General features: G+C 55.0%; 50 protein-coding genes and 1 pseudogene (2 of these 51 running past the window's edge). 29 read left to right on the top strand and 22 right to left on the bottom strand.

From position 1 onward, the window contains the following. The 9 genes from prmA to acuI form a co-directional block, all read right to left on the bottom strand. Positions 1 to 419, bottom strand: the beginning of a protein-coding gene (gene prmA, locus AC4ICF_RS20900) for a 50S ribosomal protein L11 methyltransferase (protein WP_233002698.1). It extends 463 nt beyond the left edge of the window; only the first 419 of its 882 coding nucleotides appear in the window; its start codon is at positions 417 to 419; its stop codon lies beyond the left edge, outside the window. Positions 420 to 430: 11 nt separating this feature from the next. Continuing rightward, positions 431 to 1,882 (bottom strand): sodium/pantothenate symporter, encoded by a 1,452-nt coding sequence (gene panF / locus AC4ICF_RS20895; RefSeq protein ID WP_192983905.1) that lies wholly within the window; start codon positions 1,880 to 1,882, stop codon positions 431 to 433. Further along, complete coding sequence (locus AC4ICF_RS20890; RefSeq protein ID WP_116343544.1) at positions 1,872 to 2,114, bottom strand: YhdT family protein; 243 nt, start codon at positions 2,112 to 2,114, stop codon at positions 1,872 to 1,874. Before AC4ICF_RS20890 ends, panF begins: the two co-directional genes overlap by 11 nt. A 108-nt stretch (positions 2,115 to 2,222) precedes the next feature. Further along, complete coding sequence (gene accC, locus AC4ICF_RS20885; RefSeq protein WP_003860388.1) at positions 2,223 to 3,572, bottom strand: acetyl-CoA carboxylase biotin carboxylase subunit; 1,350 nt, start codon at positions 3,570 to 3,572, stop codon at positions 2,223 to 2,225. Positions 3,573 to 3,582: 10 nt separating this feature from the next. After that, positions 3,583 to 4,047 (bottom strand): acetyl-CoA carboxylase biotin carboxyl carrier protein, encoded by a 465-nt coding sequence (accB, locus tag AC4ICF_RS20880; RefSeq protein WP_008502856.1) that lies wholly within the window; start codon positions 4,045 to 4,047, stop codon positions 3,583 to 3,585. 21 nt (positions 4,048 to 4,068) lie between these two features. Further along, the gene (gene aroQ, locus AC4ICF_RS20875; RefSeq protein ID WP_316379834.1) at positions 4,069 to 4,521 is read right to left on the bottom strand and encodes a type II 3-dehydroquinate dehydratase; all 453 of its coding nucleotides are present in this window, start codon (positions 4,519 to 4,521) and stop codon (positions 4,069 to 4,071) included. Between the two features lie 234 nt (positions 4,522 to 4,755). Next, entirely contained in the window at positions 4,756 to 5,355 is a 600-nt protein-coding gene (msrQ, locus tag AC4ICF_RS20870; protein ID WP_302221330.1) for a protein-methionine-sulfoxide reductase heme-binding subunit MsrQ, read from the bottom strand. Further along, positions 5,356 to 6,357 (bottom strand): protein-methionine-sulfoxide reductase catalytic subunit MsrP, encoded by a 1,002-nt coding sequence (gene msrP, locus AC4ICF_RS20865; RefSeq protein WP_116343541.1) that lies wholly within the window; start codon positions 6,355 to 6,357, stop codon positions 5,356 to 5,358. A gap of 77 nt (positions 6,358 to 6,434) precedes the next feature. Continuing rightward, positions 6,435 to 7,409, bottom strand: coding sequence for an acrylyl-CoA reductase (NADPH) (gene acuI, locus AC4ICF_RS20860; protein WP_316379835.1), 975 nt, complete (start codon positions 7,407 to 7,409; stop codon positions 6,435 to 6,437). A gap of 182 nt (positions 7,410 to 7,591) precedes the next feature. Here acuI and csrD point away from each other — a divergent pair, with 182 nt between their 5' ends. The 8 genes from csrD (at position 7,592) to tldD (ending at position 19,856) form a co-directional block, all read left to right on the top strand. Then, complete coding sequence (gene csrD, locus AC4ICF_RS20855) at positions 7,592 to 9,532, top strand: RNase E specificity factor CsrD (protein ID WP_116343539.1); 1,941 nt, start codon at positions 7,592 to 7,594, stop codon at positions 9,530 to 9,532. A gap of 282 nt (positions 9,533 to 9,814) precedes the next feature. Then, a complete protein-coding gene (gene mreB / locus AC4ICF_RS20850; RefSeq protein ID WP_000913396.1) occupies positions 9,815 to 10,858 on the top strand; it encodes a rod shape-determining protein MreB in 1,044 nt (347 codons plus the stop codon). Positions 10,859 to 10,919: 61 nt separating this feature from the next. Next, entirely contained in the window at positions 10,920 to 11,936 is a 1,017-nt protein-coding gene (gene mreC, locus AC4ICF_RS20845; protein ID WP_032650442.1) for a rod shape-determining protein MreC, read from the top strand. After that, positions 11,936 to 12,424, top strand: a complete 489-nt coding sequence (mreD, locus tag AC4ICF_RS20840) for a rod shape-determining protein MreD (RefSeq protein WP_008502849.1) — start codon at positions 11,936 to 11,938, stop codon at positions 12,422 to 12,424. Before mreC ends, mreD begins: the two co-directional genes overlap by 1 nt. 9 nt (positions 12,425 to 12,433) lie before the next feature. Beyond that, positions 12,434 to 13,027 (top strand): Maf family protein, encoded by a 594-nt coding sequence (locus AC4ICF_RS20835; RefSeq protein ID WP_116343538.1) that lies wholly within the window; start codon positions 12,434 to 12,436, stop codon positions 13,025 to 13,027. After that, complete coding sequence (rng, locus tag AC4ICF_RS20830) at positions 13,017 to 14,486, top strand: ribonuclease G (protein WP_008502847.1); 1,470 nt, start codon at positions 13,017 to 13,019, stop codon at positions 14,484 to 14,486. Before AC4ICF_RS20835 ends, rng begins: the two co-directional genes overlap by 11 nt. Before the next feature lie 42 nt (positions 14,487 to 14,528). After that, on the top strand, positions 14,529 to 18,326 hold the full coding sequence (yhdP, locus tag AC4ICF_RS20825; RefSeq protein WP_316379836.1) for an AsmA2 domain-containing protein YhdP: 3,798 nt from the start codon (positions 14,529 to 14,531) through the stop codon (positions 18,324 to 18,326). A gap of 84 nt (positions 18,327 to 18,410) precedes the next feature. After that, a complete protein-coding gene (gene tldD / locus AC4ICF_RS20820; RefSeq protein ID WP_316379837.1) occupies positions 18,411 to 19,856 on the top strand; it encodes a metalloprotease TldD in 1,446 nt (481 codons plus the stop codon). A gap of 101 nt (positions 19,857 to 19,957) precedes the next feature. Here the strand turns inward: tldD and aaeR are convergent, their stop codons facing one another. Beyond that, positions 19,958 to 20,884, bottom strand: a complete 927-nt coding sequence (gene aaeR, locus AC4ICF_RS20815) for an HTH-type transcriptional activator AaeR (protein ID WP_116343535.1) — start codon at positions 20,882 to 20,884, stop codon at positions 19,958 to 19,960. A 179-nt stretch (positions 20,885 to 21,063) separates the two neighbouring features. On the opposite strand from aaeR, the gene aaeX reads away from it, so the two are divergent. The 5 genes from aaeX (at position 21,064) to AC4ICF_RS20790 (ending at position 26,041) form a co-directional block, all read left to right on the top strand. Continuing rightward, positions 21,064 to 21,267: a p-hydroxybenzoic acid efflux pump operon protein AaeX gene (gene aaeX, locus AC4ICF_RS20810; RefSeq protein WP_003860416.1), complete on the top strand. Its 204-nt coding sequence runs from the start codon at positions 21,064 to 21,066 to the stop codon at positions 21,265 to 21,267. A gap of 7 nt (positions 21,268 to 21,274) precedes the next feature. Further along, the gene (aaeA, locus tag AC4ICF_RS20805; protein ID WP_028014599.1) at positions 21,275 to 22,207 is read left to right on the top strand and encodes a p-hydroxybenzoic acid efflux pump subunit AaeA; all 933 of its coding nucleotides are present in this window, start codon (positions 21,275 to 21,277) and stop codon (positions 22,205 to 22,207) included. A gap of 5 nt (positions 22,208 to 22,212) precedes the next feature. Next, entirely contained in the window at positions 22,213 to 24,180 is a 1,968-nt protein-coding gene (gene aaeB, locus AC4ICF_RS20800; RefSeq protein ID WP_116343534.1) for a p-hydroxybenzoic acid efflux pump subunit AaeB, read from the top strand. An 88-nt stretch (positions 24,181 to 24,268) separates the two neighbouring features. After that, positions 24,269 to 25,723: an NAD-dependent succinate-semialdehyde dehydrogenase gene (locus AC4ICF_RS20795; RefSeq protein ID WP_116343533.1), complete on the top strand. Its 1,455-nt coding sequence runs from the start codon at positions 24,269 to 24,271 to the stop codon at positions 25,721 to 25,723. 45 nt (positions 25,724 to 25,768) lie between these two features. Then, positions 25,769 to 26,041, top strand: coding sequence for a barstar family protein (locus AC4ICF_RS20790; protein WP_116343532.1), 273 nt, complete (start codon positions 25,769 to 25,771; stop codon positions 26,039 to 26,041). A gap of 62 nt (positions 26,042 to 26,103) precedes the next feature. On the opposite strand, the gene yhcN (AC4ICF_RS20785) is transcribed toward AC4ICF_RS20790, so the two are convergent. From yhcN (AC4ICF_RS20785) to argR, 3 genes are all read right to left on the bottom strand, one after another. Beyond that, positions 26,104 to 26,370: a peroxide/acid stress response protein YhcN gene (gene yhcN, locus AC4ICF_RS20785; protein ID WP_061096934.1), complete on the bottom strand. Its 267-nt coding sequence runs from the start codon at positions 26,368 to 26,370 to the stop codon at positions 26,104 to 26,106. Positions 26,371 to 26,480: 110 nt separating this feature from the next. After that, the gene (yhcN, locus tag AC4ICF_RS20780; protein WP_014885423.1) at positions 26,481 to 26,744 is read right to left on the bottom strand and encodes a peroxide/acid stress response protein YhcN; all 264 of its coding nucleotides are present in this window, start codon (positions 26,742 to 26,744) and stop codon (positions 26,481 to 26,483) included. A gap of 374 nt (positions 26,745 to 27,118) precedes the next feature. Beyond that, positions 27,119 to 27,589, bottom strand: coding sequence for a transcriptional regulator ArgR (gene argR, locus AC4ICF_RS20775; protein ID WP_008502836.1), 471 nt, complete (start codon positions 27,587 to 27,589; stop codon positions 27,119 to 27,121). Between the two features lie 397 nt (positions 27,590 to 27,986). Between argR and mdh the strand changes: the two genes are divergently transcribed. Then, positions 27,987 to 28,925, top strand: a complete 939-nt coding sequence (mdh, locus tag AC4ICF_RS20770; RefSeq protein ID WP_014885422.1) for a malate dehydrogenase — start codon at positions 27,987 to 27,989, stop codon at positions 28,923 to 28,925. A gap of 56 nt (positions 28,926 to 28,981) precedes the next feature. Here mdh and degS read toward each other — a convergent pair whose 3' ends face one another. The 3 genes from degS to zapG all read right to left on the bottom strand — a co-directional run bounded on the left by degS (position 28,982) and on the right by zapG (position 32,078). Beyond that, positions 28,982 to 30,049, bottom strand: coding sequence for an outer membrane-stress sensor serine endopeptidase DegS (degS, locus tag AC4ICF_RS20765; RefSeq protein ID WP_116343531.1), 1,068 nt, complete (start codon positions 30,047 to 30,049; stop codon positions 28,982 to 28,984). A gap of 92 nt (positions 30,050 to 30,141) precedes the next feature. Beyond that, on the bottom strand, positions 30,142 to 31,509 hold the full coding sequence (gene degQ / locus AC4ICF_RS20760) for a serine endoprotease DegQ (protein WP_316379838.1): 1,368 nt from the start codon (positions 31,507 to 31,509) through the stop codon (positions 30,142 to 30,144). A 170-nt stretch (positions 31,510 to 31,679) separates the two neighbouring features. Continuing rightward, positions 31,680 to 32,078: a Z-ring associated protein ZapG gene (gene zapG, locus AC4ICF_RS20755; protein ID WP_010436126.1), complete on the bottom strand. Its 399-nt coding sequence runs from the start codon at positions 32,076 to 32,078 to the stop codon at positions 31,680 to 31,682. Positions 32,079 to 32,267: 189 nt separating this feature from the next. Here zapG and zapE point away from each other — a divergent pair, with 189 nt between their 5' ends. From zapE to AC4ICF_RS20690, 13 genes and pseudogenes are all read left to right on the top strand, one after another. Then, positions 32,268 to 33,392 carry a cell division protein ZapE gene (gene zapE, locus AC4ICF_RS20750; protein WP_491466130.1) on the top strand — a complete coding sequence of 375 codons (1,125 nt, stop codon included), beginning with the start codon at positions 32,268 to 32,270 and terminating at the stop codon, positions 33,390 to 33,392. A 289-nt stretch (positions 33,393 to 33,681) separates the two neighbouring features. After that, positions 33,682 to 34,110, top strand: coding sequence for a 50S ribosomal protein L13 (rplM, locus tag AC4ICF_RS20745; protein ID WP_003860434.1), 429 nt, complete (start codon positions 33,682 to 33,684; stop codon positions 34,108 to 34,110). Positions 34,111 to 34,125: 15 nt separating this feature from the next. Further along, positions 34,126 to 34,518, top strand: a complete 393-nt coding sequence (rpsI, locus tag AC4ICF_RS20740) for a 30S ribosomal protein S9 (RefSeq protein ID WP_003860436.1) — start codon at positions 34,126 to 34,128, stop codon at positions 34,516 to 34,518. A gap of 308 nt (positions 34,519 to 34,826) precedes the next feature. Next, positions 34,827 to 35,465, top strand: a complete 639-nt coding sequence (sspA, locus tag AC4ICF_RS20735) for a stringent starvation protein SspA (RefSeq protein ID WP_014885418.1) — start codon at positions 34,827 to 34,829, stop codon at positions 35,463 to 35,465. A 5-nt stretch (positions 35,466 to 35,470) separates the two neighbouring features. Continuing rightward, on the top strand, positions 35,471 to 35,968 hold the full coding sequence (gene sspB, locus AC4ICF_RS20730; RefSeq protein ID WP_061099617.1) for a ClpXP protease specificity-enhancing factor: 498 nt from the start codon (positions 35,471 to 35,473) through the stop codon (positions 35,966 to 35,968). Positions 35,969 to 36,379: 411 nt separating this feature from the next. Continuing rightward, positions 36,380 to 36,940 carry a fimbrial protein gene (locus tag AC4ICF_RS20725; RefSeq protein WP_316379839.1) on the top strand — a complete coding sequence of 187 codons (561 nt, stop codon included), beginning with the start codon at positions 36,380 to 36,382 and terminating at the stop codon, positions 36,938 to 36,940. A gap of 80 nt (positions 36,941 to 37,020) precedes the next feature. After that, positions 37,021 to 39,660 (top strand): outer membrane usher protein, encoded by a 2,640-nt coding sequence (locus AC4ICF_RS20720; RefSeq protein WP_316379840.1) that lies wholly within the window; start codon positions 37,021 to 37,023, stop codon positions 39,658 to 39,660. A gap of 53 nt (positions 39,661 to 39,713) precedes the next feature. Further along, complete coding sequence (locus AC4ICF_RS20715; RefSeq protein ID WP_316379972.1) at positions 39,714 to 40,406, top strand: fimbria/pilus periplasmic chaperone; 693 nt, start codon at positions 39,714 to 39,716, stop codon at positions 40,404 to 40,406. 18 nt (positions 40,407 to 40,424) lie between these two features. Next, positions 40,425 to 40,922, top strand: coding sequence for a fimbrial protein (locus tag AC4ICF_RS20710; RefSeq protein WP_316379841.1), 498 nt, complete (start codon positions 40,425 to 40,427; stop codon positions 40,920 to 40,922). After that, positions 40,919 to 41,401, top strand: a complete 483-nt coding sequence (locus AC4ICF_RS20705; RefSeq protein WP_316379842.1) for a fimbrial protein — start codon at positions 40,919 to 40,921, stop codon at positions 41,399 to 41,401. Before AC4ICF_RS20710 ends, AC4ICF_RS20705 begins: the two co-directional genes overlap by 4 nt. Then, positions 41,398 to 41,934 carry a fimbrial protein gene (locus AC4ICF_RS20700; RefSeq protein WP_316379843.1) on the top strand — a complete coding sequence of 179 codons (537 nt, stop codon included), beginning with the start codon at positions 41,398 to 41,400 and terminating at the stop codon, positions 41,932 to 41,934. The genes AC4ICF_RS20705 and AC4ICF_RS20700 overlap by 4 nt, the downstream gene beginning before the upstream one ends. 1 nt (position 41,935) lies before the next feature. Beyond that, the gene (locus AC4ICF_RS20695; RefSeq protein ID WP_316379844.1) at positions 41,936 to 42,790 is read left to right on the top strand and encodes a StfH/YfcO family fimbrial adhesin; all 855 of its coding nucleotides are present in this window, start codon (positions 41,936 to 41,938) and stop codon (positions 42,788 to 42,790) included. Between the two features lie 147 nt (positions 42,791 to 42,937). After that, positions 42,938 to 43,066: pseudogene (locus AC4ICF_RS20690) on the top strand (transcriptional regulator NanR); the annotation flags it as partial. A gap of 187 nt (positions 43,067 to 43,253) precedes the next feature. Here the strand turns inward: AC4ICF_RS20690 and AC4ICF_RS20685 are convergent. Further along, complete coding sequence (locus tag AC4ICF_RS20685) at positions 43,254 to 44,672, bottom strand: glutamate synthase small subunit (protein ID WP_116343528.1); 1,419 nt, start codon at positions 44,670 to 44,672, stop codon at positions 43,254 to 43,256. A 9-nt stretch (positions 44,673 to 44,681) separates the two neighbouring features. After that, complete coding sequence (gene gltB / locus AC4ICF_RS20680) at positions 44,682 to 49,142, bottom strand: glutamate synthase large subunit (protein WP_163329761.1); 4,461 nt, start codon at positions 49,140 to 49,142, stop codon at positions 44,682 to 44,684. Positions 49,143 to 49,830: 688 nt separating this feature from the next. Between gltB and mnmL the strand changes: the two genes are divergently transcribed. Beyond that, a complete protein-coding gene (gene mnmL / locus AC4ICF_RS20675) occupies positions 49,831 to 50,772 on the top strand; it encodes a tRNA modification radical SAM protein MnmL/YtqA (protein WP_316379973.1) in 942 nt (313 codons plus the stop codon). Here the strand turns inward: mnmL and AC4ICF_RS20670 are convergent. Then, positions 50,752 to 52,254 (bottom strand): helicase HerA-like C-terminal domain-containing protein, encoded by a 1,503-nt coding sequence (locus tag AC4ICF_RS20670; protein ID WP_316379845.1) that lies wholly within the window; start codon positions 52,252 to 52,254, stop codon positions 50,752 to 50,754. The two genes, mnmL and AC4ICF_RS20670, sit on opposite strands and share 21 nt — an antisense overlap. A 137-nt stretch (positions 52,255 to 52,391) precedes the next feature. Here AC4ICF_RS20670 and AC4ICF_RS20665 point away from each other — a divergent pair, with 137 nt between their 5' ends. Beyond that, positions 52,392 to 54,038 carry a glycerone kinase gene (locus AC4ICF_RS20665; RefSeq protein WP_163329759.1) on the top strand — a complete coding sequence of 549 codons (1,647 nt, stop codon included), beginning with the start codon at positions 52,392 to 52,394 and terminating at the stop codon, positions 54,036 to 54,038. Positions 54,039 to 54,130: 92 nt separating this feature from the next. On the opposite strand, the gene ahr is transcribed toward AC4ICF_RS20665, so the two are convergent. The 3 genes from ahr to AC4ICF_RS20650 all read right to left on the bottom strand — a co-directional run. Then, complete coding sequence (ahr, locus tag AC4ICF_RS20660) at positions 54,131 to 55,150, bottom strand: NADPH-dependent aldehyde reductase Ahr (protein ID WP_116343524.1); 1,020 nt, start codon at positions 55,148 to 55,150, stop codon at positions 54,131 to 54,133. An 83-nt stretch (positions 55,151 to 55,233) separates the two neighbouring features. Next, a complete protein-coding gene (locus tag AC4ICF_RS20655; RefSeq protein ID WP_316379846.1) occupies positions 55,234 to 55,737 on the bottom strand; it encodes a GNAT family N-acetyltransferase in 504 nt (167 codons plus the stop codon). Between the two features lie 122 nt (positions 55,738 to 55,859). Next, on the bottom strand, positions 55,860 to 57,671 hold the 3' portion of the coding sequence (locus AC4ICF_RS20650) for a valine--tRNA ligase (RefSeq protein WP_316379847.1). The gene runs 1,044 nt beyond the window's last position; only the last 1,812 of its 2,856 coding nucleotides appear in the window; the start codon falls outside the window, past its right edge — the gene reads right to left on this strand; it ends in the stop codon at positions 55,860 to 55,862.

Genomic DNA, 57,671 nt, shown 5'->3' with positions numbered 1-57,671 from the left:
CCGGTGCCAAACGCCAGGCCTGGGTCAAGCATCACATTGACGGCATTTTCATCGGGAACCTCGCGCCAGCTTGGGCAGATCCACAGACGTTTGCCGAACTGCATCGGGTGGAAGTTGTCCATCCACTCCCGTTCCCAGTCTTTGTCTTCCAGCTGTTCGATTTTATGCACAAAACCCGCACCCAGAAGGGGATGGTTTTCCAGAATTGCCACCACCTCTTTCATGTCGGTTTCGGCATCGAACAGGCCAATCACGTCGGTATCGCCCCACAGGCGCGTTTCGCCTGGCAGCGGTTCAAAGACCGGCGTGTCATGCGTGTCCTGGAAGGTAATGGAGACGGAGCCTGCCTCCATCAGCGCATCGCTCAGCTCTTCGGCGTTCGCGCCGGTTGTGTTCAGTTTTAGTTGGATCCACGGCATGGCAAAACTCTTTATTTATCAGGAGAAATCATAGCGGGTTGTGGGACGGGCTGACCGAAACGGTTCCCCACCACAAACGCCAGTAAACTTAGCAGTAACGAAGGCACAATCGGATGGAAGCCCAGGTACTGAATCTTAAATGTCGCAAGGATGGCATAAAGCACACCGCCAACAATCATTGCGCTCAGCGCACCTGCAGCGTTCGCGCGTTCCCAGTAAAGACCCAATACCAGCGGCCACAGGAAAACGGCTTCCAGACCGCCAAACGCAAGCAGGTTCAGCCAGATGATCATCTCCGGCGGACGCCATGCGGCTAACATCAGCAAAGCTCCTAACACCAGCGTAATGACGGCAGACATCCGCTTCAGGCGACGTTCATTTTCAACCTGCTCAGGGCGCAGGTTCAGATAGAGATCTTTAATGATCGTAGCGGAACTTTGCAGTAACTGGGCGTTGATAGTCGACATAATGGCGGCCATCGGTGCGGCGAGGAAGATCCCGGCGGCAAACGGGGGCAGCACTTTAACCATCAGAGTCGGGATCACCAGATCCGGCACGGTAAGATCGGGGATCACCGCGCGCCCTAATGCCCCCGCCAGATGCATACCAAACATCAGGATCGCGACCACAATTGTCCCGATAATGATGCCCTTGTGAACGGCTTTACTGTCTTTATAGGAGATACAGCGCACGGCGGTATGCGGCAGACCAATCACTCCGAAGCAGACTAACACCCAGAAAGAGGTCATAAAGGTCGGAGAGAGGATATCATCTGCGCCCTGCGGCGAGACCAGTTTCGGGTCAATCGCTTCCAGGGTTTCCACCGCGTGAGTGAGTCCACCCGCGGCATGGACAATGCCCACCAGCAGAACGATCGTGCCGATGAGCATAACCATTCCCTGCAGCGTATCGTTCAGCACGCTGGCGCGGAATCCACCAAACGCAGTATACAGCGCGATGCTTACCCCGAAGATAATCAGGCCCGTCTCGTAAGGGATTCCGGCCGCCGTTTCCAGCAGACGCGCACCGCCTATAAACTGTACGGTCATCGCACCGATAAAGGCCACCAGCAGGCTCAAGCTCGCCAGCCACACCAGCAAGCGGCTCTGGTAACGGGCAAAGAGCATATCGTTGAGCGTTACGGCATTATAGCGGCGCGCCAGAATGGCAAATTTTTTGCCCAGAATACCGAGGGAGAGCCAGACGGCAGGCAACTGGATCATAGCCAGCAATACCCAGCCTAACCCGTACTTGTAGGCCGCACCGGGGCCGCCAATAAACGAGCTGGCGCTAATATAGGTCGCAGTCAGCGTCATCGCCAGTACAACGCCGCCCATCGAACGGCTGCCGAGGAAATACTCATTCAGGAAAGCGCCGGTCGCTCTTTTACGCATGGCATAAATGGATAAACCAAACACGACCAGCAGGTATGCGACAAGCGGCAGAATGACTTCAAGCTGCATCATCGTCCTCCAGCGGAATATCGCGATAGATGAATTTCACCATCGCCCAGCACAGCAGGATAAACACCAGCGGCACCAGCAGGCAGGCCATTTCAAACCAATGTGGGAGGCCGGTAATGCCGATAGCTGAATCAGGTATGTAAGCGGTTACTAACCATGCGGCAAGATAGAGAAGGGTCAGCCACAGCGCCCAGCGCGCTTCTTTATGGGCCTGAACAAAACGTTTGTCCATTTTTAGTCCCTTGTGGATGCAGAAAGCGGGGATTGTACATGATGGGGCTTTGCGATCCCCAGAAATAAAAAAGGCCGGATAATCCGGCCTTTTAGCAACACAGCTCTCTTACTTCTCGTTCAGGCCGAGTTTTTTCTCCAGGTAGTGGATGTTCGTCCCACCATTCTGGAAGTGCTCGTCGCTCATGATACGCATCTGCAGATCAACGTTGGTTTTGATACCGTCGATGATCAATTCCTGCAGGGCGTTCTTCATGCGGGCAATCGCCACGTCACGGTTTTCACCGTAGCAGATAAGCTTGCCAATCATTGAGTCATAGTACGGCGGTACGGTGTAACCGGCGTAGATATGAGATTCCCAGCGCACGCCAAAGCCACCCGGCGCGTGGAAACGCGTGATTTTACCCGGGCTTGGCAGGAAGGTGTTCGGGTCTTCGGCGTTGATACGGCACTCTACCGCATGGCCTTTGACCACAACTTCTTCCTGCTTGATGGACAGCGGCTGGCCTGCAGCGATACGCAGCTGCTCTTTGATCAGGTCAACGCCGGTGATCATTTCGGTAACCGGGTGCTCAACCTGAATACGGGTGTTCATTTCAATGAAGTAGAACTCGCCGTTTTCGAACAGGAACTCAAAGGTACCCGCCCCGCGATAGCCGATATCGACACATGCTTTGGCGCAACGCTCGCCGATGTAGCGACGCAGTTCCGGGGTAATGCCCGGCGCTGGCGCTTCTTCGACCACTTTCTGGTGACGACGCTGCATGGAGCAGTCACGTTCTGCCAGATAGATCGCGTTACCCTGACCGTCGGCCAGCACCTGAATTTCGATGTGGCGTGGGTTTTCCAGGTATTTTTCCATGTACACCATGTCATTGCTGAAAGCTGCTTTCGCTTCCGCTTTGGTCATGGAGATGGACTGCGCCAGTTCAGCATCGCTGCGCACAACGCGCATACCGCGACCGCCGCCGCCGCCGGACGCCTTGATGATAACCGGGTAGCCAATGCGTTTAGCATGAGCACGGTTAGCATCCATGTCGTCGGTCAGAGGGCCGTCAGAGCCTGGTACGGTTGGAACACCGGCTTTTTTCATCGCGGTGATTGCAGACACCTTGTCGCCCATCAGGCGGATGGTGTCGGCTTTCGGGCCAATGAAGATAAAGCCAGAGCGTTCAACCTGCTCAGCAAAGTTGGCGTTCTCAGAGAGGAAGCCGTAACCCGGATGAATTGCCACCGCGCCGGTGATTTCAGCGGCGCTGATGATAGCCGGGATGTTCAGATAGCTTTTTACGGACGGAGCCGGGCCAATACAGACCGTCTCATCCGCCAGCAATACGTGTTTTAAATCGCGATCCGCGCTTGAGTGCACAGCGACGGTCTTGATGCCCAGTTCTTTACAGGCACGAAGAATACGCAGTGCGATCTCGCCGCGGTTGGCGATAACAATTTTATCCAGCATGTACGCCTCGTTACTCGATGACGACCAGCGGCTCGTCAAATTCAACCGGCTGACCACTTTCGACCAGAATCGCTTTCACAGTACCTGATTTGTCTGCTTCGATCTGGTTCATCATTTTCATCGCTTCAACGATGCACAGGGTATCGCCTACGTTGACTTTCTGACCCACTTCGATGAACGCCTTCGCGTCCGGGCTCGGGGTGCGGTAGAAAGTACCAACCATTGGGGAACGTACGATGTGACCACTGATTTCTGCTGCAGCGGCAGGTGCGGCTTCAGCTGCTGCTGGCGCAACGGCTGCGGAAAGCGCAGGCTGCTGCACTGGCGCAGCGTAAGCTTGCTGCATTACCGGGAAGCTAGCGGCTGGGGCTGCACGGCTGATGCGTACAGACTCTTCGCCTTCAGAAATTTCCAGTTCGGAGATGCCTGATTCTTCAACCAGCTCGATCAGTTTTTTAATCTTACGAATATCCATGAGTGGGTTCCGTACTCTTGTTTAGTGTGATTGTGACAAGCGTTTTACCGCTGTCTGTAAAGCGTATGAATAGCCGTCTGCGCCCAGTCCGCAGATAACGCCAGCAGCGATATCCGACAGATACGAATGGTGGCGGAACGGCTCTCGGGCGTGCACGTTACTCAGGTGGATCTCGATAAACGGGACACTCACCGCGAGCAGTGCGTCGCGGATAGCAACACTGGTGTGCGTAAACGCGGCCGGATTGATCAGGATATAGTCCACATTGTCTTTAGCCTGATGAATACGGTCGATGATTGCGTACTCCGCGTTTGACTGAAAATGATCCAAATCCACATTCAGTGACGCTGCTTCCGTGCTCAGACGGTTAACAATTTCGCTCAATGTCAGCGTGCCGTACTTCTCTGGCTCACGGGTGCCGAGCATGTTCAGGTTCGGTCCGTTTAAAACTAAGATATGGAACTTATCAGTCATTATGCCGCTATCTCCTGCGATTCTCGGGTAAAAAACAAAATATACCGTCGAAGCGCAAATGTCACCTTTTCAGAGGCCCAAAACCGCTGTCAGGCGAACCAAGGTCGCACATTATAACGATTTCGTAGCATTTGGCAGCTAAATACTGGTCTTATCAGGGAAGATTATCAACCGCAATCCAAAAAAGATTTGCGGTTGAGAGGTAATCTGCGGGAAAACGCACAGTTTCGCGAACTATCGCAACCACTGGCGGAACTTCTTGTAACGCCATGCTAAAAGCGCTACGGCCGCCAGCGCGTAAAGGACCGGCTGCGGAGAGAGGATCTTCACCGACCACAGATAATGAATGGGGGCGAGGATCGCGACAAGATAGACGAAGTTGTGCAGCAGCTGCCAGCGACGGCCCAGCATTCGCTGCGCATATTGCGTGGAGGTCAGCGCTAACGCCAGTAAAATCACCCAGCTCACAATACCCAGCGTCAGATAAGGTCGAGTCACCAGTTCGCGGCCAAGCAGTGTCAGATTGTTAATTCCCAGTTCCAGCAGGGCATAGCTGGTGAGGTGCAGGGTCGCCCAGGCAAAACACCATAGCCCTAAAAGCCGACGGGTGCGTATCAATAGTGGCTGTTTAGCGTAGCGCGCCAGCGGCGAGACGAGCAAGGTGGCCAGCAAAAATTTCAGAGCCATCCGACCCGTAAAATGCTGGATATCTTTTGCCGGATCGGCGCTAAAGAGGCCCTGGCTGGCGGCCCAGAACAGCCATATAAAAGGAAGTAACCCGGCCAGGTGCAGAAGCACTTTCAGCCAGGCGATCTGTTTTGCCGTTAATCGCACTCAGAAGTTCTCCCGTAAATCGAGGCCACGGTACAGCGAGGCCACTTCATCCGCATAGCCGTTAAACAGCAGCGTGGGCTGGCGCTTTACGTCCAGCGCACCGCCGGAGCCGATAAAGCGTTCTGTCGCCTGCGACCAGCGGGGATGATCCACATGCGGGTTCACGTTGGCGAAGAAGCCGTATTCACCCGGTGCCGCCAGGTTCCATGTCGTTGGCGGACGTTCGCGGGTCAGCTTAATGCTGACGATCGATTTAATCCCTTTGAAACCGTATTTCCACGGCACGGTTAAACGGATGGGAGCGCCGTTTTGCGGCGGAAGCGCCTTGCCGTAAACGCCGACGGTCAGGAGGGTAAGGGGATGCATGGCTTCGTCGAGGCGTAACCCTTCTACATACGGATACTCCAGCCCGCCGCCAATGAACCGGTCTTTCTGGCCCGGCATCTCGTCCGGGGCGAAGCGCGTCTGGAAGGCGACGTATTTTGCGTTGCTGGTGGGCTCAACCATCGCCAGCAGCTTATGCAGGGGGAAGCCTACCCAGGGCACCACCATCGACCAGGCCTCTACGCAGCGCATGCGATAGATACGCTCTTCGAGAGGGAAGCGTGTGGTCAGATCGTGGTGATCCAGCGTCAGGGGTTTTGCCACTTCGCCGTCGATTTTCAGCGTCCACGGATCGGTTTTCATGCTGCCGGCATTGGCGGCAGGATCGGCTTTATCCAGACCAAATTCGTAGAAGTTGTTGTAGCCGGTGACTTTATCTTCCGGCGTAAGCGCGAGTTTGTTCTGCCATTGCTCGGGTTTGGTGAAGGTAAGCGGGGCGCCGGAAGGAGCCTTCGGGCGATCGTTGCCTTTAAACCAGTCGAGCAGGTCGGCGTGTGCCGCTGGAGAGAGCGTCAGGGCGGTGGCGCTGATGCCAAGCATTTTCAGGATCTGGCGGCGCTGTAGCATAAAGACAGACTCAGACGTTACGTCGGCTTCCGTCAGTTTTCGATTTTTCATGGCATCCTCCATCATGCGTTTTCCTAAGCATGACGGAGGAGAAGGATTCGCGCGAATATGTCACGAAAATTTGAAGATTAGGCGATTTTCACCAGCGCGCGACCATGGAACTGGTTATCCATAATCTTACTGGCACATTCAGGTGCCTGGCTGAGCGTAATTTCGGTGGCGCTCTGCGTATAGAAAGATTCCGGCAAATCGCGCACCAGACGCTCCCATGCCTCAGTACGGCGAGCCGCAGGCGTCATCACGGAATCCACGCCCTGCAGGCGGACATTACGCAGAATAAATGGCATCACGGTCGTTGGCAGGGCAAATCCGCCCGCCAGGCCGCAGGCTGCCACGCAGCCGCCGTAGTTCATCTGCGCCAGGACTTTTGCCAGCACCTTATCACCGACGGTATCGACCGCGCCTGCCCAGACCTGTTTTTCCAGCGGGCGGCTCTCGGCAAACTCATCGCGGCCAAGAATGCGGCTGGCACCGAGCTGACGCAGATAATCATGCGTGCTTTCACGGCCGGACACCGCCGCAACCTGATAACCCAGCTTGTGCAGCAGCGTGACCGCCGTGCTCCCCACGCCACCGCTGGCCCCGGTCACAACAATTTCACCTGACTCGGGGCGAACACCCGCTTCTTCCAGCGCCATCACGCACAGCATGGCGGTAAAGCCTGCGGTACCGACGATCATCGCTTTGCGGCCATCCATGCCTTTCGGCATGGGCACCAGCCAGTCACCCTTCACGCGCGCCTGCGTTGCCAGGCCGCCCCAGTGATTTTCGCCCACGCCCCAGCCGGTGAGCAGCACCTGCTGGCCCGCATGGAAACGGGGATCTTCGCTGCTATGAACCCGGCCAGCAAAATCAATACCCGGCACCATAGGGAAATTTCGGATGATTTTACCCTTACCGGTGATCGCCAGCGCATCTTTATAATTTAAACTGGACCAGTCGATGTCGACGGTAACTTCGCCTTCCGGCAGGCGAGTCTCTTCTACGGCCTGTACTGAGGCAAGCGTTTTGCCGTCCTGCTGTTCTAAGATTAAAGCCTGCATACGGGGTCCTCACGGCTCAGATGATTGGAAAATAGTTCCTGAAGACTATACTCGCTCAGGGTAAAGCAATGCCGATTTAACGCAATAAATTGCCAGATACGCCAGGTTTGGTAGTATGCCGCATTTGAAATGCAAGTTAGCGCTTACTCGCTACCCCATCAACCCACGGAGTAATCTCAAGGATGCGATTAACGACGAAGTTCTCGGCTTTTATCACCCTGCTGACGGGGCTTACCATCTTTGTCACGCTTCTTGGTTGCTCTCTGAGCTTTTATAACGCCATTCAGGACAAACTGGTCAACCGGGTGCAGTCCGTTGCGTCGGTCATTGATACGCGTCTGTTGACCACTCCACTTCCTGAGATTTCCCGGGAGCTGGATGAGTTGATGGTGCCGGTTGATATTATCCAGATCGACATTCAGCAGGGAAAGCATCCGGTTTTAAGCCATGAACGGCAGGACAGCTATCGACCTGCGGGTGTGGTGAGCCAGTATCGGGAAGTGACGGTGCACTCCCTCAAAAATCCGGGTATGACCATACGCATGGTCTACCTTGATCCGATGGCCAGCTATTTCCGTTCCATGATGACCACCGCGCCGCTCACTGTCGCCGTCGCCTTCATTATTTTGCTGATTTTCCTCGCGGTCCGCTGGCTGCGCCGCCAGCTCTCTGGTCAGGAACTGCTGGAGATCCGCTCCGTACGTATCCTGAACGGTGAACGCGGCCCGCAGGTTCGCGGCTCGGTCCATGAATGGCCGTCACGCGCCAGCAGCGCGCTGGATACGCTGCTCTCAGAAATCCAGTTTGCCAGCGACCAGCGCAGCCGTATGGATACGCTGATCCGCTCTTATGCCGCGCAGGATAATAAAACCGGACTTAACAACCGCCTTTTCTTTGACAACCAACTCGCCACGCTGCTCGACGACCCGGAGAAAGTGGGCACGCACGGGGTGGTGATGATGATTCGCCTGCCTGATTTCGATCTGCTGCGCGACACATGGGGGCAGCGGGCGGCGGAAGAAAATCTCTTTACGCTGATCAACCTGCTCTCCACCTTTATTCTGCGCTACCCGGGGGCGCTGCTGGCCCGCTACCACCGCAGCGATTTTGCCGTATTGCTGCCGCACCGCACGCTGAAGGAATCAGAAAGTATTGCCAGCCAGCTGCTGAAGGCCGTCGACGCGCTGCCGCAGAGCAAAATGCTCGACAGGGACGATATGGTCCACATGGGTATCTGCGCCTGGCGTGGCGGGCAGTCGACAGAACAGGTGATGGAGCATGCGGAAGCGGCCACCCGCAACGCCGTGCTACAGGGGGCGAACGGATGGGCTGTCTATGATGATTCGCTGCCAGAAAAAGGCCGCGGAAACGTGCGCTGGCGTACGTTGATTGAGCAAATGCTGAGTCGTGGTGGGCCACGTATATATCAAAAACCGGCGGTCATGAAAAACGGCTATGTCCATCACCGGGAATTGATGTGCCGTATTTTCGACGGGACGGAAGAGGTTATTTCTGCGGAATATCTGCCAATGGTGCTGCAATTTGGGCTCTCCGAAGAGTATGACCGCCAGCAAATTACACGCTTGATTCCGTTTTTATCATTCTGGCCGGAAGAGAATCTGGCGTTACAGGTCACCGTTGAGTCATTAATACGTCCGCGTTTTCAGCGCTGGCTGCGTGATACATTAATGCAATGCGAAAAATCGCAACGCAAACACATTATTTTTGAACTTGCTGAGGCGGATGTAGGTCAACACATCAGCCGGTTGCGTCCAGTGGTCCGTTTGATCAACGCGCTCGGTGCGCGTGTCGCGGTAACGCAGGCTGGTTTAACGCTGGTTAGTACCAACTGGATCAAGGAGCTGGATGTGGAGCTATTAAAGCTACATCCGGGGCTGGTAAGAAATATTGAAAAGCGCACGGAAAACCAGCTACTGGTTCAGAGTTTGGTTGAAGCGTGCAAGGGAACACGAACACAGGTATTTGCCGCAGGCGTGCGCTCCAGAGGCGAATGGCAGATGTTAACAGAGCGCGGGGTGACGGGCGGTCAGGGCGATTTTTTTGCCGCCTCTCAGCCGCTTGACACCAACGTGAAAAAATATTTGCAAAGATACTCTGTTTGACCTGCCGTTTACGTTGTTTTCACGTAGAATATCGCGCCTGTAGCTTTGAGTATGTCGAGCAAAAAGCCAGTGAACGACCTTTAACGGGTTACAAATGCCAGTGAGGAACACGACTGTTTACTCAGCCCTGAGGGAGTCAGGGGATGAATTTGTAACATCAGGAAACGTACTGCACAAATTTTCACCGTTGCAGATGATTTTTGCGCCTTGTCGCTGCTGCGTGTGGTTGGTAAAGTAAGCGGATTTTGTTTTCCGCCCCAGCTTTCAGGATTATCCCTTAGTATGTTGAAAAAATTTCGTGGCATGTTTTCCAATGACCTGTCCATTGACCTGGGTACCGCGAATACCCTTATTTATGTAAAAGGACAAGGCATCGTATTGAATGAGCCTTCTGTTGTGGCCATTCGTCAGGATCGTGCAGGCTCGCCGAAAAGCGTGGCCGCAGTGGGTCATGACGCGAAGCAGATGCTGGGTCGTACCCCTGGCAACATCGCCGCCATTCGCCCAATGAAAGACGGCGTTATCGCTGATTTCTTCGTGACTGAAAAAATGCTTCAGCACTTCATCAAGCAGGTTCACAGTAACAGCTTCATGCGCCCAAGCCCGCGTGTTCTGGTGTGTGTGCCGGTTGGCGCAACCCAGGTAGAACGTCGCGCAATCCGTGAATCTGCCCAGGGGGCAGGTGCACGTGAAGTGTTCCTGATTGAAGAGCCAATGGCTGCGGCCATCGGTGCTGGCCTGCCTGTTTCCGAAGCTACCGGTTCTATGGTGGTGGATATCGGTGGCGGTACCACTGAAGTGGCCGTGATCTCTCTGAACGGCGTGGTGTACTCCTCTTCCGTACGTATCGGTGGTGACCGCTTCGATGAAGCCATCATTAATTATGTGCGCCGTAACTACGGCTCTCTGATCGGTGAAGCCACCGCAGAGCGTATCAAACACGAAATCGGCTCTGCGTATCCGGGCGATGAAGTGCGTGAGATCGAAGTACGTGGTCGTAACCTGGCGGAAGGTGTTCCACGTGGTTTTACCCTGAACTCCAACGAAATTCTGGAAGCACTGCAGGAACCACTGACGGGCATCGTGAGCGCGGTAATGGTTGCGCTGGAGCAGTGTCCACCAGAACTGGCGTCCGATATCTCCGAGCGCGGTATGGTTCTGACCGGTGGTGGTGCGCTGCTGCGTAACCTCGACCGCCTGTTGATGGAAGAGACAGGTATTCCTGTCGTAGTTGCAGAAGATCCACTGACTTGCGTCGCCCGTGGTGGTGGCAAGGCGCTGGAAATGATCGACATGCACGGCGGCGACTTGTTCAGCGAAGAGTAGTCATGGTGAAAGGGTAGCGAATCGCTACCCTTTCTCTCTGACACGAGAATACGCATAGCCTATGAAGCCAATTTTTAGCCGTGGCCCATCGCTACAGTTTCGCCTCATTCTGGCGGTTCTGGTTGCGCTTGGCGTCATTATTGCCGATAGCCGCCTCGGTACGTTCAGCCAGATCCGAACGTACATGGATACCGCCGTCAGTCCTTTCTACTTTATATCAAATGGTCCCCGTGAACTGCTCGACTCCGTTTCTCAAACGTTGTCTTCACGAGACCAGCTCGAACTTGAAAACCGGGCATTACGCCAGGAACTGCTGCTGAAAAACAGCGAACTGCTGATGCTGGGGCAATACAAGCAGGAAAACGCGCGTCTGCGTGAACTGCTCGGCTCGCCGCTGCGTCAGGACGAGCAGAAGATGGTTACCCAGGTGATCTCCACCGTGAACGACCCCTACAGCGATCAGGTTGTGATCGACAAAGGGAGCGTGAACGGGGTGTATGAAGGTCAGCCCGTCATCAGTGATAAGGGCGTAGTAGGCCAGGTTGTTGCCGTCGCCAAACTGACCAGCCGCGTGCTGCTGATTTGTGACGCCACGCACGCACTGCCGATCCAGGTCCTGCGTAACGATATCCGCGTGATTGCGGCCGGTAACGGCTGCACGGACGATCTGCAGCTGGAACACCTGCCGGCTAACACGGACATCCGTGTCGGCGACGTGCTGGTGACGTCCGGTCTGGGTGGACGCTTCCCTGAGGGCTACCCGGTTGCGGTGGTCTCTTCGGTTAAGCTGGATACTCAGCGTGCGTACACCGTGATTCAGGCCCGTCCAACCGCCGGTTTACAGCGTCTGCGCTACCTGCTGCTGCTCTGGGGCGCCGATCGTAACGGTGCTAATCCGATGACGCCTGAAGAGGTGCATCGCGTGGCGAACGAGCGCCTGATGCAGATGATGCCGCAAGTTCTCCCGCCAGCGGACTCTATGGGGCCGCCTGCGCCAGTGCCCGCGCCGGCAACCGGTTTAACGCAGCCGCTGCCAGACGCGCCGCCACCGCCTAAACTCTCTTCGGGAGGGCAGTAGTGGCAAGTTATCGTAGCCAGGGACGCTGGGTCATCTGGCTCTCGTTCCTCATCGCACTGTTGCTGCAGATTATGCCCTGGCCGGATAACATTCTCGTTTTCCGGCCAAACTGGGTCTTGCTCATTTTGCTTTACTGGATCCTTGCCCTGCCGCACCGCGTAAATGTCGGCACGGGTTTTGTGATGGGTGCCATACTGGATCTCATTAGTGGCTCTACGCTGGGCGTGCGCGCCCTGTCCATGAGCATTATTGCGTACCTCGTCGCACTGAAATTCCAGCTCTTTCGTAACCTCGCGCTCTGGCAACAGGCCCTGGTCGTGATGCTGTTGTCGCTTGCTGCGGATATCGTTGTTTTCTGGGCAGAGTTTTTAGTGATCAACGTCTCTTTCCGACCGGAAGTGTTCTGGAGTAGTGTAGTAAACGGTGTGCTCTGGCCGTGGCTATTCCTGCTGATGCGTAAGGTTCGCCAGCAGTTTGCTGTGCAATAAAAGGTTTCTATGACGTCTCTGTATCTTGCTTCCGGCTCCCCGCGCCGTCAGGAACTCCTGACGCAGTTAGGGGTCTCTTTTGAACGCATCGTGACCGGCATTGAAGAAAAACGTGCTGAGGGCGAAAGTGCTCAGCAGTACGTGTCTCGCCTGGCACGCGAGAAAGCGCAGGCGGGAGTGGCCTGCGTGCCGCGCGATCTGCCCGTGCTGGGAGCAGATACCATCGTTATCCTTAACGGTGAAGTCCTTGAGAAACCGCATGATGCAGCCGATGCGGCGCGCATGCTGCGCAAAATGTCCGGACAAACGCATCAGGTGATGACAGCCGTCGCGCTGGCGGACAGCCAGCACGTGCTGGATTGCCTGGTGGTTACGGATGTCACGTTCAGAGTGCTAACCGACGACGAGATCGCCGCTTATATCGCCAGCGGTGAACCGATGGATAAAGCAGGTGCATACGGTATTCAGGGGCTGGGTGGCTGTTTTGTCAGGAAGATTAATGGCAGCTATCACGCCGTAGTCGGCTTACCGCTGGTGGAAACGTATGAGTTGCTGAGTAATTTTAACTCACTGCGTGAGGGAAGGGATAATTATGACGGCTGAATTGTTGGTAAACGTAACGCCATCGGAAACCCGTGTGGCCTATATTGACGGTGGCATTCTTCAGGAAATTCATATTGAGCGTGAAGCGCGGCGCGGAATAGTAGGCAATATCTACAAAGGTCGTGTCAGTCGTGTACTGCCGGGTATGCAGGCGGCTTTTGTAGATATTGGACTGGATAAGGCGGCATTTTTACATGCCTCCGACATCATGCCGCACACCGAGTGCGTCGCGGGCGAAGAGCAAAAGCAGTTTGCCGTGCGCGATATTTCTGAACTGGTGCGTCAGGGACAGGATCTGATGGTGCAGGTGGTGAAAGATCCCCTCGGTACCAAAGGTGCCCGTCTGACCACTGACATCACTTTACCTTCCCGCTATCTGGTCTTTATGCCTGGCGCGTCGCACGTGGGCGTTTCGCAGCGTATTGAGAGCGAAAGTGAGCGCGAGCGTCTTAAGAAAGTGGTCAGCGCCTACTGCGATGAACAGGGCGGGTTTATTATCCGCACTGCCGCAGAAGGGATCAGCGAAGAAGACCTGGCGTCGGATGCGGCTTACCTGAAGCGCGTCTGGACCAAAGTGATGGAGCGTAAAAAACGCAACCAGACCCGCTACCAGCTCTATGGTGAACTGGCGCTTGCGCAACGCGTGCTGCGTGACTTTGCCGATGCGCAGCTCGACCGCATCCGCGTGGACTCTCGCCTGACGTATGAAGCGCTGCTGGAGTTTACCGCTGAATACATCCCGGAGATGCCGGGCCTGCTGGAGCATTACACCGGGCGTCAGCCGATCTTCGATCTCTATGACGTCGAGAACGAGATCCAGCGCGCCCTGGAGCGAAAGGTCGAACTGAAGTCCGGCGGGTACCTGATCATCGATCAGACCGAAGCGATGACCACCGTTGATATCAACACCGGCGCGTTTGTCGGCCATCGCAATCTGGATGACACCATCTTCAACACCAACATCGAAGCCACGCAGGCAATTGCGCGCCAGCTTCGTCTGCGCAACCTCGGCGGCATTATCATCATCGACTTTATCGATATGAGTAATGAAGACCATCGCCGTCGCGTGCTGCACTCGCTGGAGCAGGCGCTGAGTAAAGATCGCGTTAAGACCAGCATCAACGGTTTCTCACAGCTGGGGCTGGTAGAAATGACGCGCAAGCGTACCCGTGAAAGCGTTGAGCATGTGCTGTGTAATGAATGCCCAACCTGCCATGGACGCGGAACGGTAAAGACGGTTGAGACCGTCTGCTACGAAATTATGCGTGAAATCGTCCGTGTGCATCATGCCTACGACTCCGATCGTTTTCTGGTCTATGCTTCCCCTGCGGTGGCTGAAGCGCTTAAAGGCGAAGAGTCGCACGCGCTGGCGGAAGTGGAAATCTTTGTCGGCAAACAGGTAAAAGTACAAATTGAACCGCTCTATAACCAGGAGCAGTTTGACGTCGTAATGATGTAAAACGCAGTTCGCTGCGTGACGAAAGCTGACAAGGAGAGATGCGTGAGGCGATTGCCGGGGATTTTATTGCTTACAGGGGCAACGCTGGTCGTGATTGTCGCGTTGCTCGTGAGCGGGCTACGCCTCGTTTTACCGCATCTGGACAGCTGGCGTCCGCAGTTGCTGGCGAAAATCGAATCCACCACCGGCGTGCCGGTGGACGTAAGCCAGGTCAGCGCCAGCTGGCAGAATTTTGGCCCGACGCTCGATGTCCGGGATATCAACGCAAGCCTGAAAGACGGCGGTTATCTGAAAATCAAACGCGTAACCCTGGCGCTGGACGTCTGGCAAAGCCTGCTGCATCTGCGCTGGCAGTTTCGCGATCTCACCTTTTATCAACTCCAGTTTCTGACCAATACGCCGCTGACGGGCGGTGATAACAATCAGGGCCTCGAAGCCAACCGCTTCAGCGATCTCTTTCTCCGCCAGTTCGATCATTTCGATCTCCGTGACAGCGAAGTGAGCTTTATTACACTTTCCGGCCAGCGCGCCGAGCTGGCGATCCCGCAGCTAACCTGGCTCAACGGTAAGGATCGGCACCGCGCCGAGGGGCAGGTTAATCTTTCCAGCCTGAACGGCCAGCACGGCGTCATGCAGGTGCGTATGGACCTGCGGGACGATGACGGTCTGCTAAACAACGGTAAAGTCTGGCTGCAGGCCGACGATGTGGACGTGAAGCCCTGGCTCGGCGACTGGTTACAGCAAAATATGCAGCTGGAAACCGCCCGTTTCAGCCTTGAGGGCTGGATGACCCTGACGAAAGGGAAATTTGCCAGTGGCGATATCTGGCTGAAGCAGGGGGGAGCGAGCTGGAAGGGCGAAAAACAGCAGCATCAGCTTTCCGTCGATAACCTCACCGCGCACGTGACGCAGGAGAAAGAGGGCTGGCAGTTTGCCATCCCCGATACGCGCATCACGATGGACGGCAAGCCGTGGCCGCGCGGTGCGCTGACGCTGGCCTGGATGCCAGAGCAGGACGTGGGCGGCGCGGCCAGCAAACGCAGCGATGAGCTGCGCATCCGCGCCAGTAACCTGGATCTGGCGGCCATTGAAGGCCTGCGCTCGATGGCCGCAAAACTCTCTCCGGACCTGGGCGAGATCTGGCTGGCGACGCAGCCGAGCGGAAATATTGATTCTCTGGCGCTGGATATCCCGCTCCAGGCGACGGAAAAAACCCGTTTCCAGGCATCCTGGAAAGACCTTGCCTGGAAGCAGTGGAAGATGCTGCCGGGTGCTGAGCATTTCAGCGGCAAGCTGGAAGGCAGCGTGGATAACGGCAGGCTGACGGCCAATATGCACAACGCCAAAATGCCTTACGAGACGGTCTTCCGCGCGCCGCTGGAAATTGAACAGGGCAGCGCTGTGCTTAACTGGCTACGTAACGACAAAGGTTTCCAGCTTGATGGCCGCCATATCGATGTGAAAGCCAAAGCGGTTCACGCGCGCGGCGATTTCCGCTATCTGCAGCCTGCAGGTGATGAGCCGTGGCTGGGCATTCTGGCCGGGATCAGTACTGATGACGGTTCTCAGGCCTGGCGATACTTCCCGGAAAACCTGATGGGTAAGGCGCTGGTCGACTATCTGAGCGGCGCAATTCAGGGCGGTCAGGCGGACAATGCCACGCTGGTCTACGGCGGTAACCCGCATCTTTTCCCGTACAAACATAATGAAGGCCAGTTTCAGGTGCTGGTGCCGCTGCATAACGCCACCTTCGCGTTCCAGCCGGGCTGGCCCGCGCTGAAAAACCTGGATATCGAGCTTAACTTCCTCAACGACGGACTATGGATGAAGTCCGACAGCGTGGCGCTGGGCGGCGTGACGGCCAGCAACCTGACGGCCAACATCCCGGACTACTCAAAAGAGAAGCTGCTGATTGATGCCGACATCAACGGCCCGGGGAAAGCGGTGGGACCGTACTTTGAAGAGACGCCGCTGAAAGAGTCGCTGGCGGCGACCCTTCAGCAGCTCCAGCTCGATGGCGATGTGAATGCTCGCTTACATCTTGATATCCCGCTGGACGGTGAGATGACCACCGCCAAAGGTGACGTCCGGCTGAAGAACAACAGCCTGTACATTAAACCGCTTGATAGCACTCTCAAAAACCTCAGCGGACAGTTCAGCTTTGTGAACGGTAATTTGAAAAGCGAGCCGCTTACCGCCAGCTGGTTTAATCAGCCCGTGAATATCGACTTCTCGACAGCCGAGGGGCAAAAGGCTTATCAGGTGGCCGTCAATCTGGACGGCAACTGGCAGCCGTCGCGTATGGAGGTCCTGCCGAAGCCGATTGAGGCGTCAGTGGCGGGTGCGGTCGCCTGGCAGGGCAAAGTGGCCATCGACCTGCCTTATCATGCGGGGGCACAGTATAAGGTCGACATTACGGGTGACCTGAAGAATATTCGAAGCCAGCTGCCTGCGCCGCTGGATAAACAGGCCGGACAGTCGCTGCCGGTGAAGCTTAACGTGGATGGCAATCTGGACAGCTTCGCGCTGACCGGAAGCGCGGGCGGAACAAACCACTTCAACAGCCGCTGGCTGCTTAACCGCAAGCTCACCCTCGACAAAGCCATCTGGACGACGGACAGCAAAACCACGCCGCCGTTGCCTGAGCATGCGGGCGTTGAGCTTAACCTCCCGCCGATGGACGGCGCGGAGTGGCTGGCGCTGTTCCAGAAAGGCGTTGGGCAAAACGTTGATGAGGCCGCCCAGTTCCCGCAGACCATTACCGTACGCACGCCGTCGCTGATGCTGGGCGGACAGCAGTGGAACAACCTGAGCATTGTCTCTCAGCCAACCGCTAACGGCTCAAAAGTGGAGGCTCAGGGCCGGGAGATCAACGGCACGCTGACCATGCGCAACAACGCGCCGTGGCAGGCAGCGATTCGCTATCTCTATTACAACCCGGCCGCCGCGGGTAAAGATAAACCGGCGAATGCCTCGCCGCTGAGTAATACTTCCCGCGTCGATTTTAGCGGCTGGCCCGATGTGCAGCTGCGCTGCGCGGAGTGCTGGCTGTGGGGGCAAAAGTACGGCCGTATCGACGGTGATTTTGCCATCCAGGGGAATACGCTCAAGCTCTCCGGTGGATTGATCGACACCGGCTTTGGCCGCATGACGGCGGGCGGGGAATGGGTGAATAACCCGGGCGAGCAGCGAACGTCCCTGAAGGGTGACATTAAAGGCAACAAGCTGGATGCGGCAGCCAACTTCTTTGGCATCAGCACGCCGCTGCGCGGTTCGTCATTTAACATCAATTACGATCTTCACTGGCGTGATGCCCCCTGGAAGCCGGACGAAGCGTCACTGAACGGCATTCTGAAAACACACTTTGGCAAAGGCGAAATCGCCGACGTGAGCACGGGGCGCGCCGGACAGATCCTGCGCCTGCTGAGTTTTGATGCGCTGCTGCGCAAGCTGCGCTTTGATTTTAGCGACACCTTCAGCGAAGGCTTCTACTACGATTCCATCAGAAGTACGGCGTGGATCAAGGACGGCGTTTTGCACACGGACGACACGCTGGTGGATGGCCTTGAAGCGGATATCGCCATGAAGGGCTCGGTCAACCTCGTGCGTCGCGAGCTGGATATGGAAGCCGTGGTGGCGCCGGAAATTTCCGCGAGCGTTGGCGTGGCGGCGGCCTTTGTGGTGAACCCGATTGTCGGTGCGGCGGTGTTTGCCGCCAGTAAAGTGCTGGGGCCGCTGTGGAGCAAGGTCTCCATTTTGCGCTACCGCATTACCGGTCCGGTCGATAAACCGCAGATTAACGAGGTGCTGCGCCAGCCGCGCAAAGATGCACAGCAATGATTTGACGTGGGCAGGTAATTGCCTCACTCTCAATAAATACGATCTTTATACCGCCACGGGCGGCAACGAACGAGTAGCAATACGATGAGTCTGAACCTGGTAAGTGAACATTTGCTCGCAGCGAACGGCCTGAGCCATCAGGACCTGTTCTCCATTCTTGGTCAACTGACCGAACGCCGTCTCGACTACGGCGACCTTTATTTCCAGTCGAGCTATCACGAATCCTGGGTTTTAGAAGACAGCATCATCAAAGATGGCTCATATAACATTGACCAGGGCGTCGGCGTGCGCGCCATCAGCGGCGAAAAAACCGGTTTTGCCTATGCCGACCAGATAAGCCTGGCCGCGCTTGAGCAGAGCGCGCAGGCCGCGCGTACCATTGTGCGCGATGCCGGCGACGGTCGCGTGAAAACCCTGGGTGAAGTGCAGCACTCTGCGCTCTATACCAGCATCGATCCGCTGCAGAGCATGAGCCGTGAAGAGAAGCTGGACATTCTGCGCCGCGTGGACAAAGTGGCGCGTGCCGCCGACAAACGCGTACAAGAAGTCTCCGCCAGCCTGAGCGGTGTGTATGAACTGATTCTGGTGGCGGCAACGGACGGTACGCTGGCGGCCGATGTGCGTCCGCTGGTGCGTCTTTCAATCAGCGTGCAGGTCGATGACGACGGCAAACGCGAGCGCGGCTCAAGCGGCGGCGGCGGCCGTTTCGGCTATGACTGGTTCCTGGGCGACGTTGACGGCGAAGCGCGCGCTGACGCGTGGGCAAAAGAAGCCGTGCGCATGGCGCTGGTGAACTTGAATGCCGTCGCGGCGCCAGCCGGAACATTCCCGGTGGTGCTGGGCGCAGGCTGGCCGGGCGTGCTGCTGCACGAGGCCGTAGGCCACGGCCTGGAAGGCGACTTTAACCGTCGCGGAACGTCCGTGTTCAGCGGCCAGATCGGGCAGCTCGTCTCCTCTGAGCTTTGCACCGTGGTGGATGATGGTACCATGCGCGATCGTCGCGGCTCGGTGGCTATCGACGATGAAGGTACGCCAGGCCAGTACAACGTGCTGATCGAAAACGGCGTGCTGAAAGGCTACATGCAGGACAAACTCAACGCGCGCCTGATGGGCGTAGCGCCAACGGGTAACGGCCGTCGTGAATCCTACGCGCACCTGCCGATGCCGCGCATGACCAACACCTACATGTTGCCGGGCAAATCCACACCGCAGGAGATTATCGAATCCGTGGACTACGGTATCTTTGCGCCAAACTTTGGCGGCGGCCAGGTGGACATCACCTCCGGTAAGTTTGTTTTCTCCACGTCAGAAGCGTATCTGATCGAGAAAGGCAAAGTGACCAAAGCGGTCAAAGGTGCGACGCTGATTGGCTCCGGTATTGAAGCCATGCAGCAGATCTCCATGGTCGGCAACGATCTGAAGCTGGATAACGGCGTGGGCGTCTGCGGTAAAGAGGGCCAGAGCCTGCCGGTTGGCGTGGGCCAGCCAACGCTGAAAGTGGACAACCTGACGGTGGGCGGCACGGCGTAATTTCCCCCCCTCACCCCGGCTCTCTCCCCAACGGGGAGAAAAGACCGCACGGAGCAGTCCCCTCTCCCCGTTGGGGAGAGGGTTAGGGTGAGGGGAAAGACCTATTCTTTTCTTCTTCCCCGCATCCCCTGAAACAGCTCCGCCACGTCCACAAAATACTCGGTCAGATAATTAATACACACCTGTACCTTGAGCGGGAGTTTGTCTTTTTCGGTATACAGGGCGTACACCGGACGCGGATCGGACTGGTAGCGCGGGAAGAGGATCTCCAGCACGCCGCTGTTGATCTCGTTGATCACCCACATTAACGGCACGTAGGCGATCCCGGCACCGGCCACCAGCCAGCGCGAAATGGTCATTGGATCGTTAGTGACAAACCGTCCTTCCGGCAGCAGTTTGGTAGAGATCCCTTCCGGGGCAATCAGCTCAAATTCATTATCGGGCCGCACGCTGTACTCCAGCCACGAGTGGTTGGTGAGATCGGCGGGTTTCTCCGGAACGCCGTACTGCGCCAGATAGCTTTTCGAGGCGCAGACGACCATCGGCATGCTGCCCAGCCTGCGCGAGAACAGGCTGGAATCCTGCAACGCGCCGACGCGGATCACCACGTCCAGCCCGTCGGCAATCAGGTCCGGCGCGGGAATGCCCGTCACCAGATTTACCGTTAAGCCTGGATACTCCTTCAGCATGTCTGCCGTCATGGCAGCGAGAACATTTTGTGCCATAGTTGAAGAACACCCGATGCGCAGCGTGCCGATGGGGGTGTTGTTGAAGGCATAGAGCTGCTCATGAACATCCTGCACTTCATGCATCATGCGTCGGCAGCCCTGATAGTAAATTTTACCCGCTTCCGTCAGCCCAATGCTGCGGGTACTGCGGTTGAGCAGCTTAACCTGAAGCTCATCTTCCAGTTTGGACACCGTCTGGCTGATGGATGAGACGCTCATCTGAAGCTGGCGTGCTGCGGCGGTAAACGAGCCCAGTTCAACCACTTTGGCAAAGACCGACATGCGTTTTAAACGTTCCATTGTTCACTCTGGCTTAAAAGTGATTTAGATCACATATTATAGATAACAGCATAACAGTTACGTTAATATATTATTAATTACATAACGGCTGCGCCATTCTCGCCCGGCGTTTCTTGCTCTCCTGCGGTGGCGTGCGCTAAAAAATTCTGAAGCCTGCACTCTCTCTTATCAAGGTTAACATGAGTCTGTTTCCCGTTATCGTGGTGTTCGGTCTGTCGTTCCCACCGATATTTTTCGAGCTTCTTTTATCACTGGCGATCTTCTGGCTGGTGCGCAAGGTGCTGGTCCCTACCGGGATCTACGATTTTGTCTGGCACCCTGCATTGTTCAATACCGCGCTGTATTGCTGCCTGTTTTACCTGATATCGCGCATGTTTGTCTGAGGTTGATGTGAAAACGCTAACAAGAAAAATCTCCCGCACTGCCATCACAATGGCGCTGGTTATCCTCGCCTTCATCGCTATTTTCCGTGCCTGGGTCTACTACACCGAATCACCGTGGACGCGTGATGCACGCTTCAGCGCCGACGTGGTGGCAATAGCCCCTGACGTGGCCGGTCTTATCACGGCGGTCAACGTTCACGATAACCAGCTCGTGAAAAAAGATCAGGTCCTGTTCACCATCGACCAGCCTCGCTACCAGAAAGCGCTGGAGGAAGCGGAAGCCGACGTGGCCTATTACCAGGCGCTGGCCGCGGAGAAACGCCGCGAGGCGGGTCGTCGTAACCAGCTGGGCGTACAGGCCATGTCCCGCGAAGAGATAGACCAGTCCAACAACGTGCTGCAAACCGTGCTGCACCAGCTGGCGAAAGCGCAGGCAACGCGCGATCTGGCGAAGCTCGACCTGGAGCGTACCGTGATCCGCGCGCCAGCCGATGGCTGGGTGACCAACCTCAACGTTTATGCCGGGGAGTTCATTACCCGCGGCTCAACCGCCGTGGCGCTGGTTAAGCAGAACTCCTTCTACGTGCTCGCCTATATGGAAGAGACCAAGCTGGAGGGGGTACGTCCGGGTTACCGGGCTGAAGTCACGCCGCTTGGCAGCAACCGCGTCTTTAAGGGCACGGTCGACAGCGTTGCCGCAGGGGTAACCAACTCCAGCAGCTCTAACGATGCCAAAGGGATGGCGACGGTGGACTCCAACCTGGAGTGGGTGCGTCTGGCACAGCGCGTGCCAGTACGTATTCATCTGGACGAACAGCAGGGCAACCTGTGGCCAGCGGGCACTACCGCGACGGTGGTGATCACCGGCGAAAAAGATCGGGATGCCAGCCAGGATTCGCTCTTCCGTAAAATTGCCCACCGCCTGCGCGAGTTTGGTTAATCGCCATGGGTATCTTTTCCATCGCCAGCCAGCACATTCGCTTCGCCGTGAAGCTGGCGTGCGCCATTGTGCTGGCGCTGTTTGTCGGCTTCCATTTCCAGCTTGAAACCCCTCGCTGGGCGGTGCTCACCGCCGCGATTGTTGCGGCGGGCCCTGCCTTCGCCGCGGGCGGGGAGCCCTACTCTGGTGCGATCCGCTATCGCGGGATGCTGCGTATCATCGGAACCTTTATCGGCTGTTTCGCGGCGCTGACCATTATTATTCTGATGATCCGCACGCCGCTGCTGATGCTCATGGTGTGCTGTATCTGGGCGGGTTTCTGCACCTGGATTTCGTCTCTGGTAAAAGTGGAGAACTCCTACGCCTGGGGGCTGGCGGGCTATACGGCGCTAATTATTGTTATCACGATCCAGTCCGAACCCTTGCTCGCGCCGCAGTTTGCCGTGGAGCGCTGCAGCGAGATTGTGATTGGTATTGTCTGCGCGATCGTGGCTGACCTGCTTTTCTCCCCGCGCTCGATCAAGCAAGAGGTGGATCGCGAGCTGGACGCGCTGATCGTTGCCCAGTACCAGCTGATGCAGCTTTGCATTAAACACGGCGACAGCGAAGAGGTGGATAAAGCGTGGAGCGGGCTGGTACGCCGTACGCAGGCCCTGGAAGGGATGCGCAGCAACCTCAATATGGAGTCGTCGCGCTGGGCCCGGGCGAATCGTCGCCTTAAAGCCCTTAACACCGTCTCTCTGACGCTGATTACCCAGGCGTGCGAAACCTATCTCATCCAGAACACTCGACCGGAAGCGGTTACCGATACGTTCCGCGAACTGTTTGCCGAGCCGGTAGACACCGTACAGGACGTGCATAAGCAGCTTAAGCGCATGCGCCGTGTGATTGCCTGGACCGGGGAGCGCGACACGCCGGTGACCATCTACACCTGGGTCGGCGCCGCGACGCGCTATCTTCTGCTGAAACGCGGTGTAATCAGCAACACTAAAATCAGCGCGGCGGAAGAAGAGGTGCTCCAGGGCGAAGTAGTGATCAAGGCGGAATCTGCCGAGCGGCACCACGCGATGGTCAACTTCTGGCGTACCACGCTTGCCTGTATGCTCGGCACGCTTTTCTGGCTGTGGACGGGCTGGACGTCCGGCAGCGGCGCGATGGTGATGATTGCCGTCGTGACCGCGCTGGCGATGCGTCTGCCTAACCCGCGCATGGTCGCCATTGATTTCCTCTACGGCACCATTGCCGCCCTGCCGATAGGCGCGCTCTATTTCCTGGTCATCATTCCGTCGACGCAGCAGAGCATGCTGCTGCTCTGTATCAGCCTGGCGGTAATGGCGTTCTTTATCGGCATTGAGGTACAAAAGCGGCGACTGGGATCGCTGGGGGCGCTGGCGAGTACGATTAATATCATCGTGCTGGATAACCCGATGACCTTCCATTTCAGCCAGTTCCTCGACAGCGCGTTAGGTCAGCTTGTTGGGTGTTTCCTGGCGATGATGGTGATTCTGCTGGTACGGGATAACTCGCAGGCCCGGACGGGGCGCGTGCTGTTGAACCAGTTCGTGTCGGCTGCCGTGTCGTCGATGACCACCAATACCGCGCGCCGTAAAGAGAACCACCTGCCCGCGCTCTATCAGCAGCTGTTTTTACTGCTGAACAAGTTTCCGGGGGATATCGCGAAGTTCCGCCTGGCATTAACCATGATCATTGCGCACCAGCGTCTGCGTAACGCGCCGGTGCCGATCAACGACGATCTCTCGGCCTTCCACCGTCAGCTGCGTCGTACCGCCGACCATGTGCTTTCCGCCAGCAGCGATGACAAACGCCGCCGTTACTTTACCCAACTGCTTGAAGAACTCGATATTTATCAGGAAAAGCTCAAACACTGGCAGGCGCCGCCACAAGTGACCGAGCCGGTAGGGCGGCTGGTGTTTATGCTGCATCGCTACCAGAATGCCCTAACTGATAACTGACCGACGTAAAAAACCGACGCCAAAAGCGTCGGTTTTTTTGTGGCTATACTTATTCCAGCACGTACTTACATTCAGGAAGGGAGGACACATGACGACCCAGGCGCTTCAGGACAACACTCTTTTTCAGACCGGCTATCTGGTTAACGGCCTCTGGAAAACGCTGGACACAACGTTTGATGTGCTGAACCCCGCGACCGGTGAGGTCATCGCTAAAGTTGCGAAAGCGGGTAAAGCGCAAACCGAAGAAGCGATTGCAGCGGCCACCAAAGCCTTCCCGGCATGGCGTGCCAAAACCGCGAAAGAGCGTTCGGCCATTCTTTACCGCTGGTACGAACTGATTATTGAGAATAAAAGTTGGCTCGGGCGGTTAATGACCACCGAGCAGGGTAAGCCCCTGAAAGAGGCGGAAGGGGAAGTGGAGTACGCCGCCAGCTTTATCCAGTGGTTTGCCGAAGAGGCCAAACGCGCGAACGGTGAAATTATTCCGCCGATCAAGCCCGGCTCGCGCATTCTTGCGACCCGTGAGCCCATCGGCGTCGTCGCGGCCATCACGCCCTGGAACTTCCCGATGGCGATGCTCACCCGCAAGTTAGGCCCGGCGCTGGCGGCCGGATGTACCGGCGTCATCAAACCGGCAAATAACACGCCGCTCAGCGCCTTTGCGCTGCTGACGCTGGCAAAACAGGCGGGCGTGCCGGATGGCGTGCTCAACGCGGTGGCCGGAAACACCCATGAGATCAGCGATGCGATCATGGCCAGCCACGACGTGCGTAAAATCTCCTTTACCGGTTCAACCTCCGTCGGCAAAACGCTGGTGCGTAACGCCGCGGAAACCATGAAAAAAGTCTCCATGGAGCTGGGGGGAAATGCCCCGTACATCGTTTTCGAGGATGCAGACATTGACGCAGCGGTTAAGGGCGCTATCGCCAACAAGTTCCGCAATGCGGGGCAGGTTTGCGTCAGCGTGAACCGCTTCTACATTCAGGAAACCGTCTACGACAAATTTGTGAATAAGCTCGCTGATGCGGTTAATACTCTTAAGGTGGGGAATGGTCTTGAAGAGGGCGTGGTCGTTGGGCCGCTGATCGAACCTGCGGCGGTCAACAAGGTGCGCGAGCACGTTGAAGATGCTGTCGCACGGGGGGCGACCGTGCTGGCGGGCGGTAAACCCCATCCTCTGGGCGGCAATTTCTGGATGCCAACCGTGTTGGGCGACTGCCACGAAGGCATGAAGCTGGCAGAGGAAGAGACGTTTGGCCCGGTTGCGGCCTGTTTCCGCTTCACCTCGGAAGACGAAGTCATCCAGCGCGCCAACAACACGCCCTACGGGCTGGCGGCTTACTTCTACACCCAGAACCTCTCCCGGGTTTTCCGCGTTTCGCAGGCAATCGAGAGCGGGATGATTGGCATTAACGAGTGCGCCGTTTCTACCGAGCTGGGGCCTTTTGGCGGCGTGAAAGAATCCGGTCTTGGACGTGAGGGATCCGTGCTGGGGCTGGAAGAGTATCTGGAAGTTAAAACCCTGCATATCGGGGGATTATAATAGACAGGGCGGCATCTGCCGCCCGCCTGGACTGGGTGGCTGGCAATGAAAACTTATACGTTTGATTTTGACGAAATCGACAGTCAGGAAGACTTTTATCGGGAATTTATCCGGGCGTTTGATCTTGAACGGGAAAGCGTGACGAATCTGGATACGCTTTGGGATGTGGTCACCGGCAGTATGTTGCCGCTACCGCTGGAGATTGAGTTTATTCATCTTCCTGAAAAGCTGCGCAGACGTTTTGGCGCGCTGATATTGCTGTTCGATGAAGCAGAAGAAGAGCTTGAAGGGCAGTTGCGCTTTAACGCGCGGCATTGAATGAAAAAAAGCCCCTGACCACGAGGCCAGGGGCAAGTCGTATGATGAGATACGACGAGGGTTTATTTATACAGTTCAGCCGTGGCATGCCAGTGGTCACCCTGATTCAGTTCGGTGACGCGATAGCTGCTGGCGCCTGCTTTTTCAGCTTTGGCGGCAAGCTCCTGACGAATGTCCATCGGGGAGCCGGTGACTGACGTCACGGAGACGCTGCCCATTGGCTGCAGATTTTGTGCCTGATCGGCATTCACTTGCTGTACGGCTGCGCTTGCGCCGAAAGAGAGAACGGATGCCAGACCCAGGGTTGCGATGATCAATTTGGTTTTCATAGTCTTTACTCCTGAACAGTTTTTTTGCTCAACGGCGAGAAGGGTTGTACCGCTATTTTTATGCCTGGTGCCGTTGAGTGGAGAGTTACGTCTTCAGTGATTACTAAAACTTATTTGTACAGCTCGGCGGTGGCGTGCCAGTGGTCACCGGAACGCGCTTCGATGATGCGATAGGATGAGGCACCTTTTTCTTCCGCTTTTTTGTTCAGCATTTCATGCATGTCCATTGGAGACGTGCCAACAGCGCCGACAGAAACCGTACCGATTGCCTCACGGGACTGCGCCTGGTCAGCATTAATAGCGTCAGCCGCGAAAGCACCGAAGGACAGGACAGACAGGACGCTCAGCGCCGCTACAGTAGTTTTGATTTTCATGATTCTTACCTCGTCGAATTTTTTAGTGGGGTCTTGTTTCGTGACCCTCATCACAAAATCAAGTATACACTAATAACGCCAAAAATTAATACCAGACTAATGGTTTCCCTTGTTATTACGTGTTAAACGCCCGATTTTTTATAACCAAATTGCATATTATTGGGTGTTTTATGAGCAGTTCGTGCTGGTATTTATAAGTAAATCATAGGGATATCGCATTTTGATTTTTTGTGCGATTTACGGGATTGTTATTCGCTGGCTGAATGTTAATGAGTGGTAAAAAGCACTAATCGTCAAAGCAGGGGCAGTGAAATAAAGGGGGAAATGTTATGAGAGCAGAATGATCCCCGCAGCGGCGCTACGGGGAGAGAGCATTACAGTTCCTGTTCGAACAGAACCAGAATCGCTTCGTGGAGATCCTTTACGGAGAAACCGCTAGCCGGGGTGGTAAAGATGGTGTCATCTCCGGCAATGGTGCCAAGGATACCCTCTGTTTTACCTAACGAGTCCAGCATGCGGGCAATCAGCTGCGCGGCGCCCGGGCTTGTGTGGATGACCACAACGGCGTCGTTATAGTCGATATCCAGAACCAAATTCTTGAGCGGGCTGGAGGTGGTCGGCACGCCAAGTTCTGCCGGCAGGCAATAGACCATCTCCATCTTGGCGTTGCGGGTACGCACCGCGCCAAACTTGGTTAACATGCGGGAGACTTTCGACTGGTTGATGTTATCGAAGCCTTGTTCCTGCAGCGCCTGAACAATTTCTCCCTGAGAACTGAATTTCTCTTCTTTAAGTAGCGCCTTAAACGCCTTTACTAATTCTTCTTGCTTAGACGAGCTTCGCATAAGTCACCCGGAATATGACGAAAGAAACAACATTATTATGCATGTGGATGAATTTTTATGCAAATTATCTGCTCAGCGGCAGGCTGAAATAATGTTATGAAAGGGAGAGATTTTATCAGATTTCGTTATCAGAAAACATGCCTGGGTCACGCCGCGCAAATAAGCTTAAAAGTAAATTAAATGTTATCAAAATGATGTTGTTTTGGTGGCGGGGCAGGGTGTATTGTAACCACCTCTTAATTCGTTGCCATCTGGCGTCAGATAGCTTTCTGGTGAGAGATAAAGTCGTGCGACCTCAAATTCTTTAGCTTCGAAAATTGTAATTAAAGACTTGCTGATTTAAGGTCGCGGCAACGGATTTACAGATACTTAAGTTAACCATAATAAGGAGTTTAGGATGAAAGTCGCAGTCCTCGGCGCTGCTGGTGGTATCGGCCAGGCGCTTGCCCTACTACTGAAAACCCAACTGCCTTCAGGCTCAGAACTCTCCCTGTACGATATTGCTCCGGTAACCCCAGGCGTGGCGGTTGACCTGAGCCACATCCCGACCGCTGTAAAAATCAAAGGCTTCTCCGGTGAAGATGCGCGTCCTGCGCTGCAGGGTGCTGATGTGGTCCTGATTTCTGCAGGCGTGGCGCGTAAGCCAGGCATGGATCGTTCAGACCTGTTCAACGTCAACGCGGGCATCGTGAAAAACCTGGTGCAGCAGATCGCTGAAGTGTGCCCGAAAGCGTGCATCGGTATCATCACTAACCCGGTGAACACCACCGTTGCTATCGCAGCCGAAGTGCTGAAGAAAGCGGGTGTTTACGACAAAAACAAACTGTTCGGCGTGACCACGCTGGATATCATCCGTTCCAACACCTTCGTTGCTGAGCTGAAAGGTAAACAGCCAACAGAAGTGGAAGTGCCGGTTATCGGCGGCCACTCTGGCGTGACCATTCTGCCTCTGCTGTCGCAGATCCCAGGCGTAAGCTTCACCGAGCAGGAAGTGGCTGACCTGACCAAACGTATCCAGAACGCGGGCACCGAAGTGGTGGAAGCGAAGGCGGGTGGCGGTTCTGCAACCCTGTCTATGGGCCAGGCGGCTGCCCGTTTCGGTCTGTCACTGGTTCGCGCCCTGCAGGGTGAGAAAGGCGTTGTTGAATGCGCTTACGTTGAAGGCGACGGCGAACATGCCCGCTTCTTCTCTCAGCCGCTGCTGCTGGGCAAAAACGGTATTGAAGAGCGTAAGTCTATCGGTACGCTGAGCGCGTTTGAGCAAAACGCGATGGAAGGCATGCTGGACACGCTGAAGAAAGATATCACCCTGGGTGAAGAGTTCGTTAACAAGTAAAACGCACGCCACCCGATAAAAAAACGGAGCTTATCGCTCCGTTTTTTTTATGCTTATCAGTTAGTGGCCGGGTATTCCTGAACCGTCACGTGCAGCGTCAGTTTCTTATCGTTACGCATGACTTCCACAGGGATGATAGAGCCAGGGCGAATTTCGGCCACCTGGTCCATCGTCTCCAGCGCAGAGACTGCCGGCGTGCCGTTGACCGAGACGATGACATCGTTAACCTGAATCCCCGCATTAGCCGCCGGTCCACCTGGTGCGACCTCGTTGACGACGATGCCCTGAATCTGATCGATACCGCCACCCTGAGTATGCATCGGCGCAATTTCGCGCCCGCCGATACCGATATAGCCGCGTATCACGCGCCCGTCGCGGATCAGCTTATCCATAATCTTGGTCGCCAGCTGGAACGGAATAGCAAAGCCGATCCCTTCTGGCGTCTCGCCGTCGTTGCTTTTATCGAATGAGAGGGTGTTGATGCCCATCAGTTCGCCCAGCGAGTTGACCAGCGCGCCGCCTGAATTACCGTGGTTGATTGACGCATCCGTCTGCAGGAAGTTCTGCCGTCCTGACGGGTTGAGGCCAATGCGACCGGTTGCGCTGATGATCCCCTGGGTAATCGTCTGTCCGAGATTATAAGGGTTACCGATAGCCAGAACGACGTCGCCAATGTGAGGCGTGCGTTTGCGGTTGATCGGAATGACCGGCAGGCCGCCCGTGGCGTTAATCTTCAGCACGGCCAGGTCGGTGAGGCTGTCTGAACCCACAAGCAACGCCTCAAACACGCGACCATCCTGCAGGGCGACGATGATCTGATCGGCATCGTTGATCACGTGTTTGTTCGTAATAATGTAGCCGCGCTCGTCCATAATCACCCCGGAGCCAAGGGTGCGGATCTCCAGCTGATTATGTGCTGAGCTATTAAGGCCGCGGTTATAAACGTTAACCACGGCAGGGGCGGCACGGCGAACGGCCTGGTTATAGGTCGCCGGCGTTTCATCCGTGCTGTCAAACTGGGGAGCCGACAGCTTATTGAACTGACGCAAAGACGGCATCGCCAGCAGCAGCAGGCCAGCGACAATCAAACCGATGACAGTGGAACGTAAGAGCTTTAAAAGCATGATGCGCGTGTCGTGAAAAAAGGAACGGTTTGCAGCATAACATGAGTTATCCGGACATCACACGCAGCGGTGATGCCCGGAATCGCAAATGCTTAGCGCAACAGAATGTAGATAGACTCATTGCCACGCATGACCTGCAGGGCAATGACCGCCGGTTTACTCTCCAGCACCTTGCGCAGTTCGGCAATGGACTGCACGCGATTACGGTTCACGCCAATGATGACGTCTTCCTGGTGCAATCCGGCCTGCGCGGCAGGGCTGCTCTTCTCGACGGTGTCGAGGCGAATGCCTTTCGTACCGTCTTTCAGCTGCCCGTCGCTCAGCGTTGCCCCCTGCAGCGCCGGGGCGATAAGCTCCGCGCTGGCAGATGACGAGGTGCTCTTATCCAGCGTCACTTCGACGTTCAGCGGCTTACCGTCACGGATCAGGCCCAGCTTCACCTTGGCCCCCGGTTCGGTGGTGGCGATACGCGAACGCAGTTCAGCAAAGCTGCTCAGCGGCTTGTCGTTAAGGCTGACGATCACATCGCCCGATTTGATGCCTGCTTTTGCCGAGCCGGAGTTTGGCAGCACTTCACTGACAAACGCACCGCGTTGCACGTTAATATTGAACGCTTTCGCGATATCCGCGCTCATCTCCATACCTTTGATGCCCAGCAGCCCACGTTTGACTTCACCGAACTGAATAAGCTGCTGCGACAGCGTTTTAGCCATATTGCTCGGGATCGCAAAGCCAATCCCAATGCTTCCGCCGCCCGGGGCCAGAATCGCCGTGTTAATGCCAATCAACTCGCCATTAAGGTTAAGCAGTGCTCCACCGGAGTTTCCACGGTTGATTGAGGCATCTGTCTGGATGAAGTTTTCCAGACCTTCCAGATTCAGGCCGCTACGTCCCAGCGCCGAGATAATGCCGGAGGTGGCGGTTTGCCCTAAACCAAAGGGGTTGCCGACGGCGACGGCAAAATCACCAACGCGCAGTTTGTCGGAATCCGCAATGGCAATCTGGGTCAGGTTGCTTGGGTTCTGCACCTGCAACAGCGCGATGTCGCTCTGGTCATCGCCGCCAATCAATTTGGCGTCAAATTCACGACCATCGTTCAGCTGGACGCTGATTTTATCGGCCTGGCTGATGACATGATTGTTGGTCAGAATATAGCCTTTGGCCGCATCAATGATCACGCCAGAGCCCAGGCCTTCAAAAGGCTGAGCCTGCTGATTGGGGGACTCATCGCCAAAATATTTTTTCAGTTCATCCGGTACGCGCTGGCTTTGAACCGCCGTGCCTTCTACCTGAACGCTCACGACCGCGGGCAACACTTTTTCCAGCATCGGCGCGAGGCTGGGAATAGCTGACTGCCCCGGCACCTGCGAAGGCAGCGCCGCACCGACAGGGAAGGACGCCGAGAGAGATAACCCGACACTTAACGCTAAAGCGCTCAACAGCTGGTTTTTTTTCTTCATTGATGCTGACTCTCGTATCCTGGAATGAAAGAAGAACGGCCCAAAATCATGATGATGTTATTGAATTTTATACCGCTGAACAATGAGGTGTTTGACTAAATAATAGCTGGGGACGGGAAGAAAGGACGGGCGCAAGAGATGCGCCCGTAAAATATATTTATGTTGTGCGGTTAATCGCGTTTTGCGCCACCGCGCAGCAGGCCGGACGCGCCGTCAGAGTAGTCGCGTGGCATCTGAACGGGCGCCTGATCGTTACCGGCTTCTGAGTCGGCCAGACGGTTGCGGAACGGATTAGTCTCCGCGGTCATTTCCGGCAGCAGGCTGCTGGAGCTTTTCGCCATATGCTGATACAGCTGGCGGTAGTCGGTCGCCATGTTGTCCAGCAGCTCGGCGCTACGGGCAAAGTGGCTGACCAGCTCTTCGCGATACTCTTCCAGCTCTGCTTTGTTCTTTTCCAGTTCGTACTGCAGTGACTGCTGCTGACGCAATTTGCGGTTACCGAAACGCATGGCCACAGCACCGATCACGATGCCGACGACTAAACCGATTAGCGCATATTCCCAGGTCATGAACTTCTCCCGTTGTCTTGTTGTTCCGTAGGGTGTTGGCTCGGCTCCTGCCTGTGCCTGATAATGCCACTATAACCGCTATTTCCGCAGAAGTGGAATCCTGACGTATCATCGCGTAGTGTAGAACGGCCTTTTTTTCATCAGTCACGCCTGCTGGTGAGCGTTAATTGAAGGAATAACAATAAGATTATGCAAAACCTGTCACCTGCATCGCGATATCAACTGGCCCTGAATGAGGGTACTCATCAGCCTGATGACGTTCAACGTGAGGCGGTAAACCGTCTGGAGATGATTTATCAGGCGCTCACGGCAAAACCTGCTGAAGTAGAACAGAGTGGTGGGCTCAAGGCCGCGTTTGGGCGGTTGCTCGGTAAAAAAACGCCGCAGGATCAGGCTCCGGTGCGCGGTTTATACATGTGGGGCGGCGTCGGGCGCGGAAAAACCTGGCTGATGGATCTGTTTTATCTCAGCCTGCCGGGTGAGCGTAAACAGCGTCTGCACTTCCATCGCTTTATGCTGCGGGTGCATGAAGAGCTGACTGCGCTGCAGGGCAAAAGCGATCCGCTGGAGATTGTGGCCGACAGGTTCAAGGCTGAAACGGACGTGCTCTGCTTCGATGAGTTTTTCGTTTCTGACATCACCGATGCCATGCTGTTGGGCGGCCTGATGAAGGCGCTATTTGCCCGCGGGATCACGCTCGTTGCCACGTCGAATATCCCGCCAGATGAACTTTACCGCAACGGCCTGCAGCGGGCGCGCTTCCTGCCCGCCATTGACGCCATCAAACAGCATTGTGACATTATGAATGTTGATGCTGGGGTAGATTACCGGTTACGTACGCTGACTCAGGCGCACCTGTGGCTCTCACCGTTAAATGCAGAGACCACCCGCGAGATGGATAAGCTCTGGCTGGCGCTGGCGGGTGCAACACGCGAAAACGCCCCGACGCTGGAGATTAACCATCGTCCGTTGCCAACCCTTGGCGTAGAAAACCAAACGCTGGCGGTCTCCTTTGCGACGCTCTGCGTGGATGCCCGCAGCCAGCACGATTACATTGCGCTATCGCGCCTGTTCCACACCGTGATGGTGATGGATGTGCCGGTGATGACGCGGCTGATGGAGAGCGAAGCGCGGCGCTTCATTGCGCTGGTGGACGAGTTTTACGAGCGCCACGTCAAGCTGGTGGTCAGCGCCGAGGTACCTTTATATGAGATCTATCAGGGAGAGCGGCTGAAGTTTGAGTTCCAGCGCTGCCTGTCGCGCCTGCAGGAGATGCGGAGCGAGGAATACCTGAAGCTGGAGCATATGCCATAAATGCCACCCTCTCCCTGTGGGAGAGGGGCTGGGGGAGGGGGCACCAGACCGCACAATACCCACCCCCGAAAAACCCATTCCAAATCACATTTAAGGGTCGATCTTTGACCTCAACTTCTCTATAATCTTGCGACCCCACGTTACGAGAAGGTTTTTTTCCCGAAACTTTCTATGTGTCGGCATGTGCTATTCGAAGGGGTAGGTTTGCCGGACTTTGTCGTGTGAACCTCAACTGACTAAACGTTTGGGTGTTCACCAACGTGTAACTTATTATTTGGGTAAGCTTTTAATGAAAACTTTTACAGCTAAACCAGAAACCGTACAGCGCGACTGGTATGTTGTTGACGCGACCGGTAAAACTCTGGGCCGTCTGGCTACTGAACTGGCTCGTCGCCTGCGCGGTAAGCATAAAGCGGAATACACTCCGCACGTTGATACCGGTGATTACATCATCGTTCTGAACGCTGACAAAGTTGCTGTTACCGGCAACAAGCGTACTGACAAAATGTACTACCACCACACCGGCCACATCGGTGGTATCAAAGAAGCGACCTTTGAAGAGATGATTGCCCGCCGTCCTGAGCGTGTGATTGAAATCGCGGTTAAAGGCATGCTGCCAAAAGGCCCGCTGGGTCGTGCTATGTTCCGTAAACTGAAAGTTTACGCAGGCAACGAGCACAACCACGCGGCACAGCAACCGCAAGTTCTTGACATCTAATCGGGATTATAGGCAATGGCTGAAAATCAATACTACGGCACTGGTCGCCGCAAAAGTTCCGCAGCTCGCGTTTTCATCAAACCGGGCAGTGGTAAAATCGTAATCAACCAGCGTTCTCTGGAACAATACTTCGGTCGCGAAACTGCCCGCATGGTAGTTCGCCAGCCGCTGGAACTGGTTGATATGGTAGAAAAACTGGATCTGTACATCACCGTTAAAGGTGGTGGTATCTCCGGTCAGGCAGGTGCGATCCGTCACGGTATCACCCGCGCTCTGATGGAGTACGACGAATCCCTGCGTTCTGAACTGCGTAAAGCTGGCTTCGTTACTCGTGACGCTCGTCAGGTTGAACGTAAGAAAGTGGGTCTGCGTAAAGCACGTCGTCGTCCACAGTTCTCCAAACGTTAATCCATTCTGCTTACGCAGAACGATTGGCGAAAAACCCGCTTCGGCGGGTTTTTTTATGGATAATGCGCAGGTTATCCACAGTAACATTTCATATATCTTCTCTTTTTCCACATTTCCAGAATCCCCTCACCACAAAGCCATCAAAATCTGGTAAACTATCATCCAATTTTCTGCCCAAATATCGGTGAATACTCGATTTTTGTTCGATTCTTGAACAATGTGTTTTCTCTGGGATGGGCGATACAACATCTGGCTGGCCCCTGTTGGGCTGGTAGCAGTAAAAATTCTGAATATACCTGGAGGTTTTCATGGCTGTCGCTGCCAACAAACGTTCGGTAATGACGCTGTTTTCTGGTCCTACTGACATTTATAGCCATCAGGTTCGTATCGTACTGGCCGAGAAGGGTGTCAGTTTTGAGATCGAGCATGTGGAAAAGGATAACCCGCCTCAGGATCTGATCGATCTCAACCCGAGCCAAAGCGTACCGACGCTGGTGGATCGCGAGCTGACCCTGTGGGAATCCCGTATCATTATGGAATATCTGGATGAGCGTTTCCCGCATCCGCCGCTGATGCCTGTTTACCCTGTTGCGCGTGGTGAAAGCCGCCTGTACATGCAGCGTATCGAAAAAGACTGGTACTCGCTGATGAACGTCATCACCAGCGGTTCCGCTTCTGAAGCCGACGCTGCGCGTAAGCAACTGCGTGAAGAGCTGCTGGCAATTGCCCCTGTGTTTGGTCAGAAACCTTTCTTCCTGAGCGATGAGTTCAGCCTGGTAGATTGCTACCTGGCCCCGCTGCTGTGGCGTCTGCCAACCCTGGGCGTTGAGTTCAGCGGCCCTGGCGCAAAAGAGCTGAAAGGCTATATGACTCGCGTATTTGAGCGCGACTCTTTCCTGGCATCTTTAACTGAACCGGAACGTGAAATGCGTCTCGGCCGAGGCTAATGACTGTGGAAATGTCACAACTTACCCCACGCCGTCCGTATCTGCTGCGCGCCTTCTATGAATGGCTGCTGGATAACCAGCTCACGCCGCACCTGGTTGTGGATGTGACGTTGCCGGGCGTGCTGGTTCCGATGGAATACGCGCGTGACGGACAGATCGTACTGAACATTGCCCCGCGTGCAGTTGGTAACCTGGAGCTGGCAAACGACGAAGTGCGCTTCAACGCGCGGTTCGGCGGCGTGCCGCGTCAGGTTTCCGTACCGCTGGCTGCGGTGCTGGCGATCTACGCGCGTGAAAACGGTGCGGGAACCATGTTCGAGCCGGAAGCGGCATACGATGAAGAGGTTGCCAGCCTGAATGATGACGAAGGCATCACCGCCAGCGAAAGCGAAACGGTAATGTCCGTGATTGATGGCGACAAGCCCGATCGTGAGGACGACAACGATCCTGATGACGATCCGCCACCGCGCGGTGGTCGTCCGGCGCTACGCGTTGTGAAATAATTAAGATTAGCCCTTACCATATGCTTATGGAAAGGGCTTTTTTATTCAAGTCATTTTTTTTATGAATGAATAATATACCCATTATTAAATCTAACTAAAATAAGAAATAAGTTTAATTAAATATACACGTTCGTAAAATAGCGTATTATTCATTTAAATAATATTATATCGAAACCGGATTTCGGGAACGAGCTCATCGTACAGGATGTCGATGATATCTGGCTAAATATAGCCAATCATGGATGAAGAGAGAATTACTTAGAGAAAAGTAAATCTACTAACCCCCCCCAAAGCGTTAGCCTCTTCTTATTCAAATATAAAAATTACCTTTTAGGTAACTGGGAATATTTCCCAAAAAAGCTTCACTATATTTAGTGGATTTAAATCTATCTATATTTTTAAGGATCGAAAATGAAAAAATTCGCGAAATCAGCGCTTCTTGGTATGTTAGTCTTTGGCGGTTCTGCGATGGCTGCACATGCAGAAGGTAACGATGGTACAGTTACGTTTGTAGGTAAAATTGTTACTTCCCCATGCTCTATTAAAATTGGTGACGAAAACCAAACGATTAGTCTGGGCGAGAACCTGGGCACCGCGTCACTTAAAGCTGGACTGATTCAGGCAGTAGATTTTGATATTCAGCTGGTTAACTGCGTATTTACAGACGAAACCAGCATGAACATTGTCTTCAATGCGAGTGGTGATGAATCCACGGCAAATCCGGGCTACCTTGCTCTGATGGGGGCAAAGGGCGAGATGAAAGGTTCTCATATTGTAATCGCTAACACGAAAGGTACTGAAATTAAATTAGGGAACGCTGCAACGCAGGCGCTGGCCGTTGATGCCGATGGTAAAGGCCTGGCCGATCAAAAGCTGGCATTTAAAGCTTGGGTTCAGGGTGAAACTGCTGCGACAACTATCGACACGGGTGAGTTCTCATCTTTGACCAGTTTCCAGATTAGCTATCTGTAATTGTTAATATTTGCCCCGCGAATTATCGTGGGGCAGCATTTAATTTCCAGCTCGGATGTGTACGTTTTCAGGGTATCATAATGAAGTGCAGCAAATATTATCGACTGAAACATCTGGCCGTTTTGGTTGGGCTATTTTGTGGAGTATCCGGTAATGATACCTTTGCAGAAGATGCTGTTGAATTCAATACTCAATTCTTGGATGTCCGCAGTAGCGAAAATTATGATCTGAGTCGTTTTTCTCGTAAGGGTTATGTTTTACCAGGTCAATATAATCTACAGGTAATAATAAATACAGGCAGACTTCCTGATAATTATGACATTAACTGGTATCCTAAAGAAGATGATCCTGATGACAGTTATGCTTGCCTTTCACCTGATCTTGTTTCGCGTCTCGGTATCAAACCTGAGCTGTCAGACCATTTTATATGGATAAAAGACGGTGCATGTTTAAAACCAGATCAGCTGAAAGATATGCACGTGGATGCGGACATGTCACAAACGGCATTGCGTATCGCCATCCCACAGGCCTACCTCGAGTATTCGGACGAAAACTGGGAGCCTCCTGCCCGCTGGGATGAAGGTATTTCAGGTATTCTTTTTGATTATAATATTAACGCCAGCCATGAGCATGACGAAAATGACGGCGGCAATGATCGCGATCTCAGTGGTAATGGCACAATGGGTGCCAATGTTGGGCCATGGCGTCTGCGTGCTGACTGGCAAGCGGATTATCAACGTCAGGATGACGAGACCACGCGTAACTGGGACTGGAGCCGCTACTACGCCTACCGCGCTTTACCTAAATGGGGGGCACAGCTTCTGCTGGGGGAAACCTCCCTCCTGTCGGACATTTTTGATACCTTCAACTATGCGGGCGTTAGCGTCAATTCAGACGACCAAATGCTTCCTCCTAACTTAAGAGGATATGCACCTGATATCGCGGGCGTTGCGCGAACCAATGCCAAGGTCGTGGTGACGCAGCAAGGCAGAGTGCTTTATGAAAAGCAGGTTCCGGCAGGCCCGTTCCGTATTCAGGATATTAACCAGTCTGTCTCTGGTGATTTGCACGTACGAATCGAAGAGCAGGATGGACAGGTTCAGGAATACGATGTAAGTACCGCATCCGTGCCGTTCCTTACGCGAACCAATCAGGTGCGTTTCAAAACCACGGTGGGACGCCCTCAGGACTGGGATCACCAAATGGCAGGTGAAATGTTCGGCGCAGGTGAAGCCTCATGGGGCGTTGCTGACGGCTGGTCCTTGTACGGTGGTGGCATTGGTGAACAAAATTATCAGGCGGTCGCACTGGGTATTGGGCGCGATATGGCTGCGCTTGGGGCGCTCTCTTTTGATGTTACTCGCTCACACGCGCACATTACGGCTGATAGTGATGACGAGAATTTACAAGGGAACTCGTACCGCATAAGTTATTCAAAAGACTATGACGAATTGCATAGCCGTATCTCTTTTGCAGGATATCGTTTCTCTGAAGAAAACTTTATGACGATGAACGATTACCTTGACGCTCAGGACGATGAACATTTTCGTTCCGGAAAAGACAAGGAAATGTTTACTGTTAACTACAACCAGAATGTAATTGATCTTGGTATAAACGTCTTTTTAAACTGGTCTCGCCGATCGTATTGGGACCGCTCAGACGAAAATAACTATAACATTATGGTTTCAAAATACTTCGATTTGGGGCGCGTGAAAAATATTAGCCTTTCCTTGAACGGGTTTCGCAATGAATATGATGATGAAACCGACGATGGATTTTATCTTTCGGTCAGTATTCCGTGGGGCGAAAGTGGGGCGTTGACCTATAACGGTTCATTTAATCATGACGATCATTCAAACCGTGTTGGATATAACCAACGAGTTGATGACCGTAATAGCTATCAGGTAAGCGTTGGAGATTCACAAAGCGATAAATCTGCGGATGGTTATTTCCGTCATACGGGTGACTATGCGGATGTTGACCTTAACGCCAGCTATCTTGAAAACGCCTACTCTTCCGTTGGTATCTCTATGGAAGGTGGGGCTACGCTTACTGCTCAGGGTGGGGCACTGCATCGGGTGTCTATTCCTGGCGGATCGCGTTTAATGATTGACGCCAGCGGGCAACCTGATGTACCCGTTGGTGGATATAATACGCCGGTCTATACCAATGCTTTTGGCATGGCCATAATACCCGATATTAATGATTATTACCGTAATGATATTAAAATCGACATTAAGAACCTTCCTGATAATGCGGAAGCAACGCAGTCAACAGCACAAATTACCTTAACGGAAGGTGCGATAGGCTATCGGAAATTCGATATTATAAGGGGTGAGAAAGCAGTTGCAACGTTGCGTTTAAGTGACGGGAAATATCCTCCATTTGGGGCTGAAGTCATGAATATGAACCAGCAACAGGTTGGGCTTGTCGATGACAATGGCAGCGTTTATCTGGCTGGGGTGAACCCAGGCGAAAGTATGCAGGTAAACTGGAACGGTAGTCAACACTGTTTAATAACACTCCCCGATCCGTTGCCAAAAGATCTCTTTAATAATTTGTTACTGCCTTGCAGCAGTGAAAAAAAATTAACTACGCCGGTTACACATAAAGTAATACCGGCAATTCAGCAGCAAACACAACACGTGATTCCCAAGTCGGAACATGAAGATTTTTCCGGAATACCGGATGCTTCGATTAATTCAGGAAAAAATACATGAAAAATTTTCTTTTTTTGTCTACTAAAATCCTTTTAGGATGCACATTATTGCCAATGCTGGCGCATGCAGCTGTTGTACCTGACAGAACACGCGTTGTTTTTAGCGGTAGCGAGAAATCTGTTATCCTTACGCTACGTAATGATAACCAAGATAGCCCGTATCTGGCTCAGTCCTGGATTGAAGATAATAAAGGGCAAAAGATTACCTCCCCGCTCGCCGTATTACCTCCAGTTCAGCGTATCGAACCGAAAGAAACGGGCCAGGTGAAAATACAAGGCATGCCGGGGCTTGCATCATTGCCGCAGGATCGTGAATCGCTGTTTTACTTCAACGTAAGAGAGATTCCACCGAAAGGAAAGCGGCCGAATACGCTGCAAATTGCCCTGCAAACGCGCATTAAATTATTTTACCGACCTGCGTCTTTACCTAAAATGGATCCTCTTCATCCCTGGCAGTATCAACTCACATTGACGCGCAGCGGTGGAGATTATCAGGTGAATAACCCATCTAGCTACTATGTCGTACTGAGTAATGCCAGCAGCCGCGTTAATACCTCGTCCGTTGCAGGTTTTAATCCGATTGTTCTGGCGCCAAAATCCAGTGAACTGATGCACGTGAAAGCAGCAGATTTGGGGCCACATCCCGTTCTTGTTTATGTCGATGATTATGGTGGACGGATGCCACTGCATTTTAAATGTAACGGAACGACTTGTAATGTCGATCAGGAAAAAAGCAGTAAAAAATAACAGGCAGGAGGCCGAATTATGTTTCGCAAAATACCCTGCTTAATGGCATTCGGATTGGTCAGTGTGGCATTGCCGTCTATGGCAATTGATACCCAGGTGGATTTGTCAGTGACTGTAGTGGTGAATGTGCCTATGCCATGCCAGGTAACCGGCGGAGCGGTTGAATTCGGAACAGTTTATACCACTAAAATCGATGGCACCCGTTATACAAAGCCGCTTAATTACAGTCTTAATTGTAAAGATCGCCTTAAAGATTACCTTAAACTCCAGATTCAGGGTGATTCGACCACGATCAACGGAGAAAAAGTCTTAAAGACAAGCGTGGACGGTTTTGGACTGCGTCTGCAAACAAAAGACGGCAAAAATCTCATTGAACCGGGAACATCCGATTGGCTGTCATTTACGTGGGCAAACAGCGGACCTGAACTGGAAGTCGTCCCGGTAAAAGAAAGCTCAACAACGCTTAGCGCTGCGGAGTTTAATGCCAGAGCGACCATGATAGTGGATTACCAATGAAACAATATTCATTAGTCTTTTTACTTAGCATGCTCCTGGTAACCAGCGTACACGCATCCGGAGATCTCACGTTTCATGGCTATCTGGTTCGTCCTCCAACCTGTGTGATCAGCAACGATCAAACCATCGAGGTGAATTTTGTTGATGTTCAGATAGATGAGATCGATGGAAATAAATTTATGCAAGATCTGCCTTATACGATCGATTGTGATTCACCTGACAGGTATTCCGATCTGGGGATGACGCTAACGCTTACTGGCAACGTTACGGATTTCAATACGGCGGCCATTGTTACAGATGTTTCAGGGCTGGGGATCGAAATACTTCACGACAGTATCCCTTTCCAACTGGGGTCTACATTAACAGTGAATGAACAGGCATTACCCGTTCTGAAAGCCGTTCCTGTTAAGAAAAGTGGTGTCGTAATGTATTCAGGTAATTTTGAAGGGTGGGCAACATTGCAGGTGGATTACCAATGAAGGCTAATAAAAGGTGTTCAGGGGCAATCCTCCCTTTAATGCTACTACTCTCCACGCAGTGCGTTAATGCGAAAAACGACAACGTGCACTTTACCGGCAATTTGTTAGGAGGTGTTTGTAAGATGCAAATGGAAAACGGTGTGCTTGATACCGTGACGTTTCCTGATATTGCCGCCAGCGATTTAATGCTTCGAGGACGCTCTGTCAGTCGACCCGTTACGTTGAAATTATACGATTGTCCGCCTTCGGTACAAAAGAATGGTGTTCGGGTGACATTTAACGGAAATGAAACAGCTGAAATGGCGGGTTTTCTGGCCTTCGATACTTCCTCTCCCGCTTCTGGTGTCGGTATCGGTCTGGAAACAGAGCAGGGCGAACACGTACTTTTTAACGATGCAGAAGGGGTGATTTTCCCGCTTAGCGAGGGTAGTAACGATCTGGTGATGCATGCCTGGCTCCAGGTTATTCCTGGTCAGGAGGTCTTGCCGGGAACATTCACAGCAACTTCAACCGTCATTTTCGAATATTTATAATATGAAAACACGATTATTTATCGCACTGGTTTTCGCCTTTTTAAGTTTTTTTAGTAGCGGCAGTTATGCCGGCGGTGGCTTACGCTCCAGCCAGAGTGAAATAAGTCTTTATTATGCGGTGCCGAAATCCGGGGAAAAAGAATCTGTTCTCATTAACCTCGGAACAACTACTAAAGGGGGCATATTCCATGGGGTATGGGATCTTACAAAAAGAGATGGCGACGGTAACCTTCCGAATGTCTCATGGGATGGTAATGCTGCGGGTTATCAGGTACTGAGACTTAAATATGTAACTGAAGTGAAGAATACGGCAGGGTGCTCAGGGCTTGATTTATCCCGTTGGAGTTGTAATAGGGTAACAATTCACATCGAGGTACCGTGGGATAAAGCCTCAACATGCCCGTGGATTTTGATGTTTATCTCTCGTTCGACAAATACTGTCACAGGTGAAGGCTGGTCATCCACGATGGAGCGAACAACGGCGTGTGTGTTTACGCCTACGTCCGGACTAGATATCTCATGGGATCCGAAAATATTACAGCATGATAAGCAAATAACGTTTAATTCCACGGGTGGCGAAATGGAAAGTACCCTGCATACCTACCTTTGGGAAGGCGGAAGCGTTTGTGACAACAGCTTAATGGACGATCGCGGTGCGAATTGTCGCGTTATTACGACGGGTATTTCTGTAACGGCTTTGGGCTGTGATAATTCAAAACTGACGACCTACACCGTGCGCCATCCGTTAAGCGATATGATAATACATGACATTATCGTCAAAATTAATACTGAAAATATCGGTGCCGGTCAGTTTACATCGACATGTAACTACCGTTACATCATTGATCAGTTATAGCGTGAAGTTTGATAAGGCCCGGTGAAAGCCTTTACCGGGCGAGACAATGAGTAAGGAGGTGGGCAGGAAGGCCACCAGGCACGATTTCTCAACCTGTAATTTCCTTTGTTATGATGGATTGTTCTCCCTTTCTGACACCGGACTGCAATGAAACCATTTGATCTTAAAGCTGAAAAGTCTGATGAAGCTATTGGCCGCAGCCTGCGACGTCGTCTGCTGGCGCGCAAAAAGCTGTCAGATAGGGTGGAAGAAGAGCTGGAGCAGATGATCCGCCGCCTGGCTGGGCGGGGCGCTGTTAGCAACGGTAGTCACGCTATGATGATTGGAGAGCTGCACTTCCTGTATATTGACATCACAGCTCCTGTGAGCCGGTGGAGAGCTGATTCTGTTTGGTGTTGCGGAGTCCGCGCCAGCCTGTTAACCGCATAAAAAAGCCGGATGGTATTTCCATCCGGCTCGTTTCTTACACTTCCAGGAAGTTCATAATCCCTTCAGCGGCTTTGCGGCCTTCGGCAATCGCCGTGACCACCAGGTCAGAACCGCGAACGATATCGCCACCGGCGAAGATTTTCGGGTTGCTGGTCTGGAACGCATTATCACTACCTTCTGGCGCGATTACGCGCCCCTGCGAATCCAGCTCCACGCTGTGCTTCGCCAGCCACTCCATGCTGTGCGGACGGAAACCAAACGCCATCACCACGGCATCGGCCGGGATCACATGCTCAGAGCCTGCCACGATCTCCGCGCGACGACGGCCTTTCGCATCCGGCGCGCCCATCTCCGTGCGAGCCATCTTCACGCCGCTCACTTTTCCGTTGGCATTCACCTCAATACCCAGAGGCTGGATGTTGAACTGGAACTCCACGCCCTCTTCACGCGCGTTTTTCACTTCGCGTTTCGAGCCCGGCATGTTCTCTTCGTCACGACGGTAGGCGCAGATGACGTGCGCCGCATTCTGACGAATGGAGGTACGCACGCAGTCCATCGCGGTATCACCGCCGCCCAGCACCACCACGCGTTTGCCTTCCATGCTGATGAATGGTTCATCAGCCGTTTCACCGTAGCCCATGATCTGCCTGGTGTTGGCAATCAGGAACGGCAGCGCGTCGTATACGCCCGGCGCGTCTTCGTTCTCCAGACCGCCGCGCATGGACTGATAGGTGCCCACACCCAGGAACACGGCGTCGTAATCCTTCAGCAGGTCGTCGAGCTGCACGTCGCGGCCTACTTCTGTGTTCAGTTTGAACTCAATGCCCATGCCGGTGAAGATTTCACGGCGGCGGGTCATGACCTCTTTTTCCAGCTTAAAGGCCGGGATACCGAAGGTCAGCAGACCGCCAATTTCCGGATGACGGTCAAAGACCACCGCCTTCACGCCGTTGCGGGTCAGGACGTCCGCACAGGCCAGGCCCGCCGGGCCCGCGCCGATGATGGCCACGCGCTTGTCGGTTTGACGCACGCCGGTCATATCCGGACGCCAGCCCATTTCGAACGCTTTATCGTTGATATAGCGCTCGATGTTGCCGATGGTCACCGCGCCAAACTCATCGTTCAGCGTACAGGAGCCTTCACACAGACGGTCCTGAGGACACACGCGCCCGCATACTTCCGGCAGGGTGTTGGTCTGGTGAGACAGCTCGGCGGCTTCAAAAATACGCCCTTCGTTGGCCAGCTTCAGCCAGTTCGGGATGTAGTTGTGCACCGGACATTTCCATTCGCAGTAAGGGTTACCGCAGGACAGGCAGCGGTCTGCCTGTGCTTTGGCCTGGCCTTCTGAAAACGGCTCATAGATTTCAACAAATTCAATTTTGCGGATCTTCAGCGGTTTCTTTGGCGGATCAACACGCTGCAGGTCGATAAACTGGTATACGTTCTGGCTCATCTGAATTCCTTACTGCGCCTGCACGCGCAGCTCTGCTGCGCTACGACTACGGTGACCCAACAGGGCTTTAACATCGCTGGACTTCGGCTTAACCAGCGCGAATTTCGCAGAGAACGCCGGCCAGTTCGCCAGGATCTCTTCGCCGCGCGAAGAACCGGTATGCTGCACGTGTTCGGTAATCAAGCCGCGCAGGTGTTCTTCATGGATAGCCAGCGTATCAACATCCAGCACTTCCACCAGCTCCGGGTTCACGCGCTTGCGGAACTCACCGTCTTCATCCAGTACGTAGGCAAAACCGCCCGTCATGCCAGCGCCGAAGTTCACGCCGGTTTTACCCAGAACGCAAACAATCCCGCCCGTCATGTATTCACAACCGTTATCGCCAATGCCTTCCACCACGGTGATGGCACCGGAGTTACGCACCGCAAAACGCTCGCCCGCACGACCTGCTGCGAACAGACGGCCGCCGGTCGCGCCGTACAGGCAGGTGTTACCGATGATGCTCGCTTCGTGGCTGCGGAAGGCTGAGCCGACCGGAGGACGCACCGCCAGCAGACCGCCCGCCATGCCTTTACCGACGTAGTCGTTGGCATCGCCGGTAAGGATAAGCTCAACACCGCCTGCGTTCCAGACCCCGAAGCTCTGACCCGCGGTACCGCTGAAGTGCGCGGTAATTGGGTCGGCAGCCAGCCCCTGGTCACCGTGCGTCTGCGCGATATAACCGGAGAGGGATGCGCCCACGGAGCGGTCGGTGTTGCGGATATCAAACCAGAACGTTTTGCTCTGCTTGTCGTCCACGTACGGCTTCGCCTGCTGCAGCAGCTGCGCGTTCAGCACGCCGTTATCGAACGGCGGGTTGTTCTCGGTGCAGTAGACCGCTTTGCCTGGGTGCGGCTGCGCGGTTTCCAGCAGCTTGCTCAGCTCCAGCTTCTGCTGCTTCGCCGTGAAGCCTTCCAGCTCTTTCAGCAGGTCGGTGCGGCCAATCAGGTCCACCAGACGCTTCACGCCCAGTTGCGCCATTAGCTCGCGTGTTTCACGGGCGATGAAGTCAAAGTAGTTGGTCACTTTGAACGGCAGGCCGTGATAGTGGTTCTTACGCAGCTTCTCGTCCTGGGTTGCAACGCCCGTTGCACAGTTGTTCAGGTGGCAAATACGCAGGTATTTACAGCCGAGCGCAACCATCGGGCCGGTACCAAAGCCAAAGCTTTCCGCACCCAGAATCGCCGCCTTGATGATGTCGAGGCCGGTTTTCAGACCACCGTCCACCTGCAGGCGGATCTTGTGACGCAGGCCGTTCGCCACCAGCGCCTGCTGGGTTTCCACCAGGCCAAGCTCCCACGGGCAGCCCGCATATTTCACGGAAGAGAGCGGGCTTGCGCCGGTGCCGCCGTCGTAGCCGGCAATGGTAATGAGATCCGCATAGGCTTTCGCCACGCCGGTGGCGATGGTGCCGACGCCCGGTTCGGAAACCAGCTTCACGGAGATCATCGCCTTCGGGTTGACCTGCTTCAGGTCGAAAATCAGCTGCGCCAGGTCCTCGATAGAGTAGATATCGTGGTGCGGCGGCGGGGAGATCAGCGTCACGCCCGGCACGGAATAGCGCAGTTTGGCGATGTACGGGGTGACTTTATCACCCGGCAGCTGACCGCCTTCGCCCGGTTTAGCACCCTGAGCGACTTTAATCTGAATCACGTCGGCATTGACAAGGTACGCAGGCGTTACGCCAAAGCGACCGGATGCCACCTGCTTGATACGGGACACTTTGTTGGTGCCGTAACGCGCCGGATCTTCACCGCCTTCTCCGGAGTTAGAGTTGCCGCCGATGCTGTTCATGGCTTCCGCCAGCGCTTCGTGGGCTTCCGGGCTCAGCGCGCCGATGGACATCGCCGCGGTATCAAAGCGTTTGAACAGTTCGGATGCAGGTTCAACCTCGTCAATGCTGACCGCTTCATCGCCCGGATTGAGGGCAATAAGGTCGCGCAGCGTCGCCGCAGGACGGTTGTTCACCAGCTCGGCGTACTGCTGATAATCGCTGTACTCGCCGCTCTGAACCGCCTGCTGCAGCGTGCGCACCACGTCAGGGTTATAGGCGTGGTACTCGCCGCCGTGAACGTATTTCAGCAGACCGCCCTGATCCAGCGGCTTACGTGCCAGCCAGGCGCGTTTGGACAGGTTCACCAGATCCTGCTGGAAGTCAGCAAAACCGGCGCCGCCGATGCGGCTGACCACGCCCTGGAAGCAGAGGTTGGCGACCTCATCATGCAGGCCGACCGCTTCAAACAGCTTCGAACAGCGGTAGGAGGCAATGGTCGAGATGCCCATTTTGGACATGATCTTGTACAGACCTTTGTTGATGCCGTTACGGTAGTTCAGCATCACCGTGCGGTAATCTTTGTCGATCGCGCGGGTATCCACCAGGCGGGCCAGCGTTTCGTAGGCCAGGTACGGGTAGATCGCCGTCGCGCCGAAGCCTAACAGCACGGCAAAGTGGTGCGGGTCGCGCGCGCTTGCGGTTTCAACAATGATGTTAGCGTCGCAGCGCAGGCTCTTATCGACCAGGCGCGTCTGGATAGCACCCACCGCCATTGGCGCAGGCACCGGCAGACGGTTTTTGGCGATATTGCGGTCAGACAGCACCAGCAGCACGGTGCCGTTACGCACCATCTGCTCGGCTTTGTCGCACAGCGCGTTCACCGTCTCTTCGAGGCTCGCTTCGGTCACGTCGAACGTAATGTCGAGCGTGTCGGCGCGGTAGTGCTCCTCGGTCATAGTGGTGAGCTGTTTGAAATCGGAGTACAGCAGGATCGGCGATTTAAAGGTCAGACGGTGCGCCTGGCCTTCGGCTTCGCAGAAGACGTTCATCTCACGACCGATGCTGGTCGCCAGCGACATTACGTGGGCTTCACGCAGCGGGTCGATCGGCGGGTTGGTGACCTGCGCGAACTGCTGACGGAAGTAATCGTAAATGATGCGTGGCTGGCTGGAGAGCACGGCAAACGGGGTATCGTCGCCCATGGAGCCGACCGCTTCCTGGCCGTTTTCACCCAGTACGCGAATAACAGAGTCCAGCTCTTCCGCGCTGTAGTTAAACTGTTTCTGGAAGCTGGCAAGCGTATCGTCGTCCAGCTCGCGGCTGCCCACCTCTTCGTCCGGCAGATCTTCAAATGGCACCAGACGACGCACGTTTTTCGCCATCCACTCTTTGTAGGGGTGGCGGCTCTTCAGATCGTTGTCGGTTTCGGCGGAGTGCAGAATGCGGCCGCCGCGGGTGTCGATCACCATCAGCTCGCCCGGGCCTACGCGGCCTTTCTCAACCACTTCGTCAGGCTGGTAATCCCAGATACCGACTTCAGAGGCGCAGGTGATGAGCTTGTCTTTGGTGATGACGTAGCGCGCCGGACGCAGACCGTTACGGTCCAGGTTACAGGCAGCGAAGCGGCCGTCGGACATGACGATGCCCGCCGGGCCGTCCCACGGCTCCATGTGCATGGAGTTAAAGTCGAAGAACGCGCGCAGCTCAGGATCCATGTCCGGGTTGTTCTGCCAGGCCGGTGGCACCAGTAGACGCATGGCGCGCACGATGTCCATCCCGCCCGCCAGCAGCAGTTCCAGCATGTTATCCATGGAGCTGGAGTCCGAGCCGGTTTCGTTCACGAACGGTGCGGCATCGTGCAGGTCAGGGATCAGTGGGGTCTGGAACTTATAGGTACGGGCGCGTGCCCACTGGCGGTTACCGGTGATGGTGTTGATCTCGCCGTTATGCGCCAGATAGCGGAACGGCTGCGCCAACGGCCAGCGTGGCACGGTGTTGGTGGAGAAGCGCTGGTGGAACAGGCAAATGGCCGATTCCAGACGCAGGTCCGCCAGGTCCAGGTAGAAGCGCGGCAGGTCAGCCGGCATACATAGACCTTTATAGATGTTGACCAGGTTCGAGAGGCTACACACGTAGAACTCTTTATCGTCCTGGAGGCGTTTTTCGATGCGGCGGCGGGCAATAAACAGACGGCGTTCCATATCGCGCGGACGCCAGCCCGCAGGTGCGTTAACGAAAATCTGCTCAATGCGAGGCAGCGAGGAGAGGGCGATTTCACCGAGCACCCCTTCGTTGGTTGGCACATCGCGCCAGCCGACAATCGACAGGGTTTCACGCTGAAGTTCTTCTTCGACGATGCGGCGTGAAGCGGCAGCCTTTTCAGGATCCTGGTTCAGGAACAGCATACCGACAGCGTAGTTTTTGGCTAAACGCCAGCCGCGCTCTTCCGCCACGATGCGGAAGAAACGATCCGGTTTTTGCAGCAGCAGGCCGCAACCGTCGCCGGTTTTACCATCGGCAAGAATAGCGCCACGGTGCTGCATTCGGGCCAGTGCGTGAATAGCAGTACGCACTACCTTGTGGCTAGGTTCGCCTTCTATGTGGGCGATCAGGCCGAAACCACAGTTATCCTTCTCAAGGGATTTATCGTACAACATATCAGTGAACCTCCCCAGGCTCGTCGGGCTTCCCACTGAACTTTACCGTGGCGCACAGGCGCAGAAAGAGCATGGCGACGGGGTTTGCGTTTCATACGCGGACCTCGCATTCGCCCTCTTTTTCATCCTTATCGCGCAGGTAAACAAGTTTGAGGACTTGCTTCAGAGGGAATCTCAATTACTGCATAAATATGATGAGCAGGCCGCTCATCCAGAAAGCTTCCAGCGGATTTCCAACTTATCGGGAATTGGTACACAGGTCAAATGGCAATCTTATTTATACAAATATGTGCTAAGGGGTGGTCATCTGTTTGTTTTTAAAGGCTATTTAACTATTTTTATAATCATCTAAAGGCCTGGGGAGCCGTGAAGGAGTGTGATCTGACTCACTATATGAAAGCGGTATTATTGATGCAGCGTGCTGAAATGCTGATTTATAGCAGAACAATAATCTGGTGATGTATTCAAACCCGCATAAAATCACTGTTTTTCAGTGTTGCCGCTATAAATGAAAAAAACAGTCAGAACATAAGGAAAAGTAATCACAGATAGCGTGAATGAAATTGCAGTAATCCTGAGTGTTTATTCATATAGATAAAGGCCGTCCAGGGCGATTGATCCAGGTCATCGCCGACAGAGGCTAAAAATGGCAGGCTTGTCCCCTTTCTTCGGGACGGTCTATCAGATTATGCAGTTACAGAAATTAGTCAATATGTTTGGTGGGGATCTTTTGCAGCGATACGGCCAAAAGGTTCATAAGCTGACGCTGCACGGCGGCTTTAGCTGCCCGAATCGCGACGGCACCATCGGGCGCGGCGGCTGTACCTTCTGTAACGTTGCGTCCTTTGCTGACGAGGCCCAGCAGCATCACTCTATCGCGGAACAACTCGCGCACCAGGCCAGCCTGGTCAACCGTGCAAAGCAGTATCTGGCCTATTTCCAGGCCTACACCAGCACGTGGGCGGAGGTGCAGGTGCTGCGTTCCATGTATCAGCAGGCGGTCATGCAGGCCAATATTGTCGGGCTATGCGTTGGCACGCGCCCGGACTGCGTGCCGGACGCGGTGCTGGATCTGCTCAGCGAGTACAAAGAGCAGGGCTACGAGATCTGGCTGGAGCTGGGCCTGCAGACTGCACATGACAAAACCCTGCACCGCATTAATCGTGGACATGATTTCGCCTGCTACCAGCGCACCGCGCGGCTGGCCCGCGAGCGCGGGTTAAAAGTCTGCTCGCATCTGATTGTCGGCTTGCCTGGTGAAGGTCGACAGCACGGCCTGGAGACGCTGGAAAAGGTGGTTGAAACCGGCGTGGACGGCATCAAACTGCATCCCCTGCATATCGTTACGGGAAGCAATATGGCGAAAGCCTGGAAGGCCGGGCGGTTAAGCGGTATTGAGCTTGAGGAATATACGGTGACGGCGGGGGAGATGATTCGTCACACACCGCCGGAGATTGTTTACCACCGTATCTCCGCCAGCGCCCGCCGTCCAACGCTTCTGGCACCGCTCTGGTGCGAGAACCGCTGGACGGGGATGGTGGAAATCGACCGCTATCTGCAGGAGAATGGCGTGCAGGGGGCGGCTCTTGGCCGCCCCTGGGTCCCCCGTCTACCGGCGACGTCCCCCTAACAGACTTCCCAGCATGCCGCGCACTATCTGATTGGTAACCTGCCGCGCCGCGCTTTTCGCCATGGTCTGTACCACGCCGTCGCGCTTGCCGCCGCGCGGTCCGGTTGTGCCAAACAAAATGTCTTTTAGCCCGCCGAGAATGCCGTCATCCACGGCGACAGACTGCCCTTTAGCGGCAGGCGCATCCTGCGATTCGGTTGTCGCCTGCACCCCTTTTTGCAGCATCTCGAACGCGGACTCGCGATCCACCTCGTCTTCGTACTTCCCGTAAACCGGGGAGTGGTTAATCAGGCCGTTACGTTCATCGTCAGTAACAGGCCCCATGCGCGAGCAGGGCGCGATCACCATCGCGCGCTCCACGATGGAGGGGCTGCCCTTCGCATCAAGGAACGAGATCAGCGCTTCACCGGTGCCCAGCGCCTGAATCGCCGCTTCGGTATCAAAGGCCGGATTGGCGCGCATGGTTTGCGCCGCGGCTTTTACCGCTTTCTGATCCTTCGGCGTAAAGGCGCGCAGGGCGTGCTGCACGCGGTTACCGAGCTGGCCAAGCACGTTATCCGGGATATCCGACGGGTTTTGCGACACAAACCAGACGCCAACCCCTTTGGAGCGGATCAGGCGAATGACCTGTTCAATTTTATCCAGCAGCACCTGCGGCGCGTCGTTAAACAGCAGATGCGCTTCGTCGAAGAAGAAGACCAGTTTTGGTTTTTCCAGATCGCCCGCTTCCGGTAGCTGCTCGTACAGTTCGGAGAGCATCCACAGCAGGCTGGCGGCGTAAAGCTTCGGCATCTGGTAGAGCTTTTCAGAGCTCAGAATGTTGATGATGCCTTTGCCATTGCTGTCGGTACGCATCCAGTCTTTGATATCCAGCATCGGCTCGCCGAAGAAGTGCTCGGCACCCTGTTGCTCCAGGGTCAGAAGCCCACGCTGAATGGCCCCGACAGAGGCGCTGCTGATATTGCCGTACTGGTTCTGGAAGGATTTGGCGTTATCGCCGATATACTGGGTAATGGCTCGCAGATCCTTGAAGTCAAGCAGCAGCAGCCCCTGATCGTCGGCAATGCGGAAGATGATATTCAGCACCCCGGACTGCACGTCGTTGAGGTTGAGCAGGCGGGCCAGCAGCAGCGGGCCGAGATCGGAGACGGTGGCGCGCACCGGGTGGCCTTTCTCACCAAAGATATCCCAGACCACCACCGGGTTGCCGTGCGGTGTCCAGTTCGTGATGCCAATATTCTTCAGCCTCTCAAGCAGTTTTTCAGAAGCGGTACCCTCCTGAGCCACGCCGGTTAAATCGCCCTTCACGTCAGCCATAAAGACCGGCACGCCAATCTCTGAAAGCGACTCCGCCAGCTTCTGTAAGGTCACGGTTTTCCCCGTCCCGGTCGCACCGGTGATCAGGCCGTGGCGGTTCGCCATCGCAGGCAGTAGATACAGCTCTTTTTCCAGCGTCCGGGCAATTAACAATGGTGTACTCATGATGCGCTTCCTCTCTTAGTCCTGGGTGGAGTATAGGCAACCTGATAGCAATTTGGTTAAGTAAATTCCTGACTTTGCGGCGCATTATCCAGCGCGGACTATGCTTTTGCATACGGTTCACAAAATAGTGGGAAACTATGTCCAGATTCTTCTTTAACGATCGCAAACAGCTGGTCAACGATGCCATTGAAGGCATACTCCTTTCTGCGCCACACGCGAATCTCGTCAAGCTCGATATCGATCCGGCTATCCGCGTAGTGGCACGCGGCGACTGGGATAAAAGCCGCGTGGCGGTGATCTCCGGCGGTGGCTCCGGGCACGAACCTGCACACGCCGGATTTGTCGGTAAAGGCATGCTGACGGCGGCAGTCTGTGGCGATCTGTTCGCCTCCCCGAGCGTGGATGCGGTACTGAATGCCATTGTGGCGGTGACGGGCGATCGCGGCTGTCTGCTTATTGTCAAAAACTACACCGGCGATCGCCTGAACTTTGGTCTGGCGGCAGAAAAGGCCAAACGCTACGGCCTCAAGGTGGAGATGGTGATCGTGGCGGACGATATCGCGCTGCCCGATAACAAACAGCCGCGCGGCATTGCCGGTACGGCACTGGTGCATAAGATTGCGGGCTATGCGGCGGAGCACGGGAAATCGCTGAGCGAGGTGCGGGATATTGCGCAGCAGGCCTGCGACAACCTCTGGAGCCTGGGCGTTGCGATGCAAACCTGTAACCTGCCGGGCAGCGACGATGAAGAGGGGCGCATCAAGCAGGGCCATGTCGAACTGGGGCTGGGGATCCACGGGGAGCCGGGGGCCTCGGTAGTTGATACGCAAAACAGCAAAGCGATTATCGACACGCTGGTTACCCCGCTCAAAGCGCAGGCGGGCGAGGGGCGTTTCGCGGTGCTGATTAACAACCTCGGCGGCGTCTCGGCGCTGGAAATGGCGTTGCTGACCAAAGAGTTGGCTCACTCGGCGCTGAAAGAGAACATTGCTTATCTTATTGGCCCGGCACCGCTGGTGAGCGCCCTGGACATGAAGGGCTTTTCTCTGACGCTGCTGAAGCTCAACGACCTGTTCGAGAAAGCGCTGCATGAAGAGGTGGAAACGCTGGGCTGGCAAAAACCCGTGGCGTTTGCCCCCCTGCGTACCGTTCCGCAAAGCGCTATTCACGATCGCGTGGAATATACCCCATCTGAAAACCCGCAGGTGAAGGAGTCTGTTTCACGGGTGACGAAGACGCTCATACAGCTGGAAAACCGCCTGAACGCGCTGGATGCCAAAGTGGGCGACGGCGATACCGGCTCCACCTTTGCGCAAGGGGCGCGGGATATTGCGCAGCGCCTGGAGGAGAACGCGCTTCCGCTTAATGATGTGCCTAAGCTTCTGCTGCTGGTGGGCGAGCGGCTGGCCACGGTGATGGGCGGATCGAGCGGGGTGCTGATGTCGATCTTCTTTACCGCGGCGGGGCAAAAGCTTCACGATGGTCAGTCGCTACCCGAGGCATTGCTCAGCGGGCTGGCGCAAATGAAGCAGTACGGTGGGGCAGATCTCGGCGATCGTACCCTGATCGACGCGCTGCAGCCGGCGCTGGAGGCATTGCAGAAAAAGGATCTTCAGTCAGCGGCGCAGGCGGCACAGAAGGGGGCAGAGGCAACGGCGAAAATGCAGAAAGCCGGTGCGGGGCGCTCATCGTATGTGAATAAAGAGAATCTGGACGGGGTAATGGACCCAGGGGCGGTCGCGGTGGCAGAGGTGTTTAAGGCCATGGTAGAAGCAAAACGGTAACAACCGTTACCGTTTTTAGTGTTTGCGCCCTCTCCCAGTGGGAGAGGGTTGGGGTGAGGGCATCAGGCCGCAGATTCCCCGGCAATGTCACATCAGAAATCCGCTTTCAACACCACGCGGTAGCGGGCTTTGCCGTCACGCACGTGCTGGATCGCTTCGTTGATTTTCGACATGGGATACAGTTCGGTGGTCGGGGTCACTTTGGTGCGTCCGGCAAACTTCATCAGCTTGCGCAGCTCGTACGGCGTACCGGTCGCGGAGCCTGACACGCTGCGATCCCCGCCGATCAGGGTAAAGGCCGGAACCGGCAGCGGCTTCATCACAGCACCTACGGTGTGGAAGTTGCCGCCGTAGGCCAGTGCTTCAAAGTACGGCTGCCAGTCGAGATCGACGTTCACGGTGTTGATGATCAGGTCAAACTGACCTGCCAGCGCGTTCAGCGCGTCCGGATCGCGGCTGTTTACCACTTTATCCGCGCCCATCGCCAGCACCTCTTTCTCTTTTGCCGGGTTCGAGCTGAACGCCGTGACTTCACAGCCCATCGCATGCAGCAGCTTGATGGCGATATGGCCCAGACCGCCGATTCCAATCACGCCCACGCGGCTGGTGGCGGTGATATGGTGCATCAGCAGGGGCTTAAAGACGGTGATGCCGCCACACAGCAGCGGACCGGCGGATTCGATATCAATGCTGTCCGGTAGCGGGATGACCCATTGCCAGTCGGCGCGCAGCTTGTCGGCGAAGCCGCCTTTATTCAGGATGGTGGGTACCGCGCCCTCAAGGCAGTTGATCTGGTTGCCGCTGATACAGGCATCGCAGTGACCACAGCTGCGTGCTGTCCAGCCAATGCCTACGCGCTGGCCCACTTTCAGCCCTTTGTCCTGCGCGGCGCTACCGAGCGCCACGACGCGGCCAATGACTTCGTGCCCGGCAACCAGCGGATAGCTGGAAAAGCCCCATTCGTTGTCGATCATCGAGAGATCTGAGTGGCAGACCCCGCAGTAATCAACCTGTACTTCGACGTCTTCTGCTTTTAGTTCGCCCGCATCGTACTCGTACAGCTCAAGTTCTGCACCCGCCTGAGGTGCGGCGTAGCTTTTTATCTTCGACATCGTGTTTCCCCCGTTGTGGTGTGAACTGAGAGTGTAGAGCATTCAGTTTACAGCCGCTTAACAGAAGAGGGCAGGAACGAAAATTACAGACTTTTCAGCATCCTGACTTCGCAGTCAACATGGCCGGTACAGCCCAGCGGCGCATCGATATGCTCAAAGCCGAGGTGTTCATACAGGCCGATGGCCTCTTTGAGGAAGGCGGTGGTTTCGAGGTAACAGCGTTTAAACCCATGAGCGCGCGCGTGTTCCAGAGCGACCAGCGCCAGCTTTTTCGCCAGGCCTTGCCCGCGTACGGAAGGCAGGAAATACATTTTCTGCAGCTCGCAGATATCCGACTCGCTGCAACTCAGTGGCGCAACGCCACCGCCGCCCACAACCTGGCCGTCCTGCTCAATCACCCAGTAGGCGTGGCCCGGCTGGCTGTACAGCTTAAACAGTTCATCAAGATTCGGGTCCGCAACGGTATAACCTTTATCCGCTGTCAGCCCATACTCTGCAGAAACGGTGCGGATAACGGCGGCGATAGCCGGATTGTCCTGCTCAGTGATCCGACGCATCGTCGCCGCGACGGGGGTAATCACGCTCATAGCATTACTCATTACAAAAGTTGACACACAGTTGCTGTTAATAGCACCGCAGAAAAGGGAGTGCAAGCGAGGAGTTTTCAGGAAGGGTACCCCTTACGCCCTGAAGCGTAAGGGGTAAAGCATTACAGGGCTGCAATAACCGCCTGTTGCTCGATCAGCTTGGTCTTCGCATCGGCGAAGGCAACCAGACGCTCACGCTCTTTGGCGATGACCGCTTCCGGCGCGCGGGCGACAAAGCCTTCGTTCGCCAGCTTGCTTTCGATTTTGCCAATTTCCATGTCGACTTTCGCCACTTCTTTCGCCAGACGCGCCAGTTCGGCGTCTTTGTCGATCAGACCTGCCATCGGGATCAGCAGCTCGGCGCCGTCGATGATTTTGGTCACGGAAACCGGACCTTTGTCATCCGCAGGCAGCACGGTGATGCTTTCCAGACGCGCCATGGTTTTCAGGAAGGTGTTGTTCTCGGTGACGCGACGAACGGCAGCCTCGCTGCAGCCGCGCAGCAGCAGCTCAAGCGGTTTGCCCGGGGCAATGTTCATTTCAGCACGGATGTTACGTACCGCAACGATCGCCTGTTTCAGCCACTCGGTATCCGCAGACGCCGCTTCATCAACCTTAGCCGCATCGAATGCCGGGAACGGCTGCAGCATGATGGTATCGGCGTTGATGCCCGCAATGACCTTCACGCGCTGCCAGATGGTTTCGGTGATGAATGGAATGACCGGATGCGCCAGGCGCAGCAGACCTTCCAGAACGGTAATCAGCGTGTTGCGCGTGCCGCGCAGCTCCGCTTCAGTGCCGCCGTTCATTACCGGCTTCGCCAGCTCCAGATACCAGTCGCAGAACTGGTTCCAGGTGAATTCGTACAGGATGCCCGCCGCGATATCGAAGCGGTAGCTGTCCAGCGCCTCGCGGAACGCTTTCACCGTCTGGTTGAATTCCGCCAGGATCCAACGGTCCGCCAGAGACAGGGTCATTTCGCCGCCGTTGAAGCCGCAGTCCTGATCTTCGGTGTTCATCAGCACGAAGCGGCTGGCGTTCCACAGCTTGTTACAGAAGTTACGGTAACCTTCCAGACGCTTCATGTCCCAGTTGATGTCGCGGCCGGTCGAGGCCAGCGCCGCCAGGGTGAAGCGCAGGGCGTCTGTACCGTGAGCCTCAATTCCGTTCGGGAACTGCTTCTCGGTGCGCTTGCGGATTTTCTCCGCCAGCTGCGGCTGCATCATATTGCCGGTGCGTTTTTCCAGCAGCTCTTCCAGAGAAATACCGTCAACCATATCCAGTGGGTCAATGACGTTACCCTTGGATTTGGACATCTTCTGGCCTTCGTCGTCGCGGATCAGACCGGTCATGTAGACGGTATGGAACGGAACCTGCGGCTTGCCGTCTTCGTCTTTGATGAAGTGCATGGTCATCATGATCATGCGGGCAATCCAGAAGAAGATAATGTCGAAGCCGGACACCATCACGCTGGTTGGGTGGAACTGACGCAGCGCGTCGGTGTTCTCAGGCCAGCCAAGGGTGGAGAAGGTCCACAGTGCGGAGGAGAACCAGGTGTCCAGCACGTCTTCGTCCTGACGCAGGGCAACGTCCGCGCTCAGGTTGTTTTCCTGACGCACTTCGTCTTCGCTACGGCCAACATAAACGTTGCCTTCGTTGTCGTACCACGCCGGGATACGGTGACCCCACCACAGCTGACGGGAGATACACCAGTCCTGAATGTCGCGCATCCAGGAGAAGTACATGTTTTCGTACTGCTTCGGCACGAACTGGATGCTGCCGTTCTCAACCGCTTCAACAGCCGGTTTCGCCAGCACGTCGGCACGCACGTACCACTGGTCGGTCAGCATTGGCTCGATAACCACGCCGCCACGGTCGCCGTACGGCACGGTCAGATCGTGAGGTTTGATCTCTTCCAGCAGGCCCAGTGCGTC

Source organism: Enterobacter sp. ECC_219_Taxon_10, from assembly GCF_058354905.1.
This window is presented reverse-complemented; position numbering and strand designations above follow the sequence as displayed.

Bases quoted from the DNA above. Each gene is read 5' to 3' on its own strand.
- acuI (WP_316379835.1), bottom strand. From the start codon at position 7,409: ATGCAGGCTTTAATCTTAGAACAGCAGGACGGCAAAACGCTTGCCTCA.
- yhcN (WP_014885423.1), bottom strand. From the start codon at position 26,744: ATGAAAATCAAAACTACTGTAGCGGCGCTGAGCGTCCTGTCTGTCCTG.
- msrP (WP_116343541.1), bottom strand. From the start codon at position 6,357: ATGAAAAATCGAAAACTGACGGAAGCCGACGTAACGTCTGAGTCTGTC.
- mreB (WP_000913396.1), top strand. From the start codon at position 9,815: ATGTTGAAAAAATTTCGTGGCATGTTTTCCAATGACCTGTCCATTGAC.
- aaeB (WP_116343534.1), top strand. From the start codon at position 22,213: ATGGGTATCTTTTCCATCGCCAGCCAGCACATTCGCTTCGCCGTGAAG.
- AC4ICF_RS20890 (WP_116343544.1), bottom strand. From the start codon at position 2,114: ATGGACAAACGTTTTGTTCAGGCCCATAAAGAAGCGCGCTGGGCGCTG.
- gltB (WP_163329761.1), bottom strand. From the start codon at position 49,142: ATGTTGTACGATAAATCCCTTGAGAAGGATAACTGTGGTTTCGGCCTG.
- AC4ICF_RS20700 (WP_316379843.1), top strand. From the start codon at position 41,398: ATGAAGGCTAATAAAAGGTGTTCAGGGGCAATCCTCCCTTTAATGCTA.
- aaeX (WP_003860416.1), top strand. From the start codon at position 21,064: ATGAGTCTGTTTCCCGTTATCGTGGTGTTCGGTCTGTCGTTCCCACCG.
- rplM (WP_003860434.1), top strand. From the start codon at position 33,682: ATGAAAACTTTTACAGCTAAACCAGAAACCGTACAGCGCGACTGGTAT.
- zapE (WP_491466130.1), top strand. From the start codon at position 32,268: ATGCAAAACCTGTCACCTGCATCGCGATATCAACTGGCCCTGAATGAG.
- aaeR (WP_116343535.1), bottom strand. From the start codon at position 20,884: ATGGAACGTTTAAAACGCATGTCGGTCTTTGCCAAAGTGGTTGAACTG.
- aroQ (WP_316379834.1), bottom strand. From the start codon at position 4,521: ATGACTGATAAGTTCCATATCTTAGTTTTAAACGGACCGAACCTGAAC.
- mdh (WP_014885422.1), top strand. From the start codon at position 27,987: ATGAAAGTCGCAGTCCTCGGCGCTGCTGGTGGTATCGGCCAGGCGCTT.
- AC4ICF_RS20715 (WP_316379972.1), top strand. From the start codon at position 39,714: ATGCTGGCGCATGCAGCTGTTGTACCTGACAGAACACGCGTTGTTTTT.
- AC4ICF_RS20720 (WP_316379840.1), top strand. From the start codon at position 37,021: ATGAAGTGCAGCAAATATTATCGACTGAAACATCTGGCCGTTTTGGTT.
- AC4ICF_RS20685 (WP_116343528.1), bottom strand. From the start codon at position 44,672: ATGAGCCAGAACGTATACCAGTTTATCGACCTGCAGCGTGTTGATCCG.
- AC4ICF_RS20670 (WP_316379845.1), bottom strand. From the start codon at position 52,254: ATGAGTACACCATTGTTAATTGCCCGGACGCTGGAAAAAGAGCTGTAT.
- accB (WP_008502856.1), bottom strand. From the start codon at position 4,047: ATGGATATTCGTAAGATTAAAAAACTGATCGAGCTGGTTGAAGAATCA.
- AC4ICF_RS20705 (WP_316379842.1), top strand. From the start codon at position 40,919: ATGAAACAATATTCATTAGTCTTTTTACTTAGCATGCTCCTGGTAACC.
- rng (WP_008502847.1), top strand. From the start codon at position 13,017: ATGACGGCTGAATTGTTGGTAAACGTAACGCCATCGGAAACCCGTGTG.
- csrD (WP_116343539.1), top strand. From the start codon at position 7,592: ATGCGATTAACGACGAAGTTCTCGGCTTTTATCACCCTGCTGACGGGG.
- sspA (WP_014885418.1), top strand. From the start codon at position 34,827: ATGGCTGTCGCTGCCAACAAACGTTCGGTAATGACGCTGTTTTCTGGT.
- rpsI (WP_003860436.1), top strand. From the start codon at position 34,126: ATGGCTGAAAATCAATACTACGGCACTGGTCGCCGCAAAAGTTCCGCA.
- AC4ICF_RS20695 (WP_316379844.1), top strand. From the start codon at position 41,936: ATGAAAACACGATTATTTATCGCACTGGTTTTCGCCTTTTTAAGTTTT.
- mreC (WP_032650442.1), top strand. From the start codon at position 10,920: ATGAAGCCAATTTTTAGCCGTGGCCCATCGCTACAGTTTCGCCTCATT.
- ahr (WP_116343524.1), bottom strand. From the start codon at position 55,150: ATGTCGAAGATAAAAAGCTACGCCGCACCTCAGGCGGGTGCAGAACTT.
- accC (WP_003860388.1), bottom strand. From the start codon at position 3,572: ATGCTGGATAAAATTGTTATCGCCAACCGCGGCGAGATCGCACTGCGT.
- AC4ICF_RS20665 (WP_163329759.1), top strand. From the start codon at position 52,392: ATGTCCAGATTCTTCTTTAACGATCGCAAACAGCTGGTCAACGATGCC.
- mnmL (WP_316379973.1), top strand. From the start codon at position 49,831: ATGCAGTTACAGAAATTAGTCAATATGTTTGGTGGGGATCTTTTGCAG.
- AC4ICF_RS20835 (WP_116343538.1), top strand. From the start codon at position 12,434: ATGACGTCTCTGTATCTTGCTTCCGGCTCCCCGCGCCGTCAGGAACTC.
- AC4ICF_RS20795 (WP_116343533.1), top strand. From the start codon at position 24,269: ATGACGACCCAGGCGCTTCAGGACAACACTCTTTTTCAGACCGGCTAT.
- yhcN (WP_061096934.1), bottom strand. From the start codon at position 26,370: ATGAAAACCAAATTGATCATCGCAACCCTGGGTCTGGCATCCGTTCTC.
- AC4ICF_RS20655 (WP_316379846.1), bottom strand. From the start codon at position 55,737: ATGAGCGTGATTACCCCCGTCGCGGCGACGATGCGTCGGATCACTGAG.
- AC4ICF_RS20725 (WP_316379839.1), top strand. From the start codon at position 36,380: ATGAAAAAATTCGCGAAATCAGCGCTTCTTGGTATGTTAGTCTTTGGC.
- zapG (WP_010436126.1), bottom strand. From the start codon at position 32,078: ATGACCTGGGAATATGCGCTAATCGGTTTAGTCGTCGGCATCGTGATC.
- panF (WP_192983905.1), bottom strand. From the start codon at position 1,882: ATGCAGCTTGAAGTCATTCTGCCGCTTGTCGCATACCTGCTGGTCGTG.
- tldD (WP_316379837.1), top strand. From the start codon at position 18,411: ATGAGTCTGAACCTGGTAAGTGAACATTTGCTCGCAGCGAACGGCCTG.
- degS (WP_116343531.1), bottom strand. From the start codon at position 30,049: ATGCTTTTAAAGCTCTTACGTTCCACTGTCATCGGTTTGATTGTCGCT.
- AC4ICF_RS20710 (WP_316379841.1), top strand. From the start codon at position 40,425: ATGTTTCGCAAAATACCCTGCTTAATGGCATTCGGATTGGTCAGTGTG.
- argR (WP_008502836.1), bottom strand. From the start codon at position 27,589: ATGCGAAGCTCGTCTAAGCAAGAAGAATTAGTAAAGGCGTTTAAGGCG.
- AC4ICF_RS20790 (WP_116343532.1), top strand. From the start codon at position 25,769: ATGAAAACTTATACGTTTGATTTTGACGAAATCGACAGTCAGGAAGAC.
- degQ (WP_316379838.1), bottom strand. From the start codon at position 31,509: ATGAAGAAAAAAAACCAGCTGTTGAGCGCTTTAGCGTTAAGTGTCGGG.